This is a genomic window from Myxococcus virescens (genome assembly GCF_900101905.1).
Lineage (GTDB): Bacteria > Myxococcota > Myxococcia > Myxococcales > Myxococcaceae > Myxococcus > Myxococcus virescens.
This window is the reverse complement of record NZ_FNAJ01000001.1, coordinates 1-56,274: the sequence shown is the minus strand read 5'-3', so window position 1 is coordinate 56,274 and position 56,274 is coordinate 1. Positions and strand designations below refer to the sequence as shown.

Sequence of the window (56,274 nt, the reverse complement as noted above, 5' to 3'; positions counted from 1 at the left end):
GGATGGTCGTCATGTCGGCCAGCGTCGACGCCAGGCTGATGACGGCGGACATGGTGCTGATGGCGTCCGTGCCCAGGTGGCGGACCTCGGTGGCCAGCACGGGCACGCCCACGGCCAGCGCGGCCACGGCCGTTCCCACCCACAGCGCGTTGGAGCGGGCGCTCGACGGCGGCTGGAGTCCGGACTGCCGGTACGTCATCGCCAGCAGGATGAGCGCGTACGTCGTGCTGACGTTCGCGAGCACGACGACGAGCATTCGGACGGGCAGCAGCGGTGACTGGGTGAAGGGCACGTCCGGCACCGCGTGGAGCCAGTAGCTGCGCAGCGCGGTGCTGACCAGCGACAGGAGCGCGCCGGCGGCCAGGCCGCCCCACACCTTGCGCAGGTAGTCACCCTGGACGAACGAACGGGCCGCCGCCAGCGTCCCGAGTACGGCCAGCACGCCGCTGCCCCAGCCCGCGACGTCATGCACGAGCGCGAGCGAATGCTGCGCGTCCAGCGCGGAGGCCGCCGCGAAGGCGTGCGCCAACTGGAGCACGAGCACCGCGCCGAACCAGGGCACGATGCTCCCGGCCGCGCGGCCCGTCGACTGAGTGCTCATCGCAGCTTCTCCAAGGAGGCGGAAATCTCCGCCAGGATGACCTTCGCGTGCAGGGCGCCGATGAAGGTGTTCAGCATGGGCTTGAGGCCTTCGAGCAACTGCGGGAGGTCTTCTCGCTTGAGTTGCTCGGGGGGCCGCTTGAGGGTCCGCAGGGCGGCGGTCTGGATGGCCATCTTCGCGGTGAACCCGCCGAGGAGTGGTTCCAGGTGCCGCACGAGCGTGTCGTGCCAGCCGGCGGGGGAGGTCTGGGAGGTCGAAGGGAGAATCGCGCCACCTCCTGGTGGAAACCTGGAGCGTAGGCAGATTCCAGCCCGCACACGAGGGGCACACCCTGTCTGGCCATGCGGAATCCCTCTCGTTATACAGGTTTTTCTTTGAGAACATGGACCTGAGCCGGGCCCTGCGGGCGGGAGCTGCGGTGCTGACAGTTTTTCCCGGAGGTGACGCGCCGGGGGCGCCCCCTAGAATGCGCCGGCTCGTTCCGCGAGAACCCATGAACGCCCCACATCTTCGTGATGCCCCGCCGCCCTCCGTGACAGCCGCCCCCCGTCCGCATGCCGTGCCAGCGCCCGCGCCGCGGAGGTACTGGGACTGGCTCAAGATGGGGCTGGGGGCCCTGGTGGCCCTGTGGGGGGCGAACCTCGTCTTCGTCGGCGCGCTGGGCGTGATGGTGGGCGCCGTGCAAAGCGTCTCTCCGGACGAGGGGAAGACGACCGCGGATGGCGTGGGCATCCTGCTGGTCGCGGCGGTGTTCTTCGCCGTGGGCCGCTTCGCGTGGAAGAAGGGGCTGTCTCCCTTCCGGGCCGCGCGCCGCCGCGAGCAGCTGCTGGGCTTCATCCGCGCGCAGACGCGCATCCGCGTCAGTGACGTGGCCGAGCAGCTCCGGTTCCCGGAGGAGGAGGTCGCGGCGATGCTCACCACGCTCATCGCCCGTCACGAGGTGGACCTCGTCTATCTCGCCGACTCGCGCGTTTACCTTCACCGCGAAGCTTTGGAGCGGGGGAAGAACGTCGCCCGGCGTTGTCCTTCGTGTGATGCCCCCGTGAGCGCGGAGGCCGTCCAGCCGGGGGACAAGGTGGTTTGCGCCTACTGCGCCGCGCCATTCCTCGTGGCGTAGGACAACAGACCTCCCCTTGCGGTGCGTTCGGGTTGCCGGGACCCTGAATCTTTGGCAATCGGAAGGCGCACAGCGCCGTAGTGGCTCCGTCATTCGACGAGATGCCAGGTCATCCAGGGGAGGTCCGATGAGGAAAGTATTCGGAGCGGTAGCACTGGCCGCGTTCACCGGCTGCGCGACCACGCAGGAAGCCCAGAAGCCGGAGACACCGCCCGCCGTCGAAGCGGCGAAGGTGGAAGCGCCCGCGGAACAGCCGAAGCTTCAGGTCCCCGTGGACTACTACAAGCTCGACAACGGCTTGAAGGTGGTCCTCTCGCGCGACAGCTCGGCGCCCAAGGCCGTCGTCGCCGTCTATTACAACATCGGCTTCCGCATCGAGCCGAAGGACCGCACCGGGTTCGCGCACCTGTTCGAGCACATGATGTTCCAGGGCTCGACGAACCTCGGGAAGATGGAGTTCATCCGCCTCATCCAGAAGAACGGCGGCGTGCTCAACGGCTCCACCCGCTTCGACTTCACCAACTACTTTGAAGTCATCCCCTCCAACGCGCTGGAGCCCATCCTCTGGGCCGAGGCCGACCGCATGCGCGGGCTCGACGTGACGGAGGAGAACCTGAAGAACCAGCAGGGCGTGGTGACGAACGAGGTGAAGGTCAACGTCCTCAACCAGCCTTATGGCGGCTTCCCGTGGCTGGACATGCCGCAGGTGGCGAACACCAACTGGTACAACGCCCACAACTTCTACGGCGACTTGAAGGACCTGGAGGCCGCCTCGCTGGAGGACGTGCGCGCCTTCTTCAAGACGTACTACGCGCCCAGCAACGCGGCGCTGGTCATCGTCGGTGACTTCGAGCCGGACCAGGTGAAGGGCTGGATTCAAAAGTACTTCGGGCCGCTGCCCACCGTGGCGCAGCCGTCGAAGCCGGACATCTCCGAGCCTCGCCAGACGAAGGAGAAGCGCCACGACAAGCAGGACAAGCTGGCGCAGCGTCCGGCGCTCGCGGTGGGCTACCACATGCCCGACGTGGGGACGCCCGAGTACTTCGCCATGGCGCTGGTCGACGAGGTCCTCCTGCGCGGCAACGACAGCGCGCTCTACCAGCAGCTCGTGCAGAAGAAGGGCCTGACGGGCGAGGTCGCCGGTGGGGTGAACCAGCTGGGCAACCACTGGAACTACAACGGCCCCATGCAGTGGACCGCGTACCTGTTCCATGACGCGGACACGACGACGGAGACCATCCTCGCGGAGTTCGACGGCGTGGTGGCGCAGCTGCAGAACCAGCCCATCGACGCGGCGACGCTGGAGCGGGCGCGGGTGAAGGCGCGCTCGCGGCTGTATGGCCAACTGGAGGGCTTGTTCGGCTTCGGCCGCGCGGACCTGCTGGCGTCCTTCGCGCTCTTCTTCGACGACCCGGCGCGCATCAACCGGCTGGAGTCGGAGCTGATGAAGGTGACGCCGGAGCTCATCCAGAAGACGGCGAAGGAGTATCTGCGCCGTGAGAACCGCACCGTGCTGACGGTGACGCCCGCCGCGGCGACCGCCACCCAGACGCAGGCCCCCTGAGGACACGCACCCATGACCACGCACTCAATTCGCACCCGCCTTGTCGCGCCCGCGCTGATGGTGCTCGGGATGCTGTCCGCGCCTGCCTTCGCGGCCGCTCCCGCCCCGGCGCCTACCAAGGAAGCGCCTCCGGCCGCCGCCGCGCCCAAGCCCTTCAAGGTCCCCGTCCGCACGCAGTTCAAGCTCGACAACGGGCTGGAAGTCTCGCTGCTGCCCTATGGCGACATGCCGAAGGTCGCCATCCAGTTGGCCATCGACACCGGCAACATCCACGAGAAGGCCACGGAGACGTGGCTGGCGGACCTGACCGGCAAGCTGCTGTCGGAGGGCACCACGACCCGTTCCGCGGAGCAGATTGCCCAGGCGGCCGCGCAGCTCGGTGGTTCGCTCAACATCGGCACGACGATGGACCAGACCTACGTCGGTCTGGAGGTCCTCTCCGAGTCGGCGCCGGACGCCGTGGCCCTCATCGCGGACGTCATCCAGAACCCGGCCTTCCCGCCGGCGGAGGTCGAGCGCGTCAAGGGCGACCTCGTGCGGGAGATGGCCATCTACAAGAGCCGGCCGGGCACGCTCGCCGACGAGCGGCTGCTCCAGTCGCTCTACGGTGACCACCCGTATGGCCGCTACTTCCCGCCGGAGGCCCAGCTCAAGGGCTACACGCCGGAGGCCGTCCGCGCGCACTACGACGCCAACATCGGCGCGGCCCGGGCGCGGCTGTACGTCGTCGGCCGGTTCGAGCCGGCGCCGGTGGAGAAGGCCATCCGGGACGCGTTCACCGGCTGGAAGGCCGGCGCGGCGCGGCTCAAGAACGTGCCCAAGCAGAAGGTGGCGAAGGCGGTCCAGTTCATCGACCGCCCTGGCTCGGTGCAGTCCACGGTGCGCGTGGCGGTGAAGGGCCTGCCGCCCTCCAGCCCGGACTACGTCAAGCAGACGGTGATGAACACGCTGCTCGGTGGCTACTTCAGCTCGCGCATCACCGCGAACATCCGCGAGGCGAAGGGCTACACGTATTCGCCCTACAGCGAGGTGTCCACGCACCTGGAGGACGCCTACTGGGTGCAGAACGCGGACGTGACGACGGCGGTCACCGGCGAGTCGTTGAAGGAGATCCTCAAGGAGGTGGCCACCCTGCGCAAGACGCCGCCGCCCGCGGACGAGCTGAGCGCTGTCCAGAGCTACCTGGCGGGCTCCTTCCTGCTCCAGAACGCGTCGCGCAACGGCATCATCTACCAGCTCCGCTTCGTGGACCTGCACGGCCTGCCGGATTCGTACTCGCAGAACTACGTGCAGGCGGTGATGGCCGTCACGCCGGAGCAGGTGCAGCAGCTGGCCGCGAAGATGCTGACGCGTGAGGCGATGACCTTCATCGTCGTGGGCGACCAGAAGGTGGTGGCGCCGCAGCTGAAGGTCGTGTCCCCCGCGCTGAAGTAGGTCCCGGGAGGGCGGGGGCCATCGTGGGCCTCCGCCTTCCAGGTTTGAGCATTGAGCGTCCAGGTTCACCGTGCCTTGATACGTGGCCATGTCCCTGCTCGATGACCTGCTCAAGAAAAGCTCGCTCCACACGCGCTGCGGCACCCTGGCGAAGCGGGCCGCGCTCAAGGCGAAGCTGACGAACTCCGGTGCCACGGAGGTGGTGTCCAAAGACCTGAAGCTCTCCGAGGGCGATGACCGTGTCCTGGAAGCGTCACGCGTCGTGGTGAAGGGCAACCTCGTCCTGGAGGACCAGTCCCGGCTGCTCGTCGCGGGCGACCTGGTGGTGGAGGGCAACATCATCCACGAGGGCTTCGACTACGCGCTGCTCTTCACGGGCGGCGCGCTCTCCGCGAAGAACCTGCTCTTCCACGGCGAACTGGTGTCGCTGGGCCCCATCACCGTGCAGGAGGTGGCGTGGACCTACTACAACGACTATTCGACCTACGCGGATTCTCTGAAGGCGAGAATCGTCGTGGCGGATGACCGCTTCGATGCCGTGGATGACGTGCGGGCGGACCACCGCCTGGTCGGACACAGCAGTGTCATCGGTCCGGAGCTGACGAAGCTGCTGAGCGCGGACGTGGTGAGCAAGGACGGAAGCTGGTCCTACGAAGATGTCGCGAAGCGGCTTCTCCGCAAGCGGCCACTGCTGCGTTGAGCGCCATGGACTGCGCGCGGCAACGCGCTACCGTGCGTGTACCAGGGCTCGTCCTGGTTCGTGGTTGGAGTTCGCATGGCGAAGACGTCGAGTGAGAGCCCGGTGGCGGAAGCGGTGGAGCGGCTCAAGTCCTTCGTGGAGGAGAAGGAGGACATGTCCGTGGAGTTCTCCGAGCCCGTGACCGCCGAGGCGGTGGCGCATCTGGAGAAGAAGTACAAGCTGCAATTGCCTCCCAGCTACGTGCATTTCATCCGCACGCACGGCACCTTCAAGGTGCTGTACGGCGGGCAGGAGCTCATTGGCATGGAGGAGCCAGGCTTCCTGCGCGCGGCCGCGCCGGACCCGTCGGACGCGGTGGATGGCGACGACTCCGATGTGGCGGACGCCATCAACGAGGCGCTGTTCTTCCAGCGAAAGGATGACGACGCGGTGGAGAACTTCTGGTGCTTCAATCCGCGTGACCGCACGCCGGAAGGCGAGCTCGGTGTCGTCGCCTACAACCACGACGAGACCTTCGGGCTCCCTCCGTTGCTGGGCACGAAGCACGCCCATCACTTCCGGGACTTCTCGACGCACATCGTCACCGTCATCGACGATTTCATCGAGACCTACGCGAACGAGTAATCCCGCGCCGGGCGGATGCGCCTGTCAGCGTGGGACGACTGACAGGCTGAATCGTCCGCAAGCGCTGCATCTTGACCGATGCCCCGGTGAGCGCCCCCTCTGTGACGGGGCGCCCTCGGACTCCGCGTCGCCGTGACTCAGAGGCAGTTGCCCAGACCTTCGTAGAGGGTGGTCTGGGTGCGCGGCAGCGTGGCGTAGAGCGGAGACGTGCCCGCGAGCGCCGTCAGGAACTCCTGAATCGTGGTGCGCGGGGCGACAGGCGCCTGGCAGGCCCAGGTCCGCGCATCCACCGTCACCGCGCCCGTCGCCGGGTCGACTTCCTCGTTGCTGGCGGCGAAGACCCAGACGCACTGGCCCAGCCGGCCCGTCAGGGCATTCACGGAGCAGCGGAAGCGCAGCGACTCGATGTTGCTGTATTCGCCCTCGCAGAACGTGTCGCCACAGATGTCATCGAAGTTCTGCTTCAGCGAGGCCCGGAGCTGGTACCACGCCTCGATGTCCGCCTCCGACGTCAGGTAGGCGGAGACGTCCACATACGAGTTGGCGATGGTGCCCCCGGACGCCAGGGCAGACATCGGCGCAAGAAAAGACAGGCTCAGGGCGGCAACGGAAAACGGGGAGGAGAGGGTCATGCGGCCTATTTAGTCCGTCCTCCACGTTTGTGAATCCACTCCCCATGGGCTGACACGGAGTCTTGACTGCACTTCGATAGGAATTCTCCAGTCCTGGCACCCCGGCCGAAGCCCAGGCTTTGTGGGCCAGGGCCTCGGCCGGGGAGGGCCGCCTCAGTCCTTCTTCAGCTGGAGGAGCTCCCAGCCGCCGTCCGGATGGAGATTCATCGGGTTCGCGGTGCCGACGCAGCGCGCCTTCTTGTCGCCCACCAGCGTGCGAACGCCGTCATTTGTGTCGTTGCCCAAGCCCCTGAGCGACTCCGCCACCGCGCTCTTTCTGCCCCCATGTGCTGCCCTGGCGCTCGCGATGCCCGCTGTAGACAGTCACGCATTCATCGTGGGCAGCCATGAGCAAGCGGGGTGCCGTTCCAAGGGTGTCGGTGGGAAGATTCGTGTCCCCGTCGCGGGGGCAGGTGAGCACGGCGCTCGCGCCCCCGGGAACAGGCGTCATGGTGTCTGGTGAATGCCCGCGCGTGTCGGCTGGGGCCGTTGTTTCACACGGGGGGCGTCTTGACACCCCAGGTAGGGCATTTCTTGTGGAGTCATGGGCCGCGCTGCGTGCACAGCGCGGTCCCTTGCACTCTCCAGGTCATGGCAGGAAGGCGCTCTTCACCGCGTCTAGCAGCGGATTGGCGCCGGTCTGTGGGTCGGTGCATCCCTGGTTGATGGTCCAGATGATGGTGCCTCCGTATCCGTTGTCATGGGCGAAGGCGCCCTTGGCGGCAATGGTTTGGGGTGAGTCATACGAAATCCACCGCACCGTGCCGTCCTCCACGGGGACGTCGAAGGTGACGTAGCTGGCCTTCGCCGCCTCGTCCCAGTGGTAGACGCCCGTCGCCGACAGCTGGAGAATCTTGCTGTATGTGAAGGAATTGTCGCTGCCCACGTAGTCGGACCAGTCCGTGTACGGCTGATACGGGCCGGTGATGTTCCGCCACGCCATGCCATAGAACGGGATGCCCATGCCCAGCTTGCTCTTGGGGATGCCCGCGTTGGCCCAGGCGCTGAGGCTGGAGGATACGGACGTGGGGTGGTTGCCCGCCTCGCCCGTGAGCGCGGAGGTGTACCAGGACAGCCAGCCGCCCCAGGGGCCCGTCATCTCGTAGGTCATCACGTTCATCTGGTCCAGGTAGGGGACCAGGTTGGTGAACCACGGGTCCGCATCCTCGGGGAAGTTGCTGTTGACCCAGCCGATGGGCATGGTGAGCAGCATCTGCGGCCGGGCCGCGCGCAGCGCCTGTATCAGCGCGAGCAACGCCGGCTTGTCCGCCTGTTCCACCGGCTCCCAGTCGATATCCAGGCCGTCATAGCCAAAGGTATCCATCGCGTTGAGCAGGTTCTGGACGAACTGGGCGCGGTTCGCGTTGGACGCCGCGCCGACCCAGCCGTCGTGTTCACCCGCGCCGCCCACCATGATGATGGCCTTGCGTCCGGCCGCGTGCGCCCGCGTGGACAGCGTCCGCGCGATGGCCGGGCCATTCGAGTTGTCGAACTGGGTGTTCACCGTCCCATCCGGATTGGGAGTGACGCGGCCGACGAGGATGTGCGTGAGCGCGGAGAAGTCCACCTTCTCCGGCGGGTACATGTCGGCGTTCCAGCCGGTGTAGTAACCCGACACCCACGTACCGCTCGGCGGCGGGGGCGTGTTCGGGACGGTGACGGTGGCCACCGCCGACTTCGTGGGGTCGGCCTGGCTCGTCGCGACCACGTGGTAGGTGCCCGCGATGGCCGGAGCGGTGTACAGGCCCGCCTGCGTGACGGTGCCTCCCGCCGCGCCCTCCTGCACGGACCACGTCACCGCCGTGTTGGTGCTGCCCGTCACCGTGGCCGTGAAGGCCTGCGTCCCCCCGGCCGGAACCGTAGCGGAGGTGGGGGTGATGGCCACCTCCACGGGGGGAGGCGGCGCGGCCATGCCACGCACGCCCAGCTCGTCGAAGTAGAGCGTGGGCAGGCTCAGTCCCCGGCCTTCCTGGAGAGCCAGGCCCGTCAGCCGTGCCCCCTGCGGCGCCAGGAGGGAGATGGGAACGGTGCACGTCACCCAGGTGTTGGCGCGGATGCGGCCTCCGGTGCAGTACGGCCCCAGCTCGGTGCCAGGCGTGAAGGCGCCATTCACCACGGCCCGGGTCAGCACCACCGCGTTGTTGCCGCCCGTCCCGCCATGGACGCGCAGGGTGAGCGTCATGCCCGCGTTCGAGGTGATCGGCGATGTATTGAAATACAGCGCCTCCCAGGCGCGCATCGTCACGGAGATGGAGTAGCGCCCCGCCGCGACAGGGGAGGTGTTGGTGAGCGAGTGGGGGGCCCAGGAGTAGTCCTGCCACGGTGCTTCCATGGCATCGCGGTAGATCCAACTCGTCGTGACGGGGACCAGCTCGGGGGGCTCGCCTTCGTTCCCGTCAACCACTGCCGCGGGAGGCCTTGCTTCCGCCTGGGCGGCCCACGCCGTGCTGCCGCCAGAAGCCAGGACCATGGCCATCCATGAAACCAACCATACGACCAACCGGTTCATTCGCTTCTCCTGTCGAGGCCCGTCGGAATTCCTCGCTCACTCTCGGTGAGCCGTGCTACACGGTCTCGCTGCCTGACTGAGATTGACGGGCCTCGGGCAACCTGGGGGAGGAGCCCTTCATGGCAAAGCCCTCCCCAAGGTCGCCTCAATCACTGTCAATGTGACAGTGGGGATTTATTTATCTGGGAGGTGTCTCGGATTCCGCATCCGAGCGCCGGACAGGCGCCTCGCGGGACCAGGGATGCGGTGACATTCCCTCAGTCGGCCCAGCGCAGCCACTGCTTTCGAACAGGGCCAGGCGCGGTCGCCTCGTTCCGGGATGTATTGATGGTGAGTTGTATTTGTATGTCTATTGCTGCCAGCGGCCCGGGTGGCCAGCGCGTGGGCACGCCTTCTGGCCACCCGGGCATCACGTCAGTGTTGCGGCTCCACCCGGAGGGCGCCGGCGGGCGGTTGCGCCGATTCCAGGGGGATGAAGACCTGCTGCGTCTGGCCTTGTGTCCAGTTCGAATTCCAGACGAAGACGGTGACGCTGCCCGGCGTGGTGGCTCGGAAGTAGAAGCGGCCCTGGGCCTGGGGGTTCCCCAGGTCGAGCGTCGTCACCGCGGGGCCCGCGCAGGCGGGGTCGGTGTAGAACTGGATGCCGGGGGAGGCCGGGCCCGCTGAGGTGATGTTGAAGCCCGTCATGGCGGGCACGGCCAGGTTCCCGCTCACGTCCTGGGTCTGGACGATGAGCGGGCCGGAGCAGAGGCCCACTGGGACCTGCCGAGGGGGATTGAGGAAGGCGAGGCTCGCTGCCGGACCTGCGAGCACATCCACGGCGAAGGTGGAGCCAGGGAGGGTGGCCGGGTCATACCCCGCGCCGGTGATGACGTTGGAGTGAATGACATTGCCAGTTCCCAGGTCCGAGATTCCGGCTTGGTAGACGTAGCCATTCGTCACCCCGTCGAAGTGGAGCGTATTGTCCACGACCTGGATGTTCGTCAGCACCGCCGGAGGGCTTTGATCCGCGTTGCCCTGGGACAGGTAGACGCCGATGTCGTTGTTGAAGAGTTGGTTGCCTTGAATGAGGACGTCCGTGGAAAACGGGCCCCCATACATCGGCCCACCGTAGACGAGGATTCCGCTGGCGACGCCCTCTCCGGTGTAGGAGTGCCCGGAGATGAGGTTGTTGACGATGTGTCCGGTGGCCCCGAGCCCGATCTGGATTCCGGACTGGGCGACGTTGCCGATGGGACCGGCGCCCACCAGCCGGTTGTTGGTGATGTCCACCACGACATTGCCAACCGCCACGACGCCGGCCTTCTGGTATCCGAGCAGGAGATTGTTCTGGACACCGACGTGTTGCGTCGGGCTCAACGGGTCCTGGTTGCGAATCAGGATGCCAGTGCCCTCCTGGCAGCCGCCGGTTCCGTCTCCCTGGCGGATGTTGAAAATCTGGGTGTTGATGACGGAGCCCGTCGCACTGTCGAACCGGATGCCGACGAGCGCGTCCTCTCCCGTGTCGCAGACGTCCGAGAGCTCATTCAACATGAGCCTGAGGTTCATGTAGAACGCGCTGCCGCCGCAGTTGCGCGCGATGGCGCCCTTGAAGCGGTCTCCCGGAGGGTCCAGCGCCATGATGAAGTGCCCTGCCCCATCCAGGACGTATCCATCCGGAATGAGCAGGGTGGAGTAGGTGGCGCAGTTGCCCGCCAGCGTCAGAACGTTTCCGTTCTGGAAGACAGGGCAGGGAATGTACCCGCAGGTGAGGTCCTGGAAGCCCTCTTGGGGGGCCTCCGTGCTCAGCGCTGCCGTGTGGAGGTCTTCACTGGGGCTGCTGTGGACCTCTTCATGACTGGGTTCCTCGCCCGAGCACCCCACGACTGGCAGTGACAGGGTTCCAACCAGAAGGCTTCCGAAACATCGCCATCGATTTCGACTCATGAACGCTCCTCTCTCTGAGCGCGTGCTCAGTGAGAGGGACTGGATAGTGTGAAGTCGTGCAGCGTCATATGGACTCCACGGATGGTGATGGCGCTGGATGTGGACAGTCGCCCCTGCTCGGGTCCAGGTGAGATGTCCAGCAGGGGGTGGATGTGATTGGCGCGCGACGGAACGCGGGTGGGGCAAAGGTAGGATGACGCCCCAGGAACCGCGCGCCGGACCAGGGCGTGGCCCTGGGGCGGAGCCTTCGGCCGGGCCGCTCGAGCATGGGGGACAGGCCCTGGCAACGCTTGACGCGGTGCCGTCAGTGTCCACGTCGCGCAGTTGACGGGAGGGTGCCCCGCAGGGGGGCTCCCCGGAAGGTCGGCTGACGCGTTGCATGGGAGGCAGGGGCCTCGCGCCGCCGGGAAGCTCCCGGTAACGTTTCGAATTCCTTTCCCGCCGGAGGATGCCGTCATGACGTTCTTGGACACGCAGAACCCCTGGCGCCTCGCGGGCGTGTTGTTGCTGCTCGTCACCGCGGGGTGTCACCTGGAGGACCCGCTGCCCATCCAACTGGAGCCCTCCGCGTCGGCGCGGGTGATGGTGGTGCTGCCGCGCACGCTGACGCCCGGGCCCGTCACGGAGGTCCGTGCCACGCTCACGCCCGCGGAAGGAGAAGGAGCGGGCGCGGTGCTCTCTGGCGGCGACGGCCTGTGGCAGGGGCTGGTACGGCAGATTGCCTCCGGGCGAGCGGCTGAGGCGAGTGCGACCGTCCGCGGCGATGGCGGTGAGGTCCTGGCGCACATCGACGTCCAGAACGTGGTGATAGGCGCGCACCGGACGGCGCTGGTCGTCCTGGTCCCGCGAGCCCCCAGTTCCGGCGTGCCCGGAGCGCCTTTCATCGACGCGGTGGTGGGCTCGTTGGCGGAGGTCCGGCCCGAAGGGCAGGTGGCGCTGCGCGCGGTGGCGGAGTCCGCGTCCGGGGATGGGGCGCTCACGTATGCCTGGCGGGCCTCGGCTGGAAGCTTCAGCGACGCCAGCGCCGTGGCGCCCGTCTGGACGGCGCCAGAGGCGTCCGGCTTCGTGACCTTGACGCTCCAGGTGACGAACGCGGTGGGCCAGGGGGCCACGCTGGACTTCCCCGTGCGAGTGGCCCGGGACCATGGCTTCGGAGCGGACAGCGTGGCCGCCTTCAATCGCTGGCCGTTGATGGTGGAGCTGGGCTCCCTTCCTTCTGGCGAGGTCCCGTATGGAGACGCCCTCCAACTGCAAGCGGAAGGCTGGGACGAAGACGGAGACACGCTCACCTACGCATGGACGGCCAGTTGCGAAGGCACCTTCGATGACGCGAGCGCGCGGTCGCCTCGCTTCACGCCGTCCACGCCGCCCTCGGGGGCCTGTGGCGCGTGCCAGTTCCACGTCACGATGCGGGATGGCCGAGGCGGTGAGCACGTGGGCTCGGTCGCCGTGTGCGTGGTGCAGCGGCTGCCGCCCATCATCGTCTCCACGGCCCAGTCGCGGCCGGAGGCCGTGAGCGCGGAGCCCGTCCTGCTCCAGGCGGTGGCGGAGGATCCGCGCGGCGAGGCGCTCACCTTCCAGTGGTCCGCGAACACCGGCCTCCTGGGAACCGCCACCCAGGACGGGACGCGGAGCGAGGTGCCCTGGTCCGCGCTGTCCTGTGTCCCGGCGGGCGTGGAGCCCTCCGTGCGGCTCACCGTCACGAATGTCTCGGGGATGAGCGCGACGCACGTATTCCGGATTCGTTGGGACGACCGGCGCTGTGGGGCGTTTCCTCCCTGCTCCGCCCGGTGGGAGAACGGCCGCGTGACCTTGACGGCGGACTGCACGACGGAGGGCACGCTGTACATCCCGGACGGAGTCACCTTCGACGGCGCCGGGCACGTGGTGACTGCGGTGGACCCCGAAGGCGGCCACTTCCAGGGCGCCGTGCTCCGCAACCGGGGAGACACGGCCCACGTCCACGACGTGACGGTGGCGGCGCGCGGCCTGTCGGACCTGCCGTGTGATGCGGGCGAGGCCGGCTTGAGTGGCATCCGCTTCACCGGGGCGAGTGGTTCCATCACCGATAGCGAGGTGCGCGCGCTGCACCAGGGCGCGGGCGAGGGCGGCTGCCAGGAGGGCGTGGCCATCGAGGTACGAAACGCCCAGGACGCGTCCCGCGTGGTCCAGGTGGAGGTCCTGCGCAACCACGCCGTGGGCTACCAGAAGGGGGGCATCGTGGCCTCGGGCCGGGTGGACGTGGCCGTGGAGGACAACGTGGTGGAGGGCGGCGGTCCGTCGGCCGTCATCGCCAGGAATGGCATCCAGTTGAGCTTCGGCGCCACGGGACAGGTGCTGGGCAACCGCGTCACCGGCAACATCTATACGGGGACAGGCTATGTGGCGGCCGGCATCCTCGTCGCAGGTGGGGCCTACTACAATGGTCCGGTGTGCGAGGACGTCCTCATCCAGGGCAACACGCTGGAGGCGAACGACATTGGCATCGACCTGTCGCAAGCGGAGGCGGATGGCGGGCCGCTGGCGCAATCCTCACGGTTGCTCGTGGTGGAGAACACGTTGAGCCATGACGTGGTGGCGAACGGCGTGCCGTATCAGGCGGCCATCTCCGACCTGGGCGGGGCCAACGTCATCAGCCGCAACCGCATCAGCGGCGCGGGCTATGCCAGGGAGACCCTGCCGGGCGCCACCTTCGACGTGGACGTGGTGGCGGGCGCGGCGGCGCAGGTGGCCTTCCTGACGCCCCCGCAAGACGTGGCGGCGGGTGCGTGCTCCGAGGCGTTGGTGGTGCAGAGCCAGGACGCCATGGGCAACCTGTCCGCCCTGGCTTCGACCCTGCTGCTGGTGGAGGCGCAGGGGAACGTTGGCGGGGTGACCTTCTTCCGGGACGCGGCGTGTACGCAGGCCGTGGTGCCTCTGAATGGCAGCGGCGCCATGGCCCTGGAGGGACCGCAGCAGGAAGCGGTGTTCTATTTCCGCGCGGAACAGTCAGGCGCCCTGGAGGTTCGGGTGCGAGGCGACGGGGTGAGTGCCTCTCAGATGCACGTGGTGCGTTAGACGGGACGGAGTGCGTCGAGGCATTGAATAAAGCCATGGCCGTGGCCGTCGCGTTGCTCGTGGCCCCGGACCTGTCTGGCTTCGGTCTCTGTCGTAGACTCCGTGGGATGGAAGGGGCCAAAGTCACTTCCACTTCCACTGGTTCGTCATGACTCCGACTCCCTTCGGGCCCGCCTACACCCTCCAGACCGCACGAACCCTGCTCCGCTGCTGGTCACCCGCTGACGCCGCGCGTGCGCTCCGCGCCATCGACGCCAGCCTCGACCACCTGCGCCCCTGGTTGGACTGGGCGCGGCACTACCCCATCAGCGTGGAGCAGCAGGCCGCCGTCCTGCGGCGCTTTCGCGGAACCTTCGACCTGGGACAGGACTTCACCTATGCCGTGTTCGACCGGGGTGGGACGGAGGTCCTGGGCGGCTGCGGGCTGCATCCTCGTGTGGGCGAGGGGGGCCGGGAGATAGGGTATTGGATTGCGGCCCAGCACACCGGTCAGGGGCTCGCGACCGAGGTGGCGGCGGCGCTCGTCCGGGTCGCGTTCGAGCTGGATGGCCTGCGCCGGGTGGAGATTCACTGCGACCCGCTCAACGTGCCGAGCGTCGCGGTGGCCCGCAAGCTGGGCTTCACCCACGAAGGCACCTTGCGGCAGCGCCTCCAGGCCGCTGACGGCTCGTGGCGCGACGTGATGCTCTGGACCCTCCTGGCGGAGGACTACCGGGCCAGCCCCGCCGCCGCGAGCGACCTGGAAGCGTTCGACGTGCTGGGGCAGAAGCTGCTGTAGTCCCTCTGCTCAGGGGGCCTGGTCCTCGCGCTCCTTCCAACGGTTCATTCGCGGGCGGGCGAATCAAGACGCCCACCCGCTGGGGAGCAGCGGCCCGAACCTGGCCGTCCGCATGAAGAACCTCGTCTGAGGCGTCTCTTCCGGCTCGACGGCTCGCGCAGGTACCAGGGCGTGTTGATGACGACGATGTGGGGCCCTCCGCGAACCAGGAGCATCATCTTCAACAGCGTGGCGGTGTGGCTGGGGATGATGAAGTGGTGCCAGCGGCGCTCGACGAGCTCTGGCACCAGCACCGCGATGAACCGGCCCGGATGCTCCGCGGCGAGCTTGTGGACGTAGCCCAGCAGCGGGTCCACGACCTGGCGGTAGGTCGGCACGAGCACGTCCAGTCGTGGCACCGGCCGTCCGGCCTTCCGAAGGGGCGCGGCCACCTGCCACTCCCAGCGCTGCACCAACTGCTCCTGGGCGTCCGGTTGTCCTCGGACCTGCACGGCGTACACATCCGGGGACATGGACAGGGCCAGCCGCAGGCCCTTCTGCGCCACCCGGTCCAGGCGACGGAGGGGCACCACCACCACGGGCGCGGCGAGCGGCTGCACGGGGATGGGGTGGGGCGTCTCGGTGGCGGCGTGGATGCGCTCGGCGTGGCGCCGGGAGGTCCGGAGCAGCGCGTAGGTCAGGGGAATGAAGACGACGGTCAGCCAGGCGCCCTCTTCAAACTTGGCCGTCGCCACCACGGCCAGCGCCAGGGCGGTGCAGGCCGCGCCCACGCCATTCACCCACTGGAACCGCCGCGTGCCGCGTCCGCCCATGCGCCGCCAGTGCATGACCATGCCGAGCTGGGACAGGGTGAAGGCGGACAGCGCCCCCACCGCGAACAGCGGGATGAGGTGGTCCGTCACGCCGTTGAACACCACCAGCAGCACGGCGGCCAGCAGGGACAGGGTGACGATGCCCGTGGAATACACGAGGCGCTGGCCCACGTGGGCGAAGGCCGGAGGCAGGTTGCTGTCGAGCGCCAGCGCGCGGCACAGGCGAGGGAAGTCCGCGAAGCTCGTGTTGGCGGACAGGCAGAGCACGCAGACGATGGCCGCCAGCGTCACGTAGTAGAAGACGCCGCGCCCGGTGACGGCGGCCACGACCTGGGACAGCACGCTCTGGTAGCCGGCCTGGCCCGGCGCGGTCGCGCCAATGTCATAGGCGTGGCTCATCCACGCCACGCCGCAGAGCAGCATCACCAGGATGCTCACGATGCCCAGCAACGTCCGGCGCGCGTTGCGGACGCGGGGTTCGCGGAAGATGGGCACGCCGTTGCTGACGGCCTCGATGCCCGTCATCGCCGTGCAGCCGTTCGCGAAGGCATGCATCAACAGCCAGAGGCTCGCCATGGCCGTGCTCTCCGGGAGCCGGGGCGGGGCGACGACGGGCACGGGGCTGCCATTGGACGTGAGCACCTTCCAGATGCCGATGAGCAGGGTGATGCCCAGGCAGCCGACGAACAGGTAGGTGGGCAGCAGGAAGGCCGAGCCCGCGGTACGGACGCCTCGCAGGTTCACCACCATGATGAAGCCGAGCAGCACCAGGCACAGGAGCAGGGTGTGGGGGAACAGGCTGGGGACGGCGGAGACGAGCGCGCCCACGCCAGCGGAAATGGCCACCGCGACGTTGAGCACGTAATCCAACGCCAGCGCGGAGGCCGCGAGCAGCGCGGGCTTCACGCCCAGGTTGGCGCGGGCCACGGAGAACGAGCCGCCGCCGTCGGGATACGCGGCGATGGTCTGCCGGTAGGAGAACTGCACCACGAGCAGCAGCGCGACGATGATGCCGGTGAGCAGGCCGATGTACCGCGGCCCGGCGCTGCCCAGCACGAGCATGGCGGTGAGCGCGGCCTCGGGCCCGTAGGCCGCGGAGGCCAGCGCGTCCAGCCCGAGCACGGGGATGCCTGTCAGCGGACCAATCCTCTCCTCTTCCGCTCGCTCGTTCGGAATGGGCCTGCCGAACAGGACCCGCCACAAGGACATGCCTGAAAGGTAGTGCCGCGTCTCCGGGGGCTTCGACAGGCGACGGGCCTTGCGCCCGGCCTGACTTGGAAAGTTCCTGCGTGCTGCGCACCCTCGTCATGGATTCCCCCTGCATGACGGAGGCGCCATGACCCCGTCCGAGTTGACGGCCGAGCAGCTTCAACACCAGGTGCATTCGTTGGGTGACTGGTTCCACAACCTGGACCTGCACGGCGTGCAGACGGCGCCCCGGCATCCCCTGGGAGACTTCCCGGCCGTGTTCTGGCGGACCTTCCAGCGAGCCTTCCCCAGGGATTTGACGGGCAAGTCCGTGCTCGACATCGGCTGCAACGGGGGCTTCTACAGCATCGAAATGAAGCGGCGGGGCGCGGCCCGCGTGGTGGGCATCGACAGCGACGCGCGCTACCTGGCCCAGGCCCGTTTCGCCACCCAGGTGCTGGGGGTGGACGTGGACCTGCATCAGCTTGACGTGTACGAAGCGGGCGCGCTGGGCGAGAAGTTCGATGTCGTGCTCTTCATGGGCGTGCTCTACCACCTGCGCCATCCCTTGCTCGCGCTGGACCTGCTCCATGAGCACGTCGTGAGGGACCTGCTCATCTTCCAGACGATGGAGCGGGGCAGCGCCCAGGTGGGGCCGGTGGCGGCGGACTACCCCATCTCCGAGCACGCCGTCTTCGACCGGCCGGACTTCCCGAAGCTGCACTTCATTGAACGCCGTTATGCCGGAGACCCCACCAACTGGTGGGTGCCCAATGCGGCATGCACGGAGGCCATGCTCCGCTCCGCCGGCTTCGAATTGCTCGAGCGGCCCGCCCGGGAAATCTACCTGTGCCGACGCAGCACGCGCCCGGAGGTGCTCCAATGATTGAGGCGGTGAAGCTGTGGAATGAACCCAACAACATGTCGCACTGGGACTTCGGGCTGGATGCCGACTGGGCCATCTTCTCCCGGATGGTGCGGCTGGCGGGCGCCGCGGTGCGCGCGGAGAACCCCCGGCTGCCGCGCGTGCTGGGGGGGATGGCGCCCATCGACGTGTCCTTCCTGCGCCGCATGGAAGCGCAGGGCGCCCTGGATGAGGTGGACGTCGTCGCGGTGCATGGCTTCCCGCTCGACTGGAACCACTGGCAGCTCGACGAATGGCCCGAACGCCTGGCGGAGATTCGCGCCGTGTCACGTCACCCTATCTGGGTGACGGAGGTGGGGGTGTCCACCTTCGGCGCTGAGGAGGTGCAGGAGTTCGGCCTGCGTCGCACCGCCGAGCTCCTGCTGGACCAGGTGGACCGCGTGCACTGGTACAGCCTCTACGACCTGCCCAGGGCCTGGCCCGCGACGACACGCCACCGCGAGGCGGAGGGCTCGTCCTACTACCGGCACTTCTACATGGGGCTGCTGCGCGAGGACGGCACGCCCAAGCGGGCCATGCGCCACTTCGCGGACTACACGCCCCAACTGGGCATCTGCCAGTGGTTCCACTTCGAGGACCACCGGCTGGATGACGCCGTGGCCTGGCTGCGAAAGATGGGCGTCCGCAAGCTGCGCACGGGCCTGAGCTGGGCAGACAGCCACCGGCCCGGCGCCGAGGCGTGGTTCGACCGGCAGATGCGCGCGCTCGACGGCTTCGACGTGACGCTGACGTACTGCTTCACCCCCGGCTCCCGGGGCCTCAAGGACCACCACACGAGTCCGCCCCAGCAGGTGGAGGAGTTCGCGGATTTCTGCGCGCGGATGACGCGCCGGTATGCGCAGTGACGCTCGTCAGGCGCGCAGCAGGGCGGCGTAGCGCTCCGCCGCGCGCCGCAAGCGGCTGGCTTCTTGGGGGGCTGTCTCCGCCAGCGCGGTGGCGGCCAGCAGGTGGTGGCCCAACTGGAAGGCCAGATAGCAGGGCCTGTAGAACGCCCGCAGCCCTTCGCTGACGGGACGGCCGCTGGCCCTCGCCACGTGCTCGGCGAGCCGCGCCTCCGCCTGAGCGTCGAACCCCAGCTCCACCGCGGCGCCCACCACGTCCCAGGCCACGTCCTGGCAGCCAATCAGGTCATGACCGGCGTGGTGGTCCACCGCGTCCGCCTTGAGCAGCCGCCCGTCCGCCAGCACCAGCCACTCCCACGGCTGGAGCTTGTTGTCCGTCTCCACGCGGCGGACCTCTCGCGCGAGCGTGCCCAGGTGCCGGCTCCATCCATCGAACTCGCGGGCACAGGACGCCTCACCCAGGACCTGCGCTGTGTTGTAGCGGGCCATGTCGAGCAGTGCGGCCACGGACGCGCCTCGCTCCAGCGCATCCACGGGAAAGTGCCGGGCCCGGAAGCCGAGGTAGCCGCCCACCTGGGCCTCCATCGCCTGGCGTCCGTACTCCGGCACCCGGGACAGCGGCCGTGCGTCCTCCATCCACCGTTGCACCAGGAAGCCGTGCCGCAGCCCCTCCACCGGTGGGGTGAAGCCCGCCTGGGCAAGCTGCCGGGCACGCAGCATCCGGTGTTCACCAAAACCTCCGAGGCCCGCGAACTTGAGGAGGAACACGCCGCGCGGCGTGGTGACCCGGTATTTGCGCCGCTCCTGCTGGACGTGCACCGGCGGCCATTCACGGGCGTCTGGAAACAGCAGGCGCCGCCATGTCCCCGCGCCCAGGTCCTCCAGGTGGCGGTGTGCCCGGCCCGTGAGGTCCTCGCACCAACGGGCCAGGAGGCACCGGGCGTCGCCCGGCTGGAGGAACAGCGCGTCGAACTCCGTCAGGTGCCGCCGCGCCTGGGCCCAGCGGGTCCGGTGCCGCTCGCTGGCCATGGGGCCGGGGGCGCCCGCGTGGCTGGGGAAGAAGCACAGCCTCCGCGCTGAAACGCCGTGGTCCTCCAGGAAGTCCGCCACCGTGCCAAAGGAACTCCCTGACAGGCCGGGCCCTTCGTCCACGATGGCGACGTCCGTGTTCTCGGCGCGCGCCAGCAGCTCCCGCTCCAGTCCGGGCCCCAGGCTGCAGACGCGCTGGTACGGGTGCCCCGTGGGCCGGACGGTGAGGGGCGGCGGCGCCTTCATCGCGGCGGCCACCGCGCACGAAAGACTCGCACCGATGCCTCGGATGCCCACCACCAGGGGCGGCGCTGGAGGATGCAGCGCCTTCGCGGCCTCCAGGTACTGCTCGGGATAGAGCGCGTGGTAGGCGTAGCCTTCGGGCACGGAGAGGCCCACGCGCTCCGGCAGCGGCAACCGGCCCAGCGCTTGGAATGGGGCCGCGGGGACTGGAGGCACGGACGCGAAGCCTGTCTCCCAGGAACGCTGGAGCGCCTGCGCGAGCACGAAGGGCAGCGCGACGCACGCCGCGCCGAGCGGCCCGGGGTCGTCGTGCCGCCGCTCCGCGAAGTCTTGGTCCAGTACGCCCTGCGCCAGCGAGCCGGAGTCGATGAACAGGGAGACCAGCGCGGCATGTCGGTCCAACCCCGGCGCCATCGCCTCCCATTGCCGCAGGCGCGCATGGAGCGCGGACAGGAGCTCCCGGGGTGACGCGTCCTTCACGGCGCTCCCGTAGACGAGCATCCTTCAGCCCTGGCGCAGGTGGCGGTAGGCGATGGCCGCGAGCGCATCGAACCCGGGCACCTCCCAGGGCACCTCGCGTGATGCGCGCAGCGCTTGTGTGTACGCGATGAAGGCCGTGAGCTGCTCGGGGCTCGGTGACACGAGGTTCCGGCGGTCCTTGGCGAGCGACAGCGCCTCCAAGGGGGGCAGGCCACCCTCCACGAGGACGCACAGCGCCAGCAGCGCGCTGCGCCCGATGCCGTGCTCGCAGTGGATGAGCACCTTCTCCCGCCGCGCCAGCCGCGCCCGCACCCAGGCCACGCCGTCGTGAATCATGGGCAACCGGATGGCCTGCATGTCCTGCGTGGGCAGGTGGAGGAGGGTGATGCCGTGCTGGCGAAGCACCCGCTCGTCGTCGCAGTCCTCGACCCGCACGTCCACCACGGAGCGGATGCCAAGCGGTCCCGCGAGGTAGGCCGCGGCCTCCATGGGATAGCGTCCACCCACGGCGAGCGACGGCGTCACGGCGTCCAGGTTGAGCGCCCACTCCGGTGTCCTTCCCAGCACGGCTGCCTCCTCTTCGCCTGAGCCTTCGAGAAGGAAGATAGGTGTCCGCGCTCCCACGACGACGTCCGGCGCGGCCGGGCAAGCGGCCCTTCCGCGCGTCGGGCCCCCGACACAGAGTGTCCAGGCTGGCGGCGCTCGAACGATGCGGGCGTTGGCGGGGCCACGACCGCCCCGCATGCGCCGAAAGGGCGGGTTGCTCCGGCTTCGCTGGGGGCACAGAACGCGGAGTGGGACAGGGACGGGAGGACGCGATGTCGGACGGACTGATGAGGGCCGCGGTGGTTACTGGGCCTGGGGGGACACGGGTGGACCGCATCGCCCGGCCCGAGCCCGGCCCTGGCGCCATACGCGTGCGGCTGGAGGGCTGTGGCGTGTGCGGCTCCAACCTGCCCACCTGGGAGGGCCGTGACTGGTTCCGCTATCCGATGAAGCCCGGGACGCCCGGACACGAGGGCTGGGGCGTGGTGGATGCCGTGGGGAGCGGGGTGACGGACCTTCGCGTAGGAGACCGGGTGGCCACGCTCTCCTCGGCGGCCTTCGCGGAGTACGACGTGGTGGAGGCGTCATCGGCCGTGGTGCTCCCGTCCTCGCTCGCGGGCAAGCCCTTTCCGGGAGAGCCGCTGGGCTGCGCCATGAACATCTTCCGCCGCGGCGACATCCAGGCGGGGCAGACGGTGGCCATCATCGGCATCGGCTTCCTGGGCGCGGTGGTGACACGGCTCGCGGCGAACGCGGGCGCGCGGGTCCTCGCCATCTCCCGGCGTCCCTTCTCGCTGGAGCTGGCGCGGGCCTACGGCGCCGCCGAGTGCATCCCCATGGATGACCACGGCCGCATCATCGACCGCGTGAAGGCCCTCACCGGCGGCGCCTTCTGCGACCGCGTCATCGAGGCCGTGGGCTCGCAGTGGCCGCTCGACCTCGCGGGCGAGCTCACGCGGGAGCGGGGCCGGCTCGTCATCGCGGGCTACCACCAGGACGGGCCCCGGCAGGTGAACATGCAGTTGTGGAACTGGCGCGGCCTGGACGTCATCAACGCGCACGAACGCGACCCGCGCGTGTACGTGGAGGGCATCCGGCTCGCCGTGGGCGCCGTCGCCTCCGGCGCGCTGGACCCCTTTCCCCTCTTCACCCACCAGTTCCGCTTGGAGGAACTCGACCGCGCCTTCGACGCCCTGCGCTCCCGGCCGGACGGCTTCCTCAAGGCCCTGGTCACGCCATGAGCGCTCCCGTGACGCGCCGCCCCCGGCTGGGCTTTCTGGGCGTGGGCTGGATTGGACGCCACCGGATGCAGGCCCTGGTGAAAGAGGCCCAGGTGGACGTCATCGGCGTGGCGGACCCTTCGGAGGCCGCCGCCGAGGCCGCGCGGGCGCTCGCGCCGGGGTGTGAGCGGGTGGACTCCCTGGACGCGCTGCTCGCGCTCTCACCCGACGGCGTGGTCATCGCCACGCCCAGCGCCGTCCACGCGGAGCAGTCCATCCAGGCGCTGGAGCGCGGCGTGGCCGTGTTCTGCCAGAAGCCGCTGGGCCGCACGGCCCACGAAGTCCGGCGCGTGGTGGAGGCGGCCCGGAGGTCGGACGTGCTGCTCGGCGTGGACTTCAGCTACCGCTACGCGGAAGGGCTGCGCAGGCTGCGCGCACACCACCAGTCGGGCGCGCTGGGGCACGTGCATGCGGTGAACCTCGTCTTCCACAATGCCTACGGCCCGGACAAGCCGTGGTTCTACGACGCGTCGCTCGCCGGGGGCGGCTGCGTCATGGACCTGGGCATCCACCTGGTGGACCTGGCCCTGTGGGTGCTCGACTTCCCCGCCGTCCGCCGGGTGAGCAGCCAACGCTTCGCCCAGGGACGGCCGCTGCGTGGCCGGGAGGAGGGCGTGGAAGACTACGCCGCCGCCCTGCTGGAGTTGGAGGGCGGCACCGCCGTCCAGCTCGCCTGCTCCTGGAAGCTGTCGGCGGGCTGCGACGCGGTGATTGAAGCGTCGTTCTATGGGACGGAAGGGGGCGTGTCGTTCCGCAACGTGAATGGCTCGTTCTACGACTTCACGGCGGACGCCTTCCGGGGCACCGGGCGTGAGCGACTCGCCGACCCGCCAGATGGCTGGGGCGGACGGGCCGCCGTGGACTGGGCCACCCGCCTGGCTCGAGGAGAGCGCTTCACGCCGGAGAACGAGCAGCTCATCCAGGTCGCGGAGACGCTCGACAGGCTCTACGCCTGAGAGCGTTCGCATGCCCGTCTCCCGAGATGCGGAGGCATCGGGCTCTGTCTGGACACCGGAAGGTGTGGGACTGAAACACCGTTCCTCGCCTGACCATGCAGACCCCTCCCGTCTCACGCGGCGCGATGTGGCGAGCGCTGGGCTACTTCCGGCCCTACCGTCGCACCATTGTCTTCATCCTGCTCCTCGTCCTGACCTCCGCGAGCCTGAGCGCCCTGGAGCCCCTGGTCCTCAAGAGCGTCTTCGACCACCTGGGCAGCGAGGACGCCACGAAGCCGGTGCTGATGGGCGTGGGGTTGCTGGTGCTCATGGGGCTCGCGCGTGAAGGGTTGGGCGCCGCGTCCAACTGGCTCACCTGGCGCACCCGCATCCAGGTGCACTTCGCCCTCAACGAGGCCACCGTGTCGCGGCTGCACCGGCTGCCGCTGAGCTTTCACCGGCAGGAGGGCGTGGGCGCGCTGATGACGCGGATGGACCGCGGGCTCCAGGGCTTCGTGGGCGCCATCACCGAGCTCACCTTCAACGTCATCCCCGCGGCGGTGTACCTGTGCATCGCGGTGGGCGTCATGCTCCAGCTCGACTGGCGGCTGGCATTGCTGGCCCTGGCCTTCGCGCCGCTGCCGGTGCTCATCGCCCGGCGCGCCGCGCCCGTGCAGGCCCGGCGCGAGGAGTCGCTGCTGGAGCGGTGGACGCAAATCTACGCCCGCTTCAACGAGGTGCTCTCCGGCATCATCACCGTGAAGAGCTTCGCCATGGAGGAGCGGGAGAAGCAGCGCTTCCTGCATGGCGTGCGTGACGCCAATACCGTCGTCACCCGGGGTGTGGCGTTCGACTCGGCGGTGACGGCGGGGCAGAACACCACCGTGCTCGTCGCGCGTGTGGCGTCCATCTGCATGGGCGGCCTCCTGGTGATGAAGGGGCAGCTCACCGTCGGTACCCTGGTGGCCTTCCTGGGCTACATCGGCGGACTCTTCGGCCCCGTGCAGGGGCTCAGCGGCGTGTACAAGACGCTGCGGACGGCCTCGGTGTCCATCCGCCAGGTGTTCTCCATCCTCGACGCGCAGGACTCGCTGGGCGACGCGCCAGACGCGCACGAAATCACGCACATGCGCGGTGACGTGACGTTCGAGGACGTCCACTTCGCCTATCCCTCCGGCGCGGGCCGGCCGCTCATCAACGGCATCTCCCTGGACGTCCGGCGTGGGGAGACGGTGGCCCTGGTGGGCCCCAGCGGCGCTGGCAAGACGACGCTGATGAGCCTGCTGTGCCGCTTCTATGACCCGGACCAGGGCGTCGTGCGCGTTGACGGAAGCGACATCCGGACGCTCAAGCAGTTGTCGCTGCGGCGCAACATCGGCGTGGTGCTCCAGGACGCGCTGCTCTTCAACGAGAGCGTGCGGGGGAACATCGCCTATGGGCGGCCCCAGGCCACGGACGCGGAAATCGAGGCCGCCGCGCGCGCGGCCCACGCACATGAATTCATCCTGGGACTACCTCAGGGCTACGACACCCTGGTGGGGGAGCGCGGCAACCGGCTGTCCGCGGGCGAGCGGCAGCGCATCGCCATTGCCCGCTCGCTCCTGACAGACCCGCCCATCCTCATCCTCGACGAACCCACCAGCGCGCTCGACGCGGAGAGCGAGGCCTTGGTGCAGGACGCACTGGGCGAGCTGATGAAGGGCCGCACCACCTTCGCCATCGCGCACCGGCTCTCCACGGTGGTGAACGCGGACCGCATCCTGGTGCTCAAGGATGGCCGCATCATCGAGGAGGGCTCGCACGCGGAGTTGATGCGCCGTGACGGCTACTACGCGTCGCTGGTGCGCAAGCAGACGCGTGGCCTGCTCCCGGAATTGCCCCCTTCGCCCCTGACGCCCGTGGCCGCGTAGGGCTCGTCGCCTCGGCGGCCCATGTGCGGCCGTGACGGGGCCGCTCCCCTGGGCGCCAGCTCGAATGACGCTGGGGCGCGTGCAGGCGCCCGACCGGGATGAACGTCGGTAGCAGATGGCTAGCACCAACAGGTGCGGTGGCTACCTTCATCAATGCATGGCGGTGGTGATGAACATCGACTGCCTGCGTGCGCCGGGGGGCGACATGAGGCAAAGACAGATTCTCATCACGGGCGGCGCGGGCTTCATTGGCTCACATCTGGCGGACGCGCTGCTGGCGCGCGGCCACCGCGTGAGGGTCCTGGATGCGCTGGTGCCCCAGGTCCACGGTGAAGCGCGACGACGCCCGGAGTACCTGTCCACCGATGTGGAGCTGGTGGTGGGCGACGTGCGTGACGGGGACGTGGTCCGTCAGTCCCTGGAGGGCGTTGACGCCGTCTACCACTTCGCCGCGGCGGTGGGCGTGGGCCAGAGCATGTACGAAGTGGCCCACTACACGGCGGTGAACAACCTGGGCACCTCCGTGTTGATGGAAGCGCTCATCGAGCGTCCGATTGAACGGCTGGTCGTGGCCTCCAGCATGAGTGTCTACGGCGAGGGATTGTCGCGCGCGCCAGATGGCCGGCGCATCCCCGGCGGGCAAAGGCCCCTGGAGCAGCTGGCGGATGGGAAGTGGGAGCTGGAAGGCCCCGGAGGCGAAGCCCTCACGCCCGTGCCGACGCCGGAGTCCAAGCCGCCAGAGCTCTCCTCCGTGTATGCGCTGTCGAAGTTCGACCAGGAGCGGCTGTGTCTTATCCTGGGCCGCGCCTACGGCATCCCCACCGTGGCGCTGCGGTTCTTCAACGTCTACGGGCCCCGGCAGGCGCTCTCCAATCCCTATACCGGCGTGCTCGCCATCTTCGGCGCGCGTTTGCTCAATGGAAGTCCGCCACTCGTCTTCGAGGATGGCCTGCAGCAGCGGGACTTCGTCAACGTGCGTGACGTAGCGAACGCCTGCGTGCTGGCGCTCGACGCGCGGGGGGCGGACTCGCACGTCATCAACGTGGGAAGTGGACAGTCCATCACCGTGAAGGAAGTGGCCCTGGCGCTCGCGGAGGTGATGGGCCGCCCCGGCCTCCGCCCCGCGGTGACGGGTCGCTATCGCATGGGCGACATCCGTCACTGCTTCGCGGACATCTCCCTGGCGCGTGACCTGCTGGGTTACGCACCCCAGGTCTCCTTCCACGACGGGCTCACGGAACTGTCGTCGTGGCTCGAAGACCAGGTGGCGACGGACCGCGTGGCGGAGGCGCGCGCGGAACTCGAGGCGCGAGGGCTGACCGTATGAGCGCGGCGGAACCTTGGGAGGTGGAAGGGGACAGGACGGTCATCTTCGGCGGGGCCGGCTTCATCGGCTCCAACCTGGCGGACCACTACCTGTCCGCGGGGCGGACCGTGCGAGTCGTCGACAACCTGACGCGCCCCGGCGTGGTGCACAACCTGCGTTGGCTCCAGGCCCGGCATGGCGCCCGGCTGGAGGTGATGACGGCGGACGTACGGGACGCCTATGCGGTGAAGCAGGCCGTCATCGGCGCCAGCCATGTCTTCCACTTCGCGGCCCAGGTGGCGGTCACCACCAGCCTGGAGACGCCCGTCACCGACTTCGAGGTCAACGCGGGCGGCACCCTGAACGTGCTGGAGGCGCTGCGTGCCATGGAGCGGCCCGCCTCGCTCGTCTTCACCTCCACCAACAAGGTCTACGGCGGCATGCCGGGCGTGGAGCTCGTCCAGAAGCCCAGCCGCTACGAGCCTCGGGACGCGGGCCTGTGCGGTCACGGCGTGGGGGAGGACTGCCCGCTGGACTTCGAGAGCCCCTATGGCTGCTCCAAGGGCGCGGCGGACCAGTACGTGCTCGACTACGCGCGAGCCTACGGACTGAGGACGGTGGTGTTCCGGATGAGCTGCATCTACGGCCCCCGGCAGTTCGGCACCGAGGACCAGGGGTGGGTGGCGCACTTCCTCTTGCGCATGCTCGAAGGCCGGCCCCTCACGCTCTACGGGGATGGCAAGCAGGTGCGGGACATCCTCGACGTGGGCGACCTGGTGCGCGCGCTCGGCCTGGCGCAGCAGCACATCGGACGGCTCAAGGGGCAGGCCTTCAACATCGGCGGCGGCCCGTCGCGGACGGTGAGCCTGCTGGAGCTGCTGGGCCTCATCTCGCAGCGCACCGGCCTGCGTCCCGCGCTCCAGTTCGAGGATTGGCGGACGGGGGACCAGCGCTACTACGTCTCCGACACCCGCAAGTTCCAGGCCGCCACGGGGTGGGCGCCCCAGGTGGGAATCGCCGAGGGCGTGGACCGGCTCCACGACTGGCTGCGGACCCTGATGCTCGAGCGGCCGGTGGCGGCGTGGCAGGGAGGGGCGCGTGAAGTCCACGCAGGCTAGAGGGCGCGCCGTCCGCCGCGTGTTGATGACCACCGACACGGTGGGAGGCGTGTGGACCTACGCGCTGGAGCTCTGCCGGGCCTTCGCCGACGCGGGCGTCCAGGTGGAGCTGGCGACCCTGGGCGAGCCCGTGACGGTGCCGCAGGCGGGTGAAGCCGCGGCCGTCCCGGGGCTGCGCCTCCATGAGAGCACCTATCGCCTGGAGTGGATGGACGCGCCCTGGAAGGACGTGCGCGCGTCCGGGGAATGGCTGCTGGCGCTGGAGGATGCGTTGGCGCCCGACGTCATCCACCTCAATGGCTATGCCCATGGCGCGCTGCCCTGGCGGGCACCTTCGGTGGTGGTGGCCCACTCGTGCGTCCTGTCCTGGTGGGAGGCGGTCCTTCGGGAGCCCGCGCCGGCGCGATATGCGCGCTACCGGCGGGAGGTCCAGCGCGGCCTGCGCGCCGTGGACCGCGTGGTAGCGCCCAGCGCGGCGATGCTCGGCGCGCTCGAACGGCACTATGGGCCGCTGTTGCCGCCCACCTGCGTCATCCCGAACGCGCGCCGGGCCGGCTCCTTCACCGCGGCGCCCAAGGAGCTGTTCGTCCTCGCGGCGGGCCGCTTGTGGGACGAGGCCAAGAACCTGTCGGCGCTGGAGGCGGTGGCCCCCCGGCTGGCCTGCCCCGTGCGCGTGGCGGGCGAGCTGCGGCACCCGGGGAGCGGGAAGGTGGCCCGGGCACGGAACACCGAGCCGCTGGGCCCCCTCTCGCCGGAAGCACTCGCCGCCTGGATGGCTCGCGCCGCCATCTACGCCATGCCGGTGCGCTACGAGCCCTTTGGCCTGTCCGCGCTGGAGGCCGCGCTCTCCGGCTGTGCCCTGGTGCTGGGCGACATTCCCAGCCTCAGAGAGGTGTGGGCGGACGCGGCGGTGTTCGTTCACCCGGAGGACCTGGATGGGCTGACCCGCGCGCTGCGAGGACTCCTCGATGACGGGGCCCATCGGGAGCGCATGGCCGCGAAAGCGCGTGCCCGCGCGCTGACCTGGAACCCACGCCGCATGGCGGAGGACTACCTGCGGCTCTACGCGACGCTCCGGGCGTGGCCGGTCCGTCACCCCGCCGGGCTCGCGCTGGGCGCGCCTTGAGGATGGAAGGGGCACCGCGCATGCGCATCGTCTTCTTCTGCCACTCGCTCCTGTCGGACTGGAACCACGGCAATGCGCACTTCCTGCGCGGCGTGGTGACGGAGCTGGCCCTGCGCGGCCACGACGTCCGCGTCTTCGAGCCCGAGGAGGCCTGGAGCCTGCGCAACCTCCTGCAGGAGCCAGCGGGCCCGGCGATGCTGGAGGAAGTACGACGCGTCTACCCGCATGTGCGGCCACAGCGATACGACCTGGCGACGCTGGACCTGGACCGGGCCCTGGAAGGGGCACAGCTCGTCCTCGTCCACGAGTGGAACCCGCCAGCGTTGGTGCGCCGCCTGGGCGAGCGTCGCCAGGTGAGCGACGCCTTCCGCCTGCTCTTCCATGACACGCACCACCGGGGCGTGAGCGCTCGGGAGGAGATGGCCCGCTTCGAGCTGGCCCACTACGACGGCGTGCTCGCCTTTGGCGGCGTCCTCCAGCGGCTCTACCAGGAGCAGGGCTGGGCTCGGCGCGCGTGGACGTGGCACGAGGCCGCGGACACGCGTGTGTTCCACCCACGGCCCGTGGTGTCGCCGCAAGACGACGTCGTCTGGATTGGCAACTGGGGTGATGAGGAGCGCACCGCGGAGCTGCATGAGTTCCTGCTCGGCCCGGCACAGGCGCTGGGCTTGAAGGCGCGGGTGCACGGGGTGCGCTACCCGGACGCGGCGCGAGCGGCGCTGGCACGCGCGGGCATCACCTACGCGGGGTGGCTGACCAACCACCGGGTGCCCGAGGCCTTCGCCAGGGCGCGCGTGACAGTCCACGTTCCCCGGCGGCCCTACGCCACGTCCCTGCCGGGCATCCCCACCATCCGTCCGTTCGAGGCGCTCGCCTGTGGCATTCCGCTGGTGAGCGCGCCGTGGCGCGACGTGGAAGGCCTCTTCACACCGGGAAGCGACTACCTGGTCGCGGACACCGGCGCGCGGATGCGCGACCACCTGCGAGCGCTGCTGGCGGACGCGGACCTGCGCCGCGCGCTCGCCGAGCAGGGGCGCCGCACGGTGCTGGCCCGCCACACGTGCGCGCACCGGGTGGACGAATTGCTGCGCATCCACGCGTCACTGGTGCCCCAGGCCACGCAGGCGGGGGCGTTGTCACGGGGGAGGGTCACCGCATGAGCAGGGGACTTCGCATCGCATTCTTCGGTTCCAGCCTCGTCTCGGCCTACTGGAACGGCGCGGCCACCTACTACCGCGGCCTCATCCGCGCGCTGCATGCGCGAGGGCACCGGGTGACCTTCTACGAGCCGGATGCCTTCGGGCGGCAGCAACACCGCGACATGGCGGACCCGGACTGGGCGCGCGTGGTCGTCTACACCGAGCAGGGAACGGCCGACGTGGAGCGGTGCCTGGAGGAGGCGCGCCACGCGGACGTGGTGGTGAAGGCCAGCGGCGTGGGCGTGTTCGATGCGCTGCTGGAGGCCCGGGTGCTCGACCTGAAGCGCCCTGGCACCCAGGTCGTGTTCTGGGACGTGGACGCGCCCGCCACGCTGGAGCGGCTGGAGCAGCATTCGGATGACCCGCTCCGCGCGCTCGTGCCCCGGTATGACCACGTCTTCACCTACGGCGGGGGGGATCCGGTGGTGTCCGCCTACCGGGCGCTGGGCGCGCGCCAGTGCGTCCCCATCTACAACGCGCTGGACCCCTCCACGCACCACCCGGCGCCGGTGGAGGCCCGCTTCACGGGGGACCTGGCCTTCCTGGGCAACCGGCTGCCGGACCGCGAAGCCCGCGTGGAGGCCTTCTTCCTGAAGGCCGCGGAGCACTTGCCCGGCGCGCGCTTCCTGCTGGGTGGCAGCGGCTGGGAGGCGCGCCCCTTGCCCTCCAACGTGACACGCCTGGGGCACGTCTACACGCATGAACACAATGCGCTGAACTGCTCGGCGCGCGCGGTGCTCAACATCCACCGCGACAGCATGGCGCGCTTCGGCTTCTCTCCCGCCACGCGTGTCTTCGAGGCGGCCGGCGCGGGGGCATGCCTCATCACCGATGCCTTCCTGGGCGTGGAGCTCTTCCTGGAGCCAGGACGTGAGGTGCTCGTGGCCCGCTCCGGGGAGGAGGTGGCCGAGCACGTCCGCCGGCTGACGGACGCGGAGGCCCGGCGCATCGGTCAGGCCGCGCTCCGGCGCGTGCTGGCTGGACACACGTACACGCATCGCGTCTCCCAGGTGGAGGCGGCCCTGGGGCTTCGGACCGGGTCCGCCACCACGACGCGGGAGTGCGTCGCATGAGGAAGGGGAGGGCGCGCGAATGAAGGTCGTCATCCTCGGGCTGTCCATCACCTCCAGCTGGGGTAACGGCCATGCGACCACCTATCGCGGGCTGGTGCGTGGGCTGGTGCGGCGCGGGCACGACGTGTGGTTCCTCGAACGGGACGTTCCTTGGTACGCCGCCAACCGGGACCTGCCGAACCCGCCGCACGGACGCACCGAGCTGTACGCCAGCCTGGACGACCTGGCCGAGCGCTTCACGACACACGTGCGTGAGGCGGACCTGGTCATGGTGGGTTCCTACGTCCCGCAGGGCGTGGAGGCAGGCGCGTGGGTGCAGCGGACCGCGCGGGGCGTCACCGCCTTCTATGACATCGACACGCCGGTGACGCTCGCGCGGCTGGCGCGAGGAGCCTGTGAGTACCTGCGGCCGGAGCTGGTGCCGGGCTACCGGCTCTACCTGTCCTTCACGGGCGGCCCCACGCTGGAGCGCATCGAACGGGAGCTGGGTTCCCCCGCCGCGCGGCCGCTCTACTGCAGCTGTGACCCGGAGCTGCACGTCCCGGCGCCGTGCGAGCCGCGCTGGGGGTTGGGCTACCTGGGGACCTACAGCGAGGACCGCCAGCCGGTGCTGGAGCGGCTGATGCTGGACGCCGCGCGGGCGTGGCCCGAGGGACGCTTCGCCGTGGCGGGCCCCCAGTATCCCGAAGGCCTCCGCTGGCCGGCGAACGTCACGCGCGTGGAGCACCTGGCGCCCCCGGAGCACCCGGCCTTCTACAACGCCCAGCGCTACACCCTGAACGTCACGCGCGCGGACATGGTGCGTGCGGGCCATTCGCCCAGCGTGCGTCTCTTCGAGGCCGCCGCCTGCGGCGTGCCCATCATCAGTGACGACTGGGCGGGCCTGGAGACCTTCTTCGAGCCGGGGAGGGAGCTCTTCGTCTCGCGCTCCGGCGCGGAGACCTTGCGCTACCTCCGGGAAGTCCCCGAGCGGGAGCGTCAGGCCATGGGGCAGCGAGCGCGGCGGCGCGTGCTGGCGGAGCACACCGCGGAGCACCGGGCGCGGACATTGGAGGACTACGTCCTGGAGGCGGAGCGAGGGGGCTAGCGAAGTCTGGGAGAGACAGCACCATGCGGATCGCCATCATCGGAACGGGGTATGTGGGGCTCGTAGCGGGGACCTGCTTCGCGGAGTCAGGGCATGACGTCACCTGCGTGGACCTGGACGCGCGGAAGGTGGAGGTGCTGCGGCGCGGGGAGATTCCGCTCTACGAGCCAGGGCTGGAGGAGCTGGTCCGGCGCAACGTCGCCGCACAGCGCCTCCGCTTCACCGAACACCTGCCGGAGGCGGTGTCGCCGGCCCAGGTGGTGTTCATCGCGGTGGGCACGCCCCAGTCCGAGCGGGGAGACGCCGACCTCCAGCACGTGCTCGTCGCCGCGGAACAGATTGGCCGGTCCCTGCGCCACTACACCGTCATCGTGAACAAGAGCACCGTTCCCGTCGGGACGTCGGACCGGGTGCGGTCCGCGGTGGCGCGCACGACCGACGTGGCCTTCGACGTCGTGTCCAACCCGGAGTTCCTCAAGGAAGGCGCCGCGCTGGACGACTTCCTCAAGCCGGACCGGGTCGTCATCGGCACCACGTCCGAGCGGGCCCGGAAGCTGATGGGTGACCTCTATGCCCCCTTCGTGCGGACGGAGAACCCCATCCTCTTCATGGACCCCCACTCCGCGGAGCTCACCAAGTACGCGGCCAACGCCATGCTGGCCACGCGCATCTCGTTCATGAATGACATGGCCCTGCTGTGCGAGCGCGTGGGCGCCAACGTGGACCTGGTGCGCAAGGGCATGGGCGCGGACCGTCGCATCGGCTATGCGTTCCTCTATCCGGGCATCGGCTATGGCGGCAGCTGCTTCCCCAAGGACGTGCGGGCGTTGATGTCCACCGCGCGTGAAGCGGGCCTGGAGCTGGACCTGCTGCGGGCCGTGGAGTCCACCAACACACGGCAGAAGCGCTGTCTGCTCGGCAAGGCGTTGAAGCTCTACGGCAGCCTCGCTGACCACACCTTCGCCGTGTGGGGCCTGGCCTTCAAGCCGAAGACGGATGACATGCGGGAGGCGCCCTCCGTGGAGCTCATCGAAGGGTTGCTTGGCAAGGGCGCGCGCGTGCAATGCCATGACCCGGTGGCCAGCCCGGTGGCCCGGCAGTACTTCGGTGACCGGGTGGCGTACGCGCCCACCTGCTACGAGGCCGCCGAGGGCGCGGATGGCATCTTCCTCGTCACGGAATGGAACGAGTTTCGCCGCCCGGACCTCAAGCGGCTCCGGGCATTGATGCGCCGCCCCATCATCTTCGACGGGCGCAACGTGCTCGACCCGCGGCTCGCCCGGAGCGAGGGCTTCACCTACATCGGCATCGGGCGCGACTGACGCACGGCTCCAAGTAGCTCTGGCGGGCTTGGGGTGCTATCCCCGCGCATCGCCCCGATGAGCACCGACGCCCCGATTGTCGCCGCACCCCCCGATGCTTTTCAAAAGCGTCTCGATGGACTGCTCATCGTGGCGCTCGTCGTCTGGGGATTGGCCCAACTGGCGCCTCACCTGGCGCATCCGGCCATCTACATCTGGGACGAGGCGATGCACCAGGCCGCCGCGCGCGGCACGCACGACACCTTCTTCACGCCGCACATCTACAAGGACCCGGTCTTCCCCGCGGACCCGCGCCATTGGTGGGCCGCGCACGTGTGGATGCACAAGCCCACGGGGCCCTTCTGGTTCGGCGCGCTGATGATGCACGTGGTGGGCGTGACGCCGCTGGCGTTGCGGCTGGCCTCGCTCCTGGGGCACCTGGCCGCGGCGGTGTCCATCTATCTCATCGCGCGCAGGCCCGCCGGGCGCTTCTGGGCCGTGCTGGGGGCGGCGGGCTTCCTCGCCATGCCCTTTGGCTGGCAGCTCGTCCAGGGGCGCATCTTCGGCGATGTGACGGATTGCACCCTGACGGGCTGCAACGCCATCGCGGTGGCGCTCCTGTTCCACGCCACGCGCCAGGACTCCTGGCGGTGGGGGCTGGCGGCAGGGGCGGCCGTGGGGCTGGGCTTCCTTTGCAAGACGGGGCTCGCGCTGACGCCCCTGGGCATCGCGGCGACGCTGTGGGCGCTCAGCCGGCTGCGCTTCTGTCCGGGGCCGAGGTTCAGCACGGTGGTGGCCATGGTGGGCATGGCCGTGCTCCTGGCCGCGCCATGGAGCTTCTACTCCGCATGGCGCTGGCCGGAGCTGCATGACTTGGAGGCGCGGGTGACGCGCGCCCACCTCTTCGCCGACCCGACAGTGGACGTGGGGCCCTGGCACCGGCCGGTGGATGCCCTCCTGAACGAGGTCAACACCCAGAGCCTGGCGCCGCTGCCCGCGGTGTTGCCGCTGCTCGCCTTCGTGTGGCTGCTGGTGCGCGCGGTGCGCCGGCGGGAACTGGAGGTGGTGGGGCTCGCGTTGTGGGTGGGGGCCACCTGGCTCGTGTTGTCACTGAGCGTGGTGAAGGTCCCCGCCATTGCCTGGGGGGCGGTGCCCGCCGTCCTGGCAGCGTTGGCCATCATGGGCGCGGATGCCAGACGCCACCCCGCGCTCGCGGCGGCGCTCCTGGCGGCGGTCTCCACGCCGTGGTTCGTCAAGCACCTGCCGGTGCTCGGCGATGTCCGCGCCGTGCTCCCCACGGTGCTGGTGCAGACGCGCGCCCGGCCCGGGCTCGCCGAGGGACTGGTCGTTGCCGCCGCGGCGGCGCTGCTCGCCGCGCTCGTGTGCTGGCGCCTGCCGCGGAAGCTGTCCTGGGCGCCCCAGGGGCTGGGGCTCCTGGCCTCGGGCGTGCTCGCGTGGCTGCTGGCCGTCACCTTCCCAGTGGCGAAGGCAGACTCCCAGGCCAGGCATCTGGATGACCTGTACGTCACCTACTCCCGCGAGGTGGGGCGCGCGCTCGACCGGCAGACGCCGGCGCGCAGTGTCCTCTTCCTCGCGCAGGACTCGGACGTGCCCAACTCCATGGAGTACCTGAGCCTCATGTTCTGGAGCAACCGCATGACGTACCGGCGGCCGCCCGACGTCGTGAGTGCTCGCAAGCACGGCTATCACCCGTACCTCGTCTCGCCGCTCGCGGAGCGCTACGCCCCCGTCCCCGGTGTGCCTCCGGATGCCGCGCTGCGCGCCTATGACCTGGAGGCACCCCGGTCCGAACCCGCGCCACTCCCTGATGGGGTCATGCCGTTGGCCTTCCGTGACAAGGACATGGAGGTGCTGGGCGTCGCGGCGGGCCACGCGGGTGGGGGCCGTGACCGGTATGCCTTCTACGTCCGCGCCCATGGCGTGCTTCGCGCGCTGCGCGTCGTCTTCCACGGACCGGGCGGAAGCGTGGAGCGCATGCTGGAGCCCGGCGCCGCGCTGCGACAGCCCGCCACGCTGCGGCGCGCCAGCTGGTTCATCGTGCCCGTGCTGGGGCCTCCCCGCGCCGGCGTGACGCATCTGGAGCTGGGCGCCAACGGCCAGCGGGTGACGTTCTCCCACCCGGGTGCCTGAGGAAAAAGCGTTGTAATGCCCCGTGGGGCCAATGCCTGTCGGGTGCAGGGAACTTCACTGCCGAGGCATCTCGCGGGACATGGGAAGCGTTCGCCCAGGTCAGCAGGGCGTGCGGACGGTCGCGGGTGAGGCAATTACCCTCCTCGCGGAGCCCTGATGTTGCTTCTGGTCCACCGTCGCGATCCCCACTGTGGGACGCGTTTTTCCATCATGCGAGAGGAAGGGCGTAACACCTACCTCCCATGGGGAATCCTTGTGTCAGGGGCTTGTCGCCCCGCGTCTTCCCAGACGTGGCACAAACGGTGAAATCCGCCGCGTCCGAGCCTGGTGCTCATGAACGAGGTCGGAACCATGCGGATGAAGCAGAAGCAGCAGTGGGTTGCCGCGGTTTGTGCGGTGGTGGTGGGCGGAAGCGGAGTCGCGAATGCCCACGACCTGATTTGCGAAAAGAAGGTCAATGGTCAGTCGGTGGTGGTCGCGGACGATTATCCCTACACCGCGAACTACAGCTTCAAGGTCACCAACGTCCACCCGACGTTGCCGTCCATCTTGTTGACGGCGACCGATGACGTGCTGTCGAGCGAGGGCTTCACGTTCTCTCCGCCGCCGCCGGTGAGCATTCCTGTCAATGGCTCGCTGACGTCGAACTTCGCGCTGCAAATCGGCAGCTACGACGAGTGCGTGACCATTGCCGCGCAGGATGGCGTGGCGGACAACCACATCGACAACACGTTCAGGGTGACGTTCGACCTGGGCTCGGCCATGTGCTCGGCGCGCCTGACGTGCGAGCGGGAAGAGCCGCCTCCCGTCGAGTGCACCGGCCCGACGCGGACGCTCGGTTTCTACAAGAACCGCATCCTGACGGTCACGCAGTGCCTGGCGCAGGGGCCCATCAACCTGGGTGCCATCGGGACCATCACCACACTGCCCGAAGCGGAAGGCATCCTGTGGGGCGACCCGGCCATGTACCCGGCGGGAGGGATGCGCAGCCAGCTGGACCGGCTCCGCTTCCTGCTCGCGCGCCAGACGCTGGTGGGCATCTGCAACCAGCGCCTGTTCGGCGCGACGCCCGACCCGACGACGCTCCTCACGGATGCGGTTGCCGCCCTGAACACCACCCAGTGTGATGTCATCTCGGGCCTCATCGACCCCGTGGACGCCTTCAACAACGGTTGCGACTCGCTCCCGCTCCCGACCGGCTTCATCCCCGGTCCGTCGACGCCCCAGGCCGCGGAGGCGATCGCCGTCGACCCGACCTCCAACTCCGGCCAGAGCTGCTCGCCCTGAGCCGTTCCCAACTCAATCCAAGACACCCTTCAAATCTCAAGGAAAGACACGCCATGAAGAAAATCATGTTGTCCACGTGTGTTTGCGCGGCCCTCGCCCTGACGGCCTGCGGTGGGGGCAGTGAGCGGCTCGACTCCGTCCAGGGCGAGCCGCCCGCTCCGTCCGGTCCGGTCCAGACGGAGGACGGGCAGCGCTTCGAGCTGCGGCTCCGCGGCTCGGCGGCGGAAGGCTACGACAAGCTGGAGCTCCCCATCGGTGCTGTTCGCGTCACCGCGGATGGGGCCCCGCTCAAGGTGGAGTTGGCGAAAGACAGCGTGGATGTGGCCCAGGCCGACCACGCGCACCTGGTGGCCTACTTCTACGTGCCGGAAGGCGTGGAGCGCGTCCGCGTGACGCTCCAACTGGAGGGGCTCGGCGGCTATGCCCGGGCGGAGGGCGCCGGCTTCGTCGACGCCAGCGTCGCTCCGGTGACCTTCGAGGCGCCTGTGCACGAGCTGGCGCTGCGTGGCCGCGCGGTGGTGCAGCTCGACGTGGCTCGCTCCATCATGGACATGGGGAGCCACCGCCTGCTGCTCCCGAACGGCGTGGTCAACTACTGAGTCACGACACCCCACCCAGTCACCCCACCTGCCGAATCGCTTGACTGGCCGCGTCTCACGCCACAGATGAAGTGGCATGAGACGCGACAGTCGGCTCTCCGTCGCCTTGCATGTCCTCCTTCACATGGAGGACATGGTCACCTCTGGAGCACACCCATGGCTGACATCACGCATCGAACCGTGAAGGCGAATGGCATCAACCTGCACATCGCGGAGGCGGGTTCAGGGCCGCTCGTGGTGCTCCTGCACGGTTGGCCGGAGTCCTGGTACTCGTGGCGCCATCAGCTTCCGGCGTTGGCGGAGGCGGGGTACCACGTGGTGGCTCCAGACGTCCGTGGCTACGGCCAGAGCGACAAGCCGGAGGCCATCGAGGCGTACAGCATGAAGCAACTGGTGGGTGATGTGGTTGGCCTGCTGGATGCGCTGGGGGAGAAGACGGCCGTCGTCATCGGCCACGACTGGGGCTCGGCGATCGCCTGGAACTGCGCCGCCCTGCATCCCGACCGCTTCCGCGCGGTGGTGGGAATGAGCGTTCCCCATCTGGGCCGCGCGCCCATGCCGCCGATTCAATTGTTCCAGCGCATGTTCGGCGAGAAGTGGTTCTACATCCTCTACTTCCAGGAGCCCGGCGTGGCCGAGGCCGAGTTCGAGGCGGACGTCCCGAGAACGGTCCGGGCGATTCTCACGGGCACCCCCGGCTTCGATGTGACGAATCCCGTCGTGCTGGCGAAGAAGAAGGGGGAAGGCTTCCTCGCGAGGCTCGACGTACCTGAGACCTTGCCCAACTGGCTGACCGAGGCGGACGTCGCGTACTTCGCGAAGGAGCTCGCCGGCAGTGGATTCCGGGGCGGGCTCAATCGCTACCGCAACATGGACCGGGACTGGCACGAACTGCCTGAGCTGGCGACGGCGGTCATCTCGCAGCCGGCCCTCTATCTCGTCGGAGAGAAGGACCCGGTGCGTGCCTTCTCGCCCGTTGACCCGATGAAGGCCCTGGTGCCGAACCTGGCCGACATCCACGTCGTTCCCGGCGCGGGGCATTGGGTTCAGCAGGAGCGCTCCGCCGAGGTGAATGCCGCGCTGCTGACCTTCCTGAAGAAGCTGCCGGCCTGAGCCGCGCGCCCTCCGAAGGTGTGCTGCTTGGAGGGCGGCGCGACTGTGCTGCAATCCCTCTCATCCCGTGGCGGCGTGAGCGGGATGAAGTATAGGTGAGCGTCGACACGACGGAGGTCGCGCTCATGGTGATTCCAGGGAAGTGCCACTGCGGGAACCTGTCCTTCACGCTCGTCTGGGAGCCGAGTCCGGACGAGATTCCCGCACGGGCCTGTGGTTGTTCGTTCTGCGTCAAGCACGTGGGGGTCTGGACGTCTCATCCAGGGGGGACACTCAAAATCTCGGTCCAGGAGCCGGCACAGGTCTCCCGGTATGTCTTCGGCACGCGGACCGCGGAGTTCCACTCCTGTGGCCGGTGCGGCGTCGTTCCCGTGGTGACCAGCCTCATCGACGGCCAGCTCTACGCGGTCGTCAATGTCAACGCGTTCGAGGGTATCGACCCGGCGCGGATTCGCCGCAGCTCGGGCAGCTTCGACGACGAGGATGCCGCGACGCGGCTTGCGCGCCGGAAGCGCAACTGGATTGCCAACGTGGAGATGCTGGAGTCGCCGCGTCCCTGAGCGCCACAGCCGGGCGGCCGGGATATGGTGCCGCCCATGCGCAGCGCGTCTGGCAGTGCGACGAAATTCCTCGCGGCGGTGGGTGTCGCGGGGGCGGTGGGATACCTCCTCGCGCTGGACGTGGCCCGTGCGGACGTCCGGGTGGCCGCGAAGGCGCTGCCCATGCTCTGTTTGCTCCTGTGGCAGTGGCCGCCGCTCGGACGCTACGGGCGATGGATATTCGCCGGCCTGGCGCTGTCGCTGCTGGGAGACGTGCTGCTGGACGTGGGGCCAGGGCTGTTCCTCCCGGGCCTGGGGGCCTTCCTGCTGGCGCACGTGAGCTACGTCGCCGCGTATGTCACGGTGTCGCGCCAGCCGCGGTGGGGCAGGGCGCTGCCCTTCGTGTTCCTGGCGGTGGGGGCCAGCGCCTTTCTCTGGCCCCACCTGGGCGAGATGGCGCTCCCGGTGACGGCCTACGTCGCCGTCATCTGTGCGATGACATGGCGTGCGTGGGCCATGCTGGGGAGCCCGGGGCTTTCGCGTCGCGCGCAGGGGTTCGCGCTCGCGGGGGCGCTGCTGTTCGCCGTCAGTGACGGACTGCTGGCGCTCAAGCTCTTCGTACGCCCGCTGCCGGGCTCCGGCTACGCCATCATGCTGTGTTACTGGGCCGCGCAGTGGTGCATCGCCGTCTCCGCGCGCGAGCCCCGCCAGTCTGACGCGCCGCGAACCCTTCAGGCCGAAGGGGTGGGTTCCAGCGCCTGACGTGCGCGTTGGTACACCTCGAGGTCGCTGTCGCTGAACAGCACCACGGTGACGCGCTGGAGGGTCGGCATGCGTTGCAGCGCGGCCAGAATCTCGCGCAAGGCGATTCGAGCCGCCCGCTCGATGGGGTACCCATAGGCGCCCGTGGAGATGGACGGGAAGGCGATGGTGCCAAGGCCGTGCTGTTCCATCAGGGAGAAGGCCCGCCGGTAGCAGCGCGCGAGCACCGTCTCCTCGCCGTTGCTTCCTCCTTGCCACACGGGCCCCACGGCGTGGATGACATGCTTGGCGGGGAGGGCATGGCCTCCGGTGATGCGCGCTTCTCCTGGAGGGCAACGTCCCAGGGTCCGGCATTCGGCCAGAAGGCCGCGCCCCGCCGCTCGGTGGATGGCCCCGTCGACGCCTCCGCCTCCCAACAGTGTGGAGTTGGCTGCGTTCACAATCGCATCGGCTTGGACCTGGGTGATGTCTCCCCGCATCAGCACCAATCGCTCATCGCTCATGTCATCCCCTCTTCCTGCTTCAATTCCTGGCGCATGTTCCGTGTCGAGTCCGCGGGACGTCGGTCTATCCTGCGCCCATGTCCAACCCACTCCGAGACACGCTCCTGGGACAACTCGACGTCGCCTGGGCACTCACCCTCTATCACCTGGAGGGATTGACCACGGAGGACTGCCTGCGCCGTCCCGCGTCCGTGGGTCTCCATGTCCAGCAGGGCCCGGATGGAAAGTGGCATGTCGAGTGGCCCGAGCACGAAGGTTACGACCTGGGGCCCGCGAGTGTGGCCTGGCTCACGTGGCACCTGGGGTTTTGGTGGTCCATGGTTCACAACCACTCGTTCGGGGATGCCACCCTGACGCGGGAGCAGGTGGAGTGGCCGGGTACCGCGGACGCCGTGCGCGACTTGATTTCGCGGCGGTACACGGAGTGGCGCGCCGCCATCGAGCAACTCAGCGACGAGGACCTCCGCTCCACGGAGCGCACGCGTTGGCCGCTGCAAGGCAAGCCCTTCGGTGACATCGTGGCCTGGGTCAACCTGGAGTTGATGAAGAACGCGGCGGAGATTGGCTACGCGCGCTTCGTCCTGGCCGTTGCGCCCCGGCCGCCAGGGTAACGCGCCGCATGGTGCGCGGAGGCACACACCCCTGAATCGCGGGCGCCCGTTACGGCTTCTGGGCGTCCACGACCTCGACGTTGCGGAAGTTCTCGCAGGGTTGCTTGAGGCCCAGCACGTACTTCATCGAGCTCAGCTCTAGCTTCAGCTTGGCCCAGAGCTTGCGCGGGAGGCTCGGGCGCACGGGCTCAGGCGCCGCGAGGACGAACGCGTTCAGGTCCAGGTAGTGCGTCGCCGTGCGCCCCATGCCCTCGAAGTCGTGCTCCAGCCCCTGGGTGAGCTGGCGGAGCTCCGGCGCGAGCCCCTGGTGCACGGCGTCGGTCATCAGGACGTACTCCGTGACGGGGACGTCGTTCTTCAGCATCCGGTGCACCAGGATGACGTCCACGCCCGCCAGCTCGGTGAGGTGCTTCACGCGTTGGAAGGCGACCTCACCGGCGTGGGCCACGAACTTGAGCGTCAGGGAGCTGACCTGCATGCAGCCGTCGCACTTGCACATGCGGTCGGCGATGAACTGCTCTCGCCGTGAAACGAAGGCGCGGCGGATGTCCGCGACCTTCCGGGCGAAGCCGGGAAAATCGTCGCCCACGGCGTAGAAGAACGCCGCGTCTCCTTCGAGCTTGGCGAGCTTGAGCGGGCCCGAGGCGTCAATGACGGCCTCGAGCAGCTGCGCCACCGTCTCCTGCGCGTGCGCGAGGCTGAAGCGGTGGTGACTCATGAAGCGGGTGTAACCGCCGATATCCGCGATGAGCAGAAGCGCCTTCTCGATCGCCATGCGGCGGCCACCCTAACACAGTGTCCGGAAGTTGACGCGAACAAGATGCTGAAGCCCGTCCATCCGGAGCGGCTCGCGCGGACGCTGGCGCGGCTGACGGTTCGGGAGCGGGGAATGCCCGAGCCCACGCCCTGCCCGACTCCAGGACGGGGCGGGTGTCGTGTTCCCATCGTTCGCTTCAGCAAAGCGGGTTTCTGGCAGGGGGAGTGCCAGGAATTGCCATTCAATTCCATCTCGCGCTCGCTCATCTAGACCGAATGGGTGCATGAGGGCTTCTCCGCAGGACTCTGCGGGCGTGTGTCTTTACTTGTCGCACGTGCAATCGCATGACCACAGGGGGCCGGTCGATGAACGCCAGTTCGGAATCGACCCCGCCACCATCCTTGAACGCCTGGGCGCCTTCGCCGAGTCCATCCGCCAGGGCTACCCCGACGCAAACGATGACCGGGAGATGGGCCGGCGGATGTGCCGCCCGCCGGAGAGTTGTTCACGGAGGAGGAGCGGACGTTCATGCGTCACCTGGTGGATTCACGGGTCCAGTTCGCGCGCCCGGACCCGTGGCCCAGGTGAGCTGGGAGGGGCACACGGAGACGCATGACAGGCTGCTGAGGCTGGATGTCTCACCGCAGGGGGCGGACTTCGAGCGCGCCACCTCGTCCGCGGCCACCGCGTGCAGCAACACGCGGCGGGAGCGCTGCCCATCGTCAGGGGTGTGACAGACCCAGTGGTGTGTCGCATCACACCGCCGGGCTGCTTCATGTCGCCGTCGTCACTTCGGCCCGCGGCTCCAATGACAAGTCATCAACGTTCCGTCCCGTTCCAAAGTGTGGCGGAGATGTAATGAAACAGGCATGTCGCAAAGCGTGAGCGTCTCCGAAAGCGGTCGCGCTTCAACCGGGCGGGGGCTGGTAGATGGGGAAGATCGTGTGTTACTGTTTTTTAAGCGTGAGGCGATTAGTCGCACTTTGCCGCTTCGCGTCTTCCCTAGATACCCGAGGTCTCCATGATGTCAGTGAAGGTCATGCGGCGGTGGTCGACAGTTGGCGCGATGTCGTTGCTGGTCGGTTGCGGTCCGGAGATGGTCGAGGAGCAGGCGGAGTCCGCGGCGCCGGCGACCATCGAGCAGGACATCGTCGGTGGCACCACCACGACCATCAATGAGAATCCGTGGCAGGTGTCCCTGCGGTACGGCGGCCACTGGTGCGGTGGCTCCATCCTCAACAAGGATTGGATTCTGACCGCCGCGCACTGTGTGGATGGTTACGCCGTCAGCAGCATCGTGGCGGGCTCCACCTCGAGCACGAACACGAGCACGGGCCAGACGCGCAACGTGGCGCAGACCATCATTCATGAAGATTACGGCGCTTCCGGCAACGACGTTGCCTTGCTCCGTCTGGCCACGTCGCTGGACCTCAATGGCACCACCGTCGCGGCCATTCCCCGCATCTCGGCGGCGGATGCCGCGAGCGGCGCCACCGACCCGGCCGTGGTCGCGCGCGTGACGGGCTGGGGTGCGACCTCCTCCGGTGGTTCGGGGTCCGCCACCCTGCGCACGGTGGACGTCAACCTGATTTCGAACACGGAGGCGCAGCAGAGCTACCCCAATGAGTACATTGGCCCGGATCAGATTGGCGCCAAGGCGCCGGGCAAGGACTCGTGCCAGGGCGACAGCGGTGGTCCGCTCACCGTCAATCACAATGGCACCCGCAAGCTCGCGGGCGTCGTGAGCTGGGGCTACGGCTGCGCCGACGCGCGCTACCCGGGCATGTACGCGCGCGTGTCGCACTTCGAGAGCTGGATCGACTCCAAGCTCAGTGGGACGACCCCGCCGCCCGGCACCACGCTGCTTGCCCAGACGAACCTGTCCGGCTCGTCCAGCACCTGGAAGCACTTCGCCATCACGGTCCCCAGCGGCACGACGTCGCTCAAGGTGACGCAGTCGGGGGGCTCGGGTGACGCGGACCTCTATGTGCGCAGCGGCTCGCAGCCCACCACCAGCGCCTACAACTGCCGGCCCTATCTGTCCGGCAACGAGGAGACCTGCAACTTCTCCAACCCCCAGGCTGGCACCTGGTACGTGTCCGTGCGCGGCTATTCGTCCTACTCGGGCGTGTCCGTGACGGCCACGATTCCGTAATCACGCGCAGGCTCGCTGGTGACGTCCCGTTGAAACCCCCAGGCCCCATGGATGGGCCTGGGGTGCTTCAAGGCGGGCTCACTCCGACCAGTGCTGCTCCGACAGGATGCGGTATCCGGTCACCGTGTCGACGTAGAACTTGACCTGGATGCCGCCCCACGGGCCCTTCCCGTAGCTGATGAAGCAGCCCTTGAAGGTGCGCCCGGCGGTGCGCGCCTGCAGCTCCGCCAGACCGTCGGTGTGGAGCGGCTCCGGCAGCGGCTCGTTGCGGTCCGCGTAGCCGACCGTGCTCTCAATCTCGTTGTAGACCTCGGTGCCCGTGGCCAGATCGGGGCGGACCGTCCAGACCTGACCCGCGGGGAAGAGGCTGGGGTCGATGCCGAAGCACTGCGCGCTCTCAAACTCGCTGTTGCCGTGGGCGCCGTCAATCACGTCCTGGATGTCGAAGTCCTGGCTCAGGCGGGACGTCCACAGGCTCTCCTCCTGCGCGTTGAGCACGGCGATGAGCGCCGTCAGGGCGTAGCCCTGCGTGGCCGCGTTGCGGAGGTTGCGCAGGCTGACCGTGCCGATGCCAGTCACCTCGGAGATGGCCTGCGCCGACGTGAAGGGCCGCAGGTTGAGGAGGTTCGTCGCGCCGTTCCACGCGTACGGCAGGACGGCGTACAACGCGCTGCTGTCGATGGTGTTCACCAGGTTGACCAAGGCCGCCGCGTCATCGGTGGAGAGCGCGAGCTCGTCCAGGATGCCGGCGCAGGTGCTGGTGATGTAGCCCAGCGCGCGGGCGCCACCCTCGATTTGAGTCAGGCGCACCGGACCGACACCCCGGACACCGGACACCTGCGCCAACGTGGAGAAGGGCGCCGTCGCGCGGTAGCCGACGAGGTTCTGGGCGACGTCACTGGGGAGGTAGGCGTCCAGCGTGGACAGGGACGCCGTGTTGACGAAGGTGAGCAGGCCCTGACACTCCGGGGCCACGTCCACGTCCGTGGTGGTGAGCGGCGCGTCCTGGTGCTCCGTGGACGAAGAAGACGACTCGGACTCGGAGCCGGTGGGACCACATCCGACCATCAGGCTCGCGGAAAGAAGGGCTGGAACAAGACGACGCATCGAGGATTCCTCCTGGGGGTACGGCGGGGGAGGAGGCTCCATACACCAGACCCCTGACTCGCCCTGCATCCTGGGATTGCGGGCTGCTGACTTCGCTCATGGGCCGGGTTATGCCGCGTCCACCAGCCTGCTCGAAATGTCACGGTGCTGGAGAGAGGCGACACGCGTGTCGAACCGGTCCGAAGAAGTCGAGCGATTCATGCAGGAGCTCGAACATGCCCGGAAGGACGAAGTCGAAAGCCTGCGCACCGCCATCCTGGCCGCCCATCCAGGCATCGCGGAGCGCATCAAGTGGAACGCGCCAAGCTTCTGCTTCAAGGGCGATGACCGGGTGACATTCAAGCTGAAGCCCAAGGACTGCGTTCAGCTCATCTTCCACCGGGGCGCGAAGGTGAAGGCGACGCAAGGCTTCTCCTTCGAGGACACCAGCGGCCTGCTTCAGTGGGCAGCCCCGGACCGCGCCATCGTCACGCTTCGCGACCTGGCGGAGGTGAAGGCGAAGAAGAAGGCGCTGTGCCAGGTCGTGGTCCAGTGGATGGAAGCGACCTCGCAGTGAGCGCTCGGGTGTGGGGGCGTGGTCGGATGGGGTGTTCCCGTACATCACGCACGAGCCCCAGCCGGCGCAGCCCTCGGATGGCCCACCACCCCAGGTCCAGCTCGTGCGCCTTCTGGCCCATGCGCGCGGAGCCTGGGAAGGCGTGGTGGTTGTTGTGGAAGCCCTCGCCGAACGACAGCACGCCGAGCACCCAGATGTTCGTACCGCTCTCCGCCGCGCCCGGCAGGGCGTAGCGCCGCTCTCCCCAGACATGGGCCGCGTAGCCCACGGCCCAGTGTCCGAGGATGCCGGCGGCCGTGCGGGCACAAACGCAGAGGGCCACGGCCTCGGGGCCCAGCACCGCGAGCACCACCCCCGCCAGCCCGAGCACGTGGAGCGGCCACGTTCGCTCCAGGAAGCGGAGCCACGGGTCCGTCAATACGTCTGGCGGAAGCCGCGCCAGGGCCTGGTCATCCGCGGGCTCGAAGCGCAGGTGCAGGTTCCAGCCGAAGTCGCGGGCCATCGAGTGCTCATAGGCGAAGTAGGGCGGACAGTCGGGGCGGTTCTGCCAGTAGTCGCGCACCGCGTGCAGGCGTGCCCACGACAGGGGGCCGCCGAGTCCGCTCAGCACGAACAGGTACGCGAGCACGCCGCGGGTGAGAGGGCCCGCCTCGTAGGTGCGGTGGATGACGCCGCGATGCAGGCCCACCGAGTGTCCCAGGCAGAGCGTCGCGAAGGTGAGCAGGAGCGACACCGCCACCGTGGTGGGCGTCGCCGCCGCGAGCCCCACGGTGACACCGGGGATGAGCATGCCCCAGAGCCACAGCGTCCGCGCCGCATCGAAGCGCAAGCGGCCCACCTCGGGAGGCACCACGGATGCGGTGCTCGCGCGCGGCCCGCCTGCGCCTTTCCCGTTCAGGGAGACCTCGGGATGTCCCAGCGTCGCGGTATTCATCGCGTCACCTCTTCCGCCTGGGCACGCGCCGGTTCGCCGAAGAGCGCCTGCCGGCAGAGGGCGTCCGCGCCCAGGACCATGCTTCCGGCACCGGGCAGCCGGAGCAGGAGCGCTGCAGGGGGCAGCAGGCCCGCCAGCATCGACACCAGGCCCTCGGTGGCGCGCTGACGTGGGCTCTTGTCGAGCAGCCACCACAGCACCACGGCCAGGTGCGCGACGTAGAGCAGCCGGCCCAGTGCATGGGCCACCGTGGCGTTGCTCGGGACATCCGTGGCGCCCGCAACGGCGTCTTCAAAGACCGCCTGGACCCGTTGCCGGGAGAACGCCGTCTGCGGCGCGAACAGGCCGTCCTCTTCTCCGCCCACGAGCACGGGAATCAGCGCCTTGAGCACCTCGTGGTGCGGCCCGAGCACGCCAAGGCTGGCCCGGAGCGCGAACAGGAAGCGCTCCCGCCAGGCGCCGGCGGGCAACGCCTCGGCGCGCGCCGCATACGCCGAGGACAACTCGTCGTACATCGCCAGGACGATGGCGCGCTTGCTGGGAAAGTACCGGTACAGCAGGCCAACGCTCACCCCCGCCTCCTTGGCGATGTCCCGCAGATGGGTGGCCTCGTAGCCCCGCGCGGAGATGAACCCCAGCGCGGTTGCATACAGCCGTTGGCGCGTCTCGTGGCCCTGCTCCGTCCGACCCCGGGGGCGTCCCCGCTTGGGCCCGCCCGTCGTTCCTGCCTTGTTCCGCGTCGCCATGGCCTCCCCCTCTTTTAGGTGAACCTGTTCACTGAAATGATGCCCGGGGCGAAGGGCGGGCGCAAGCGAATCGTGAAGCTGCCTGTCGCCGACCATGGCGGCTGGGTCGCTCGCATCACGCACGCCGCCCCCTCTTCCGTCGTCAACGCGCTGGTGGGGCCATGGAGGTCGGTGGCCACGAAGCCGGGGGGACGACACGGACGACGATTCCGTCGTCGCGCAGCTCATGGGTGAACCCGACAATCAGCGCATTCAGCGCCGTCTTCGGAGGGGGCTTGTGGGCGGGTGAAGGTGCGCCCCGTGCCCCACGCCCGCGCCATCTCGCATTCTTGGGTGGAGGGAATCCGGAATGCCGCCTCGTCAGAGATTGAGGCCCTGAGAGGCGCTGATGTCATTTCATGCTCCAGTCGCGAAGTCGCAGCGGACTGGATGCTTCTGCACGGAGTCTGTCTGTCTTGTCTGATTTGAAATGACGCAGGGGTGGCGCGGGAACGTCAGGAACTTCGATTCGGTCCAATGAACAGGAGGCCGGTGGCTCGCGGCCTTCTTGTCTGGATTGAGCCTGGGAGGATTCCATGAAGAATGGCCATGGACGTTGGTTTGCGTGGATTGCCGGCGTGGTGCTGCTGGTGGGATGCGGACCCGCCGACGGAGAGGCAACGCAGCCGGGCGAACCGGTCGAGGAGGAATCCACCCCGCCAGGGATTCCCGCCGAGTATCTCGGTGAGGGCGAAGTCGAGAGTGCCGCCATCTGTTGCAACGTCAAATGCAGCGGGACCTGGTACGGCCCCTTTCCCTCCATCAAGTACGACCTGTGCGCGAAGTACGGCAGGTACTACTGCCCGCAGAAGAAGCTCACCTACCAAGGGCACGCCTGGCGGAGCTGCTAGCCATTGGCGGTATGCAAGGACACGTGAGGGCTGAAGCCATGAGAAATCAAATGAAGAGCATGTTGCCGCTGTGGATGGGGGCGCTGTTGGCCATGGGCTGTGGTGGTCCGCTGCCCGAGGAGTCGCAGGAGCCGCAGGAGTCCATCGCCATTCCAGAGCAGTACCTGGAGCAGGAGGACCCCAGCGCCGAGGATGGAACGGTCAGCGCCCTCAGGGCCTGCTGCTACATCCGGTGCTCCGATAGAGTCTGGAGAGGTCCCTATCCCAATGTCGTGTATGGCAACTGCCGCAATCACGGAAAGTACCAGTGCGCGAAGCGGGGGCTGGGCTACGCGGGGGCGGATTGGAAGGACTGCTAGCGCGTAGGTCGCGGGGCCTCTCTCCAGTCCAGCAGAGAGGGGAGAGAGGCTTCCGCGGGTTCCGGATGCTCAGGGCATGTGGAGCTTCAGGACATACAAGAAGTCCCGCTCGGTGCGGCCCCGTCCCAGGACGAGCCCGTCCTTCAGGATGAGAATCTCTTCCATCGCATCCTGGAAGCGGGCCCGGGGTGTGGTGTCCTGTTGCAAGTGGAAGGTGACAGGGCCTTCGCCCAGCGTCTCCCAGTAGCGCCGGGACACGAAGTCTTCCGTGGTGACGCTTCCAGCGAGCTCCGTGCGCAGTTCGCCCGTGGCGAGGTCGAAGACGCGTGTGTGCATGTCATCGGCCAGCGTGACGAGCACCTCGCCGCTCATCGCGACGGAGAAGGGCAGGGACGGGTGGGAAAGCTCATGCAGGCGTGCGCCTGTCCGCACATCGAAGACCCGCACGCATTCATCCATGCTGCAGGCCGCCACGCGCGTGCCGTCAGCGGAGAGTCCCAGGGCGATGATGGGCTCCTGGCTCACCGTCAGGACCTGCTGGGCGCCGGTGGGGAGCGTGATGAGCGCGAGCTCTCCCGACGCCCGGCCCACGGCGATGACGGGCGCGCTGGCCGCCGCCGCATAGGTGGGGGTGGGCTCGACCACCGCTTCGGTGTTGACGATGACCTTGCCGCCCCGGACCTCGTGGACGTACACGCGTTCGCGGGCCGTATGTCCCGACACGACGCAGGAGCCATCCGGCGTGAAGTCCACCCAGGTGACGGGACCTCCAGGTCCGCGCAGCCTGTGCAGCAAGGCGCCGTCCGCCACGCGCCAGAGGTGGACGGCGCCCTCTTCGATGGCGGCAGCCAGCAGCTTCCCGTCGGGAGAGAAGGCAATCGGAAGTTTGTTGACGAGGAGCGTCTGGGCCTTCGCGGCCTGTTCGCCAGGGGGCGCCAGCAGGGTTCGCACGGGGGCGAGGCTCCGCGCGTCGAGCAGCAGGATGCCCAGCCGGTAGCGCCGCTCGTGTGAGGACAGCTCGGGTTGGGCCAGCCATGCGCCGTCGGGACTGACCTGCCAGGTCTGCGCGTAGGCCGCCGGAGAGCCGGGAGGCAGTGCCGTGGCCTGCCCCCGTGAATCGATGACGCGCGTCTCCGAGTGCAGGCGTGTAATGCCCCATGCCCCTTCGGCATGTCCCCACAGGTCCATGACGCGGTCCTGTTCGGCCAGCAGGGTCGGGCTGGGGTCCGCATCCAGGTCGCGGACATGCGTGCGCCCATTCGCCGCGGTCAGCACGAAACGCTTGCCGGACGGAAGGAAGGCGGCGCCGCGCTCACGGCCGTCGGAGGGGTAGGGATGCACCCGGAGCACCTCTCCGTTCCTCGCGTCGAGCAGCTCCACCCGGTTGAAGGCGAGGGCGCCCAGCCGTGTGCCTTCGAGCCAGGCGACCTGGGAATAGGGACCCTGGCCCAGCGCTCCGGGCACGCGCGTCCAGCCCGCCGTCTCCACTCGGATGAGGCCGTCCATGGAGGTCAGCACGAGCCAATCGCCATCCGGGCTGAAGGCCACGGACGCGACGGAGGTGGTGCTGTGGATGCGAGCGGTCTGCGCGCCCGTCTCCAGGTCCCAGATGCGCACCGTGTCGTCCGACGCGCCTGAAGCCAGCCACCGGCCGGAGGGATGGAAGGCGACCGTCAACACGGACTGCTCGTGCCCTTCGAGCGTGCGCACCTCCCGGCCCGAGGCCACGTCGAACAGCCGCACCCGCCACCCGAGGTTCGCCACGGCGAGCCAGCGGCCGTCCGGGCTGAAGGCCACCGACGTCACCTGTCCCTCCTGGCGCGTCATGGCGTGGAGGAGCGCGCCCGTCTCGACGTCCCAGATGCGCGCGTCGTGGTCGCGTGAGCCGGACGCCAGCCGCGTCCCGTCCGGGCTCCACGCGACACTGCGCACCTCGCCCTCGTGCCCCGCCAGCTGGCGGATGAGCGTCCCGGTGGTCACGTCCCAGATGCGGACGTTCCGCTCGTCCTCCCAGGAGCCCGTGGCGAGCCAGTCGCCCGATGGGCTGAAGGCCGCGCACAGCACCTGGGCGCCGTGCCGCAGGACCAGGTCGTTGCCTTCCAGCGCCTCGGGCAGGGGCCGCAGGGATTCGACCCAGGATGCGCCCTCCCGCGCGGTCCACTGCCCCCGCCAGTGCTCCGCGAGCTTCCACAGGTGCGCTTCCGCGTGGCGCCAGGGCCCCGCGTCCGTGGGCGCGAAGTGCGCAGCCGTGTCTGGGGCGTCGAACCAGCGCAGGCGGTTGTAGAGGCATTGGAAGAGTGTTTCGGGGTGCGCCCGGAGCAACGCCGCGTCGAGCGCGAGCGCGCGCCGGAGCACCTGCAAGGTCCTGGGGCCGACCGACAGGCCTTCGCTCTTGAGGATGCGTGTGTCCGGGGGCGTCCCGGCGAGCACCTCGTCGAAGGTGGCCAGGAGCGCATCCAGGCCACGCTCCGCCAGGAGCCCCTCGAGGGTGGAGAGTTCGGTCAGCGATTCGAGGGACGGAGAGGTGTGGGGCATTCGCGTCTCGGGTCGTTTGGGCCGACCCTACACCGTGTCAGGCGCCGCGTTCGGCAAGCCTCGCGAGTTGTTTCGTGACGGCGCCCCACCCGTCGCAGAAGCCCAGCTTCTCGTGCCTGGCCCGGTCGGCGTCGTCCTCGAGGTGCTGATGGCGGATGCCTTGGAGGAAGCCTCCGCGCTCGCTAAGAAGGCCGGGCCGCCAGGCCGGAGGCAGGCACAGGAGACCCCGAGAGCATGCCCCCCGAACGAATCAACCGCGGTGATGTGTTCTGGGTGGCGCCCGACGACTCACGGGGCCCGGTCCCCGGCTATTCGCACCCCCACGTGGTGGTCCAGGACGACGTCTTCAATCACTCGCGCATCACGACGGTGGTCGTGTGTGCGCTGACGTCGAACCTGCACCGGGCCAGCGAGCCGGGGAACGTGCTGCTCGAAGTGGGAGAGGGAAACCTCCCCAAGCAGAGCGTCGTCGTCGTGTCGCAGGTGTCCTCGGTCGACAAGGCGCGTCTGGGAGAGCGAATCGGGGCGCTGTCGGACGCGCGGGTGGACCAGATTCTTGCCGGCCTGCGCTTCCAGCAGGTGTCGTTCTTCACGAGGCCGTGAAACCCCTCGTGATTTCGAGGGGTTCTGCCGTTTCTCGAAAAAGAAGCGCCTGTCGTGAAGGGATTTCTTCCTCGCGCCTCTGAGCTGGCGGAAGGAGGAGGGATGACCTCGAAGAGTTGCGATGGGTATCAGCTCGCGCTCGAGATGAGCCGCCACGGTGCTCTCGACGTGCGGGAGAAAGAGGAAGCGGAGCAGCATGCCGCGACGTGTCCGGAGTGCCAGCGGGCCCTGGCACTTTCGGCGGAGCTGGACCAGGTGCTTGGCGGCGTGAGCATTCAGGCGCCGCGCTACGCGGAAGTCTCGAAGGCGCTCGCGAAGGACCGCTTCTGGCTGAAGTACGGCCCGTGGGCCGCGCTCGGGTCCTTCGTGGGGCAGGGCGTGTTCCTGGGCCCTCTGTTCGCACCGGAGGCGCCCCTGCGGTTGTGGGCCATTGTCTCGGCGGTCGGAGTGCTCTTCGCTGGCGGGCTCGCCTTGACCCTGCGCGGCCTTCAGCGGCGTGCCATCGAAGCGGCCAGTGTCGGCGTGGACGCGTGGATGGCGCAGCGGCGGGCACGCATCGACACGGAGCTCAAGGACCTGGCCACCCTCCTGTGGCTCTTCCCGGCGATGACGGTCGCGATGGCGGGGACCGCGTTTCTGATGCGCGACAAGGGGCTCCCGGGAGTCGTCGCCCTGCTGTTTGCCGCGGGAGTGAACCTGGGCATGACCGTCTATCTCGCTCGGACGCGCAGGCCGCGACTGCTGCGCGAGCGCGCCGAACTCGAGGTCGCGCCGTGACGCCGCGCGCGCCATTGGATGAAGAGGCCCTCCGGGCCGCCGTGGTGTCGGGCGACGCCGCCGCGCGAGAGGATGCCATGCGCCACCTGTATGAGGCGCTCAGCGGGAAGCTGTACGTGCTCTGCCATGGAATCACCCGGGACCCGAGTGACGCCCAGGACGCCGTCCAGGAGACGTTCCTCTCGATTCAGCGGGCCCTGCCGCAGTTCCGGGGGGATGCGCAGCTGTCGACGTGGGCGTATCGCATCGCGGTGCGGGCCGCCGTGGCCGCGAAGACGCGGCGCGAGCGTCACCGTGGCGACGCGGTCGACATCGAGATGGCGGACCCTCGGGCGGGTATCGAGGAGACCTTCGAGACGCGGGAGCGGAGGCGCAGACTCGAGGTGGCGATGAAGACACTCTCGCTGGAGCACCGCACCGTGCTGTCGCTCTTCGCCGTGGAAGGCCTGTCACACGCCCAGATTGCCAGCGTCCTCGGGATTCCCGAGGGCACCGCGTGGTCGCGCTTGCACCTGGCTCGCAAGCGGCTGGCGGCGGCGCTCGAATCCACCGCCCCATAGCCTGGGGCGCCCCATCCACGTTGTCGTTCAACCCCGCGGTCTCATGGCCGCGGAAAGGAGACGGTCATGTCCAATGTCTATCTGGAGCAGGCGTCGCGCGGGCGGAATCAGCCATGGCGGTATGTGCTGACAGCAGTCCTGATCGGGCTGGCCGTCGTGCTCTTCAACGTGCCGTATTCGGCGTTCCTGTTCCTGGTGGCGAGCCGCTCGGGGGACGCGGACTTCCGGTTCGACCCGGTGGCGGGCGTCGTGGAGGGAGTGCCGTTTCCGGCGTTCGCGGTGGGCATGCTGTCGTTCGCGGTGGTCATCGCTGCGCTGGCGCTCGGTGTCCGCGCCGTGCACAAGAGGCCCTTCTCGAGTCTTCTGGGGCAGGAGGGGGGCTTCCGCGTCCGTCCCTTCCTGAAGGCGGCGGCCGGTGCGTTTGGTGTGCTCAGCGTGGCAGCGGGTGTGAATGTCCTGATGGACCGCGAGTCCTTCACCCTGAACTTCGACGCGTCGCGCTTCTTCGTGGCCCTGGGGCTCGTGCTGGTCCTCACGCCCATCCAAGCCGCGGCGGAAGAGCTGCTCTACCGTGGGTGGCTCATGCAGGGCGTCTACCGGCTCCTGCCTCGGCCGTGGGTGGCCGTGGCGGTGAGCAGCCTGCTGTTCTGGGCCGCGCATCTGCCCAACCCCGAGGCTTCGGGAACGCCGGGGTGGTCGGCGGCCTACTACCTCACGGTGGGCATCCTCCTGGCCTGGGTGACGCTCCGGACAGGACGGCTGGAGGCGGCCATGGGACTCCACGCGGGCATGAACCTGTGTGCCTTTCTCGTCACGGCTCCAGCGACGGTCATGTTCCGGCCCGCCAGCCTCTTCATCGACGTCCAGCCGAATTCCATGCGTGACGTTGCTTTCATTGCCTTGCTGGCGGTGGGGACCGTCCTGATGGTCCGCCGTGGCGATGACAGGCCATTCACGGAGCGGCTGTCTGCGCAATAGCCTGTCTGGCTTTCCATGGGGCTGAGGTGTAGGCTGCTCTGATGAAAATGAACTCCCGAGGATACCTGGCGTCGCTCGCCGTCATGACCTTGAGCAGCGTGGCCTGCGGTGATTTCGACCCTGAAGAGGCCGTGACGATATCGCAGGGGGTCTATGGGATGATCTCCTATGTCAATGACGTGTGTTCTTCTGAGTGTGAGCGCGAGCCGCGGTCGATGACCTTGCTGGTCAAGTCCCTGCCCCAGGACCTGGACGTGGCTTCCGTGACATCGAACGAGGATGGCTTCTACGAAGCCGCGCTGGCCCTGGGGGACTATCGAATCTGCACGACGTTCGGGCGTTGCACGGACTTCTCGGTGGGCATCAATGAAGTGGTTCGCTTCGACTACGAGATGTCGGTGGGGCGGGGGTGGTCGAGGTAGCAGCCCGCGGCGCCCCGCGGAATGGGGCGGTGGCTGGGTGGCCCACGGCGACATCCTGAGCAGCGCGCAGCCGAGGGCCGGCGGCGGCGGGGCCCTTCCGGCTGGACCCTCGGCGTCAGCCATGATTCATGAGGGGCTTCGGTCTCGCGCTCCAGCGCCTGCCGTCGCCCATGCACTCCGCCGCCGAGCCGACAGTCCCCCGCTTCTGGCCGTTCATGTTCACCCTGTTTGTCGGGTCGTTCATGTCGGTGCTGAGCTCCAGCACGATCACCATCGCCATTCCCGAACTCCAGCGGCACTTCGGGGCGGAGCTGTCCTCCGTGCAGTGGACCCTGACGGGCTTCATGCTCGCCATGGGAACGAGCGCCCCGCTCACCGGCTATCTGGGCGGACGCTTCAGCTTCAAGTGGGTGTACGTGGCCAGCCTGGTGGGCTTCCTCGTGGCCTCCGTGCTGTGTGGGGTGTCCTGGGATACGCGCGCGCTGGTGGCCTTCCGGTTCGTCCAGGGCGCGTTCTGTGGCGCCATCATGCCGGTGACGATGACGCTCATCTACCAGCTGCTGCCGCGTGAACGGCAGGCGCTGGCCGCGAGCCTCTGGACGCTGTCCTCGATGCTCGCTCCCGCCTTCGGGCCCACGCTGGCGGGCTGGCTGATGACGCTGGGCAACTGGCGGTGGTTGTTCTTCATGAACGTGCCGCTGGGCCTCGCCGCCGTGGCGATGGCGGTGCGGACCGTTCCCTACTACCGCCTGGAGGTCCCGAAGGCGTTCGACTTCCCCGGGCTGCTCACCGTCATCACCGGAACGCTGGCGCTGCTGATCGCCTTGAGTCAGGGGCGGGCCTGGGGATGGACGGATGCGAAGACCGTGTCGCTGGCCGTGCTGGGGACGGTGTCACTCGTCTCCTTCGTCGTCCGGCAATTGAAGACGCATGCGCCGCTGCTGGACCTGCGGGTGCTGGCCAACGGCCGCTACGTGGTGACGTTGCTCATCTCGAGCATCATCACCATCAGCCTCTATTCGGGCGCGTTCCTCATCCCGTTGTTCCTTCAGGAAATCCAGGGCGTGACGCCGCTGAAGACGGGGTTGATTCTGCTCCCGGCCTCCCTTGCCATGGCGCTCCTGATGCCCCTGGTCGGGCGCATGTACGGCACGCTCGGGCCGAGCACGCTCATGACGGCGGGCGTCCTGTTGATTGCGGGCGGCACGTACGCCTTGAGCCGCCTGACGCCGGACGTCTCCCACACCTACGTGCTGATGTGGATGCTGGTCCGGAACGTGGGCATCTCGCTCTCCATCATGCCGGCCAGCAACGCGGGCATGGAGCAGCTCTCCCGGGAGCTGAGTGGCCACGCCTCGTCCATCAGCAACTGGCTGCGAAACGTGTTCGGGGCCTTCTCGATTGCCATCTTCACGTCGCTCCTCTCCACCTTCGCGGCCCGGGAGGCGCAGGTGCTCGCGCGGGAGGGGGTGACGGAGCGTCGTGACATCGAGCTGCTCTCATTCGTGATGGGCATCAACCAGGTGTACCTGGTGGCGACTGTCATCGCCCTGGTGGCCGTGCCCTTGAGCCTGATGGTCCGCAAGCACGTGAGCGGACTGGAAGCATCCCGGGGCGCCCGCTAGCAGGCTGTTGAGAAACCCCTCCGAGGGATCGACACCCCGCCGCGTGACGTGGTGTCCTCCGCTCATCGGAGGCAGTGATGCGCGGACGGCCCAAGCAACAGACGACACTGTTCAGCCTGCGGACGCCGGGAGACCGGGTGCCCGCAGGCCATCCGCTGCGCAGGGTGAAGGACATGGCGGACGCCGCGCTGGCGGCGCTCTCGCCGACGTTCGATGAGATGTACAGCGGCACCGGGCGGCCGAGCATTCCGCCGGAGCATTTGCTGAAGTCCTGTCTCCTGATGGCGTTCTACTCGGTGCGAAGCGAGCGGCTCTTCTGCGAGC

52 protein-coding genes (1 of these 52 only partly in view) are annotated in these 56,274 nt (G+C 68.7%); 37 read left to right on the top strand and 15 right to left on the bottom strand.

Annotated elements, in window-relative coordinates; translation table 11 throughout:
• Both BLU09_RS00255 and BLU09_RS00250 read right to left on the bottom strand, forming a co-directional pair.
• Window positions 1-601, bottom strand: partial view of a hypothetical protein gene (locus BLU09_RS00255; RefSeq protein WP_090484179.1) — the 5' portion only. 293 nt of this gene lie to the left of the window's left edge; 601 of the gene's 894 nt are visible here — the first part of the coding sequence; the start codon lies at window positions 599-601; its stop codon lies off the left edge, out of view.
• Complete coding sequence (locus BLU09_RS00250) at window positions 598-816, bottom strand: hypothetical protein (RefSeq protein ID WP_002639318.1); 219 nt, start codon at window positions 814-816, stop codon at window positions 598-600. The genes BLU09_RS00255 and BLU09_RS00250 overlap by 4 nt, the downstream gene beginning before the upstream one ends.
• Window positions 817-1,133: 317 nt before the next feature.
• On the opposite strand from BLU09_RS00250, the gene BLU09_RS00245 reads away from it, so the two are divergent.
• The 5 genes from BLU09_RS00245 to BLU09_RS00225 all read left to right on the top strand — a co-directional run bounded on the left by BLU09_RS00245 (window position 1,134) and on the right by BLU09_RS00225 (window position 6,040).
• On the top strand, window positions 1,134-1,718 hold the full coding sequence (locus BLU09_RS00245; RefSeq protein ID WP_244171318.1) for a hypothetical protein: 585 nt from the start codon (window positions 1,134-1,136) through the stop codon (window positions 1,716-1,718).
• A gap of 127 nt (window positions 1,719-1,845) precedes the next feature.
• Entirely contained in the window at window positions 1,846-3,282 is a 1,437-nt protein-coding gene (locus tag BLU09_RS00240) for a M16 family metallopeptidase (RefSeq protein WP_090484175.1), read from the top strand.
• A 12-nt stretch (window positions 3,283-3,294) separates the two neighbouring features.
• Window positions 3,295-4,716, top strand: coding sequence for a M16 family metallopeptidase (locus tag BLU09_RS00235; protein WP_090484172.1), 1,422 nt, complete (start codon window positions 3,295-3,297; stop codon window positions 4,714-4,716).
• An 88-nt stretch (window positions 4,717-4,804) separates the two neighbouring features.
• Window positions 4,805-5,416, top strand: coding sequence for a hypothetical protein (locus tag BLU09_RS00230; protein WP_090484170.1), 612 nt, complete (start codon window positions 4,805-4,807; stop codon window positions 5,414-5,416).
• 75 nt (window positions 5,417-5,491) lie between these two features.
• Window positions 5,492-6,040, top strand: coding sequence for an SMI1/KNR4 family protein (locus tag BLU09_RS00225; RefSeq protein ID WP_090484168.1), 549 nt, complete (start codon window positions 5,492-5,494; stop codon window positions 6,038-6,040).
• 137 nt (window positions 6,041-6,177) lie between these two features.
• Here the strand turns inward: BLU09_RS00225 and BLU09_RS00220 are convergent, their stop codons facing one another.
• The 4 genes from BLU09_RS00220 to BLU09_RS00210 all read right to left on the bottom strand — a co-directional run bounded on the left by BLU09_RS00220 (window position 6,178) and on the right by BLU09_RS00210 (window position 11,146).
• Window positions 6,178-6,672 carry a hypothetical protein gene (locus tag BLU09_RS00220; RefSeq protein WP_090484166.1) on the bottom strand — a complete coding sequence of 165 codons (495 nt, stop codon included), beginning with the start codon at window positions 6,670-6,672 and terminating at the stop codon, window positions 6,178-6,180.
• A 153-nt stretch (window positions 6,673-6,825) separates the two neighbouring features.
• Window positions 6,826-6,957: a hypothetical protein gene (locus tag BLU09_RS39755; RefSeq protein ID WP_261771456.1), complete on the bottom strand. Its 132-nt coding sequence runs from the start codon at window positions 6,955-6,957 to the stop codon at window positions 6,826-6,828.
• A 343-nt stretch (window positions 6,958-7,300) separates the two neighbouring features.
• A complete protein-coding gene (locus BLU09_RS00215; protein WP_244171317.1) occupies window positions 7,301-9,220 on the bottom strand; it encodes a glycosyl hydrolase family 18 protein in 1,920 nt (639 codons plus the stop codon).
• A 414-nt stretch (window positions 9,221-9,634) separates the two neighbouring features.
• Entirely contained in the window at window positions 9,635-11,146 is a 1,512-nt protein-coding gene (locus BLU09_RS00210) for a right-handed parallel beta-helix repeat-containing protein (RefSeq protein WP_090484162.1), read from the bottom strand.
• Window positions 11,147-11,602: 456 nt separating this feature from the next.
• On the opposite strand from BLU09_RS00210, the gene BLU09_RS00205 reads away from it, so the two are divergent.
• Together BLU09_RS00205 and BLU09_RS00200 are read left to right on the top strand one after the other, a co-directional pair.
• Window positions 11,603-14,203, top strand: a complete 2,601-nt coding sequence (locus BLU09_RS00205; RefSeq protein ID WP_244171316.1) for a right-handed parallel beta-helix repeat-containing protein — start codon at window positions 11,603-11,605, stop codon at window positions 14,201-14,203.
• A 148-nt stretch (window positions 14,204-14,351) separates the two neighbouring features.
• Window positions 14,352-14,981, top strand: a complete 630-nt coding sequence (locus BLU09_RS00200) for a GNAT family N-acetyltransferase (protein WP_090484158.1) — start codon at window positions 14,352-14,354, stop codon at window positions 14,979-14,981.
• 44 nt (window positions 14,982-15,025) lie between these two features.
• Here the strand turns inward: BLU09_RS00200 and BLU09_RS00195 are convergent, their stop codons facing one another.
• Window positions 15,026-17,002: an APC family permease gene (locus tag BLU09_RS00195; RefSeq protein ID WP_090484156.1), complete on the bottom strand. Its 1,977-nt coding sequence runs from the start codon at window positions 17,000-17,002 to the stop codon at window positions 15,026-15,028.
• A gap of 127 nt (window positions 17,003-17,129) precedes the next feature.
• Between BLU09_RS00195 and BLU09_RS00190 the strand changes: the two genes are divergently transcribed.
• Window positions 17,130-17,867, top strand: coding sequence for a TIGR04290 family methyltransferase (locus tag BLU09_RS00190; protein WP_090484155.1), 738 nt, complete (start codon window positions 17,130-17,132; stop codon window positions 17,865-17,867).
• Window positions 17,864-18,751, top strand: coding sequence for a glycoside hydrolase 5 family protein (locus tag BLU09_RS00185; protein ID WP_090484154.1), 888 nt, complete (start codon window positions 17,864-17,866; stop codon window positions 18,749-18,751). Before BLU09_RS00190 ends, BLU09_RS00185 begins: the two co-directional genes overlap by 4 nt.
• Before the next feature lie 6 nt (window positions 18,752-18,757).
• On the opposite strand, the gene BLU09_RS39750 is transcribed toward BLU09_RS00185, so the two are convergent.
• Window positions 18,758-20,521 carry a hypothetical protein gene (locus BLU09_RS39750; RefSeq protein ID WP_090484152.1) on the bottom strand — a complete coding sequence of 588 codons (1,764 nt, stop codon included), beginning with the start codon at window positions 20,519-20,521 and terminating at the stop codon, window positions 18,758-18,760.
• Window positions 20,522-20,524: 3 nt separating this feature from the next.
• Window positions 20,525-20,989 (bottom strand): protein-tyrosine phosphatase family protein, encoded by a 465-nt coding sequence (locus tag BLU09_RS00175; RefSeq protein WP_244171461.1) that lies wholly within the window; start codon window positions 20,987-20,989, stop codon window positions 20,525-20,527.
• Between the two features lie 383 nt (window positions 20,990-21,372).
• Here BLU09_RS00175 and BLU09_RS00170 point away from each other — a divergent pair, with 383 nt between their 5' ends.
• From BLU09_RS00170 to BLU09_RS00100, 16 genes are all read left to right on the top strand, one after another.
• Window positions 21,373-22,287, top strand: coding sequence for an MDR/zinc-dependent alcohol dehydrogenase-like family protein (locus BLU09_RS00170; protein WP_244171315.1), 915 nt, complete (start codon window positions 21,373-21,375; stop codon window positions 22,285-22,287).
• Entirely contained in the window at window positions 22,284-23,282 is a 999-nt protein-coding gene (locus BLU09_RS00165) for a Gfo/Idh/MocA family protein (protein WP_090484147.1), read from the top strand. Before BLU09_RS00170 ends, BLU09_RS00165 begins: the two co-directional genes overlap by 4 nt.
• A 95-nt stretch (window positions 23,283-23,377) precedes the next feature.
• Window positions 23,378-25,171 (top strand): ABC transporter ATP-binding protein, encoded by a 1,794-nt coding sequence (locus tag BLU09_RS00160; protein WP_090484145.1) that lies wholly within the window; start codon window positions 23,378-23,380, stop codon window positions 25,169-25,171.
• A 115-nt stretch (window positions 25,172-25,286) separates the two neighbouring features.
• Window positions 25,287-26,498: an NAD-dependent epimerase/dehydratase family protein gene (locus tag BLU09_RS00155; RefSeq protein WP_279627347.1), complete on the top strand. Its 1,212-nt coding sequence runs from the start codon at window positions 25,287-25,289 to the stop codon at window positions 26,496-26,498.
• Window positions 26,495-27,595 (top strand): NAD-dependent epimerase/dehydratase family protein, encoded by a 1,101-nt coding sequence (locus BLU09_RS00150; RefSeq protein ID WP_090484143.1) that lies wholly within the window; start codon window positions 26,495-26,497, stop codon window positions 27,593-27,595. Before BLU09_RS00155 ends, BLU09_RS00150 begins: the two co-directional genes overlap by 4 nt.
• Before the next feature lie 25 nt (window positions 27,596-27,620).
• A complete protein-coding gene (locus BLU09_RS00145) occupies window positions 27,621-28,721 on the top strand; it encodes a glycosyltransferase family 4 protein (RefSeq protein WP_090484141.1) in 1,101 nt (366 codons plus the stop codon).
• Between the two features lie 20 nt (window positions 28,722-28,741).
• Window positions 28,742-29,881 (top strand): CgeB family protein, encoded by a 1,140-nt coding sequence (locus tag BLU09_RS00140; protein ID WP_090484139.1) that lies wholly within the window; start codon window positions 28,742-28,744, stop codon window positions 29,879-29,881.
• Window positions 29,878-30,993, top strand: a complete 1,116-nt coding sequence (locus BLU09_RS00135; protein WP_090484138.1) for a CgeB family protein — start codon at window positions 29,878-29,880, stop codon at window positions 30,991-30,993. The genes BLU09_RS00140 and BLU09_RS00135 overlap by 4 nt, the downstream gene beginning before the upstream one ends.
• A 19-nt stretch (window positions 30,994-31,012) precedes the next feature.
• Window positions 31,013-32,080, top strand: a complete 1,068-nt coding sequence (locus tag BLU09_RS00130) for a CgeB family protein (protein WP_090484136.1) — start codon at window positions 31,013-31,015, stop codon at window positions 32,078-32,080.
• A gap of 23 nt (window positions 32,081-32,103) precedes the next feature.
• A complete protein-coding gene (locus BLU09_RS00125) occupies window positions 32,104-33,402 on the top strand; it encodes a UDP-glucose dehydrogenase family protein (protein ID WP_090484134.1) in 1,299 nt (432 codons plus the stop codon).
• Window positions 33,403-33,459: 57 nt separating this feature from the next.
• Window positions 33,460-35,532 carry an ArnT family glycosyltransferase gene (locus BLU09_RS00120; RefSeq protein WP_090484132.1) on the top strand — a complete coding sequence of 691 codons (2,073 nt, stop codon included), beginning with the start codon at window positions 33,460-33,462 and terminating at the stop codon, window positions 35,530-35,532.
• A 327-nt stretch (window positions 35,533-35,859) separates the two neighbouring features.
• Window positions 35,860-36,819 (top strand): hypothetical protein, encoded by a 960-nt coding sequence (locus BLU09_RS00115; RefSeq protein ID WP_090484130.1) that lies wholly within the window; start codon window positions 35,860-35,862, stop codon window positions 36,817-36,819.
• A 53-nt stretch (window positions 36,820-36,872) separates the two neighbouring features.
• On the top strand, window positions 36,873-37,418 hold the full coding sequence (locus BLU09_RS00110) for a hypothetical protein (protein WP_090484128.1): 546 nt from the start codon (window positions 36,873-36,875) through the stop codon (window positions 37,416-37,418).
• A gap of 156 nt (window positions 37,419-37,574) precedes the next feature.
• Window positions 37,575-38,531 carry an alpha/beta fold hydrolase gene (locus tag BLU09_RS00105; RefSeq protein ID WP_090484126.1) on the top strand — a complete coding sequence of 319 codons (957 nt, stop codon included), beginning with the start codon at window positions 37,575-37,577 and terminating at the stop codon, window positions 38,529-38,531.
• A 95-nt stretch (window positions 38,532-38,626) separates the two neighbouring features.
• A complete protein-coding gene (locus BLU09_RS39130; RefSeq protein WP_244171313.1) occupies window positions 38,627-39,091 on the top strand; it encodes a GFA family protein in 465 nt (154 codons plus the stop codon).
• A 36-nt stretch (window positions 39,092-39,127) separates the two neighbouring features.
• Window positions 39,128-39,832 carry a lysoplasmalogenase gene (locus tag BLU09_RS00100; protein ID WP_244171312.1) on the top strand — a complete coding sequence of 235 codons (705 nt, stop codon included), beginning with the start codon at window positions 39,128-39,130 and terminating at the stop codon, window positions 39,830-39,832.
• Here the strand turns inward: BLU09_RS00100 and BLU09_RS00095 are convergent.
• Window positions 39,802-40,335 carry an O-acetyl-ADP-ribose deacetylase gene (locus tag BLU09_RS00095; protein ID WP_090484124.1) on the bottom strand — a complete coding sequence of 178 codons (534 nt, stop codon included), beginning with the start codon at window positions 40,333-40,335 and terminating at the stop codon, window positions 39,802-39,804. The genes BLU09_RS00100 and BLU09_RS00095 overlap by 31 nt on opposite strands.
• 77 nt (window positions 40,336-40,412) lie before the next feature.
• On the opposite strand from BLU09_RS00095, the gene BLU09_RS00090 reads away from it, so the two are divergent.
• Window positions 40,413-40,946 carry a DinB family protein gene (locus tag BLU09_RS00090; protein WP_090484122.1) on the top strand — a complete coding sequence of 178 codons (534 nt, stop codon included), beginning with the start codon at window positions 40,413-40,415 and terminating at the stop codon, window positions 40,944-40,946.
• Between the two features lie 49 nt (window positions 40,947-40,995).
• On the opposite strand, the gene BLU09_RS00085 is transcribed toward BLU09_RS00090, so the two are convergent.
• Entirely contained in the window at window positions 40,996-41,721 is a 726-nt protein-coding gene (locus BLU09_RS00085) for a DUF2652 domain-containing protein (protein WP_090484120.1), read from the bottom strand.
• A gap of 1,003 nt (window positions 41,722-42,724) precedes the next feature.
• Here BLU09_RS00085 and BLU09_RS00075 point away from each other — a divergent pair.
• Window positions 42,725-43,858, top strand: coding sequence for a trypsin-like serine protease (locus BLU09_RS00075; RefSeq protein ID WP_090484118.1), 1,134 nt, complete (start codon window positions 42,725-42,727; stop codon window positions 43,856-43,858).
• Window positions 43,859-43,936: 78 nt separating this feature from the next.
• Here BLU09_RS00075 and BLU09_RS00070 read toward each other — a convergent pair whose 3' ends face one another.
• Window positions 43,937-44,965: a helix-hairpin-helix domain-containing protein gene (locus BLU09_RS00070; RefSeq protein ID WP_244171311.1), complete on the bottom strand. Its 1,029-nt coding sequence runs from the start codon at window positions 44,963-44,965 to the stop codon at window positions 43,937-43,939.
• Window positions 44,966-45,131: 166 nt separating this feature from the next.
• Between BLU09_RS00070 and BLU09_RS00065 the strand changes: the two genes are divergently transcribed.
• On the top strand, window positions 45,132-45,521 hold the full coding sequence (locus BLU09_RS00065; RefSeq protein WP_244171310.1) for a DUF1801 domain-containing protein: 390 nt from the start codon (window positions 45,132-45,134) through the stop codon (window positions 45,519-45,521).
• On the opposite strand, the gene BLU09_RS00060 is transcribed toward BLU09_RS00065, so the two are convergent.
• Together BLU09_RS00060 and BLU09_RS00055 are read right to left on the bottom strand one after the other, a co-directional pair.
• Window positions 45,433-46,455, bottom strand: a complete 1,023-nt coding sequence (locus tag BLU09_RS00060; protein ID WP_244171309.1) for an acyl-CoA desaturase — start codon at window positions 46,453-46,455, stop codon at window positions 45,433-45,435. The genes BLU09_RS00065 and BLU09_RS00060 overlap by 89 nt on opposite strands.
• On the bottom strand, window positions 46,452-47,201 hold the full coding sequence (locus BLU09_RS00055) for a TetR/AcrR family transcriptional regulator (RefSeq protein WP_090484112.1): 750 nt from the start codon (window positions 47,199-47,201) through the stop codon (window positions 46,452-46,454). Before BLU09_RS00055 ends, BLU09_RS00060 begins: the two co-directional genes overlap by 4 nt.
• A gap of 575 nt (window positions 47,202-47,776) precedes the next feature.
• Here BLU09_RS00055 and BLU09_RS00050 point away from each other — a divergent pair.
• Together BLU09_RS00050 and BLU09_RS00045 are read left to right on the top strand one after the other, a co-directional pair.
• Entirely contained in the window at window positions 47,777-48,091 is a 315-nt protein-coding gene (locus tag BLU09_RS00050) for a hypothetical protein (protein ID WP_090484110.1), read from the top strand.
• 50 nt (window positions 48,092-48,141) lie between these two features.
• Window positions 48,142-48,450 (top strand): hypothetical protein, encoded by a 309-nt coding sequence (locus BLU09_RS00045; protein WP_244171308.1) that lies wholly within the window; start codon window positions 48,142-48,144, stop codon window positions 48,448-48,450.
• 69 nt (window positions 48,451-48,519) lie between these two features.
• Here the strand turns inward: BLU09_RS00045 and BLU09_RS00040 are convergent, their stop codons facing one another.
• On the bottom strand, window positions 48,520-50,985 hold the full coding sequence (locus BLU09_RS00040; RefSeq protein WP_090484106.1) for a WD40 repeat domain-containing protein: 2,466 nt from the start codon (window positions 50,983-50,985) through the stop codon (window positions 48,520-48,522).
• Window positions 50,986-51,219: 234 nt separating this feature from the next.
• Here BLU09_RS00040 and BLU09_RS00035 point away from each other — a divergent pair, with 234 nt between their 5' ends.
• The 7 genes from BLU09_RS00035 to BLU09_RS00005 form a co-directional block, all read left to right on the top strand.
• The gene (locus BLU09_RS00035; RefSeq protein WP_090484104.1) at window positions 51,220-51,588 is read left to right on the top strand and encodes a type II toxin-antitoxin system PemK/MazF family toxin; all 369 of its coding nucleotides are present in this window, start codon (window positions 51,220-51,222) and stop codon (window positions 51,586-51,588) included.
• Window positions 51,589-51,690: 102 nt separating this feature from the next.
• Window positions 51,691-52,365, top strand: coding sequence for a hypothetical protein (locus tag BLU09_RS00030; RefSeq protein WP_090484102.1), 675 nt, complete (start codon window positions 51,691-51,693; stop codon window positions 52,363-52,365).
• Window positions 52,362-52,925 carry an RNA polymerase sigma factor gene (locus BLU09_RS00025; protein WP_090484101.1) on the top strand — a complete coding sequence of 188 codons (564 nt, stop codon included), beginning with the start codon at window positions 52,362-52,364 and terminating at the stop codon, window positions 52,923-52,925. The genes BLU09_RS00030 and BLU09_RS00025 overlap by 4 nt, the downstream gene beginning before the upstream one ends.
• A gap of 66 nt (window positions 52,926-52,991) precedes the next feature.
• Complete coding sequence (locus tag BLU09_RS00020; protein ID WP_090484099.1) at window positions 52,992-53,903, top strand: CPBP family intramembrane glutamic endopeptidase; 912 nt, start codon at window positions 52,992-52,994, stop codon at window positions 53,901-53,903.
• Window positions 53,904-53,950: 47 nt separating this feature from the next.
• The gene (locus tag BLU09_RS00015; protein ID WP_244171307.1) at window positions 53,951-54,325 is read left to right on the top strand and encodes a hypothetical protein; all 375 of its coding nucleotides are present in this window, start codon (window positions 53,951-53,953) and stop codon (window positions 54,323-54,325) included.
• A gap of 128 nt (window positions 54,326-54,453) precedes the next feature.
• The gene (locus BLU09_RS00010) at window positions 54,454-55,950 is read left to right on the top strand and encodes a DHA2 family efflux MFS transporter permease subunit (RefSeq protein ID WP_090484095.1); all 1,497 of its coding nucleotides are present in this window, start codon (window positions 54,454-54,456) and stop codon (window positions 55,948-55,950) included.
• A 77-nt stretch (window positions 55,951-56,027) separates the two neighbouring features.
• The coding region (locus BLU09_RS00005) for a transposase (protein WP_167370998.1) at window positions 56,028-56,274 on the top strand (247 nt) is incomplete at its 3' end.

Bases quoted from the DNA above. Each gene is read 5' to 3' on its own strand.
- BLU09_RS00230 (WP_090484170.1), top strand. From the start codon at position 4,805: ATGTCCCTGCTCGATGACCTGCTCAAGAAAAGCTCGCTCCACACGCGC.
- BLU09_RS00160 (WP_090484145.1), top strand. From the start codon at position 23,378: ATGCAGACCCCTCCCGTCTCACGCGGCGCGATGTGGCGAGCGCTGGGC.
- BLU09_RS00140 (WP_090484139.1), top strand. From the start codon at position 28,742: ATGCGCATCGTCTTCTTCTGCCACTCGCTCCTGTCGGACTGGAACCAC.
- BLU09_RS00120 (WP_090484132.1), top strand. From the start codon at position 33,460: ATGAGCACCGACGCCCCGATTGTCGCCGCACCCCCCGATGCTTTTCAA.
- BLU09_RS00185 (WP_090484154.1), top strand. From the start codon at position 17,864: ATGATTGAGGCGGTGAAGCTGTGGAATGAACCCAACAACATGTCGCAC.
- BLU09_RS00155 (WP_279627347.1), top strand. From the start codon at position 25,287: ATGGCTAGCACCAACAGGTGCGGTGGCTACCTTCATCAATGCATGGCG.
- BLU09_RS00070 (WP_244171311.1), bottom strand. From the start codon at position 44,965: ATGCGTCGTCTTGTTCCAGCCCTTCTTTCCGCGAGCCTGATGGTCGGA.
- BLU09_RS00150 (WP_090484143.1), top strand. From the start codon at position 26,495: ATGAGCGCGGCGGAACCTTGGGAGGTGGAAGGGGACAGGACGGTCATC.
- BLU09_RS00105 (WP_090484126.1), top strand. From the start codon at position 37,575: ATGGCTGACATCACGCATCGAACCGTGAAGGCGAATGGCATCAACCTG.
- BLU09_RS00220 (WP_090484166.1), bottom strand. From the start codon at position 6,672: ATGACCCTCTCCTCCCCGTTTTCCGTTGCCGCCCTGAGCCTGTCTTTT.
- BLU09_RS00110 (WP_090484128.1), top strand. From the start codon at position 36,873: ATGAAGAAAATCATGTTGTCCACGTGTGTTTGCGCGGCCCTCGCCCTG.
- BLU09_RS00240 (WP_090484175.1), top strand. From the start codon at position 1,846: ATGAGGAAAGTATTCGGAGCGGTAGCACTGGCCGCGTTCACCGGCTGC.
- BLU09_RS00085 (WP_090484120.1), bottom strand. From the start codon at position 41,721: ATGGCGATCGAGAAGGCGCTTCTGCTCATCGCGGATATCGGCGGTTAC.
- BLU09_RS00225 (WP_090484168.1), top strand. From the start codon at position 5,492: ATGGCGAAGACGTCGAGTGAGAGCCCGGTGGCGGAAGCGGTGGAGCGG.
- BLU09_RS00205 (WP_244171316.1), top strand. From the start codon at position 11,603: ATGACGTTCTTGGACACGCAGAACCCCTGGCGCCTCGCGGGCGTGTTG.
- BLU09_RS00215 (WP_244171317.1), bottom strand. From the start codon at position 9,220: ATGAACCGGTTGGTCGTATGGTTGGTTTCATGGATGGCCATGGTCCTG.
- BLU09_RS00055 (WP_090484112.1), bottom strand. From the start codon at position 47,201: ATGGCGACGCGGAACAAGGCAGGAACGACGGGCGGGCCCAAGCGGGGA.
- BLU09_RS00190 (WP_090484155.1), top strand. From the start codon at position 17,130: ATGACCCCGTCCGAGTTGACGGCCGAGCAGCTTCAACACCAGGTGCAT.
- BLU09_RS00235 (WP_090484172.1), top strand. From the start codon at position 3,295: ATGACCACGCACTCAATTCGCACCCGCCTTGTCGCGCCCGCGCTGATG.
- BLU09_RS00040 (WP_090484106.1), bottom strand. From the start codon at position 50,985: ATGCCCCACACCTCTCCGTCCCTCGAATCGCTGACCGAACTCTCCACC.
- BLU09_RS00210 (WP_090484162.1), bottom strand. From the start codon at position 11,146: ATGAGTCGAAATCGATGGCGATGTTTCGGAAGCCTTCTGGTTGGAACC.
- BLU09_RS00095 (WP_090484124.1), bottom strand. From the start codon at position 40,335: ATGAGCGATGAGCGATTGGTGCTGATGCGGGGAGACATCACCCAGGTC.
- BLU09_RS00135 (WP_090484138.1), top strand. From the start codon at position 29,878: ATGAGCAGGGGACTTCGCATCGCATTCTTCGGTTCCAGCCTCGTCTCG.
- BLU09_RS00030 (WP_090484102.1), top strand. From the start codon at position 51,691: ATGACCTCGAAGAGTTGCGATGGGTATCAGCTCGCGCTCGAGATGAGC.
- BLU09_RS00165 (WP_090484147.1), top strand. From the start codon at position 22,284: ATGAGCGCTCCCGTGACGCGCCGCCCCCGGCTGGGCTTTCTGGGCGTG.
- BLU09_RS00125 (WP_090484134.1), top strand. From the start codon at position 32,104: ATGCGGATCGCCATCATCGGAACGGGGTATGTGGGGCTCGTAGCGGGG.
- BLU09_RS00130 (WP_090484136.1), top strand. From the start codon at position 31,013: ATGAAGGTCGTCATCCTCGGGCTGTCCATCACCTCCAGCTGGGGTAAC.
- BLU09_RS00100 (WP_244171312.1), top strand. From the start codon at position 39,128: ATGCGCAGCGCGTCTGGCAGTGCGACGAAATTCCTCGCGGCGGTGGGT.
- BLU09_RS00045 (WP_244171308.1), top strand. From the start codon at position 48,142: ATGAAGAGCATGTTGCCGCTGTGGATGGGGGCGCTGTTGGCCATGGGC.
- BLU09_RS00010 (WP_090484095.1), top strand. From the start codon at position 54,454: ATGAGGGGCTTCGGTCTCGCGCTCCAGCGCCTGCCGTCGCCCATGCAC.
- BLU09_RS00090 (WP_090484122.1), top strand. From the start codon at position 40,413: ATGTCCAACCCACTCCGAGACACGCTCCTGGGACAACTCGACGTCGCC.
- BLU09_RS00075 (WP_090484118.1), top strand. From the start codon at position 42,725: ATGATGTCAGTGAAGGTCATGCGGCGGTGGTCGACAGTTGGCGCGATG.
- BLU09_RS00020 (WP_090484099.1), top strand. From the start codon at position 52,992: ATGTCCAATGTCTATCTGGAGCAGGCGTCGCGCGGGCGGAATCAGCCA.
- BLU09_RS00200 (WP_090484158.1), top strand. From the start codon at position 14,352: ATGACTCCGACTCCCTTCGGGCCCGCCTACACCCTCCAGACCGCACGA.
- BLU09_RS39750 (WP_090484152.1), bottom strand. From the start codon at position 20,521: ATGCTCGTCTACGGGAGCGCCGTGAAGGACGCGTCACCCCGGGAGCTC.
- BLU09_RS00050 (WP_090484110.1), top strand. From the start codon at position 47,777: ATGAAGAATGGCCATGGACGTTGGTTTGCGTGGATTGCCGGCGTGGTG.
- BLU09_RS00175 (WP_244171461.1), bottom strand. From the start codon at position 20,989: ATGGAGGCCGCGGCCTACCTCGCGGGACCGCTTGGCATCCGCTCCGTG.
- BLU09_RS00060 (WP_244171309.1), bottom strand. From the start codon at position 46,455: ATGAATACCGCGACGCTGGGACATCCCGAGGTCTCCCTGAACGGGAAA.
- BLU09_RS00035 (WP_090484104.1), top strand. From the start codon at position 51,220: ATGCCCCCCGAACGAATCAACCGCGGTGATGTGTTCTGGGTGGCGCCC.
- BLU09_RS00195 (WP_090484156.1), bottom strand. From the start codon at position 17,002: ATGTCCTTGTGGCGGGTCCTGTTCGGCAGGCCCATTCCGAACGAGCGA.
- BLU09_RS00145 (WP_090484141.1), top strand. From the start codon at position 27,621: ATGACCACCGACACGGTGGGAGGCGTGTGGACCTACGCGCTGGAGCTC.
- BLU09_RS00015 (WP_244171307.1), top strand. From the start codon at position 53,951: ATGAACTCCCGAGGATACCTGGCGTCGCTCGCCGTCATGACCTTGAGC.